The sequence below is a fragment of the Pseudomonas frederiksbergensis genome (assembly GCF_017114915.1).
Taxonomy (GTDB): domain Bacteria; phylum Pseudomonadota; class Gammaproteobacteria; order Pseudomonadales; family Pseudomonadaceae; genus Aquipseudomonas; species Aquipseudomonas frederiksbergensis_I.
This window is the reverse complement of sequence record NZ_JAAUOE010000022.1, coordinates 1-57671: the sequence shown is the minus strand read 5'-3', so window position 1 is coordinate 57671 and position 57671 is coordinate 1. Positions and strand designations below refer to the sequence as shown.

Genomic DNA, 57671 nt, shown 5'->3' with positions numbered 1-57671 from the left:
CAGTCGTCCGGCAACGTCATGGTGCTGACGGGTAATGAGGGCTTGCACCTCGCCACCGGCCACCTTGCGCAGGTAAGCGACCTGCCTGATGGCCAGACCACGTGAGTCGGTGGCGGCCAGGGAGGGTGTGCGCCAGTGCACACTGGTGTTCATGGCTTGGCCCTCTTTGCAGGCTTGACAGGTTTGGCCGATTTCACCGGTTGTGTTTCGTCGGTGTCATTGAAGTCGTAGCTGAGCTGGAACCAGGGATGCAGGATGTCGAATGCCAGATGGCCCAAGGCATTGATCGTCTTGATCGGCCGGCCGAGTGCGTCATAAAAAATCCGGTCGTGAAACCCGTGCTGGCGCATCGAGCTGTCGTTGATGCAGTGATAGGTATCGAGGAAGTAGGGGCGGTAGACGCGGATGGTCTCACCTTTATGGTTGTACTCGACGCGCCCGCTGACACGCCAGCGTTGATCGGCCGGCGCTTCGATCGGCTTGCCATTATCGTCGAGCGCGAGATCGCCCTCGGGCGTGGCCACATACGCCGGGCCCGGTTCGACCAATTGTTTGCTTTGCAGCTCGCGGCCGAAGCCGTCAATAAAGTTGATGATGATCTGGATCAACTGCAGCGGATCGCTGTGGTAACGGTCGGCTGTCAGGACGACGCTGTGCACCGGTTGGCGGGGGGCGGTGCGGATGAGATTGAGCAGGGTCTGCTCGCTGGCGGTGCGCTTTTTCAGCCGGGTCAACCAGTGCAGCGCCGAAGCGCGGATGCGACCGTCGGGCAGGATCAGACCCTTGGCGATCCATTCCTTTCTTTTGATGGGCAGCATATTGGGGGGCAGTTGGGGCATCCAGCTGAACCGGTCGGTACGCACCGCACTGGCGGCATTCGCCAGCGCCAACTCCGGGTTTTCGATGGCGTATTCGGGGCTCAGGTCGCTCTGCGCAGGGTAATTGGCAAGCTTGTCGAAACCGGCCGGCAGTCCTTCTTCGGTCCCATGAAAACTGCGCACCATCGGTTGACCGCCCGGTTCATAGAGCACTTCCTGAATATTGTCGTTGACATCCTCGATGCTCGATGGCTGGCGCGTGTGATAGTCGTAAGTCACTTTTGTCCTGCACCCGTCCGGCAAGGTGATGGCGGTGGTCAGCAGGTGGTAGTCGTCCCGGGTGATTTGAGTTACGCCATGGCTGGCGGTCTGCTGCACGGCGGTGACCTGGTAGAAGCCGCTGGCACCTGCGTAGGTGAAAAAGCCGCTCAGGGTTGACCACAGGTTTTCCAGCTTGTCTTCAACCGGATCATCAGGCAAAAACAGATTCATGGTCTGATAGCCGATCTTCTTCAATTCATCACGAATGACAAACGGCGGCGGAACGTCGTCGTAGGCTGCCAGGGCTTTTTTGTCGAACACGGCCTGTTCCGTTGGTCCTGCCAGCGGTGGATACAGCATCTTGTCGTCGTCGGTCAGGTAGTGTTGCTGCGACAGCGATGTCAGTTCGCGCAGGGCTGTCCATTCGGGGCTTGCCTGATGCTTGACGAAATTCTCGAAGCTGATCTGATCCTCGCTCAGGCCCTGAGGTAGTGTGCCCTTGGGCAGCATCAGCGCATTGCTGCGCTGGCGCGAGGGCAACCCCAGCTGCCAATTGGGCGCGTCGGTCAGGTGAATGAAATCAGCGCGCGCCTCTGCCAGGTAAAACACGTTCTGTTGGTCATCAAAACTGTCGGACCAGGCACGCCGCTGATCCTCTTCCTCGAACGGCGGTTCGTCGGCTTCAGTGCGGCGTCGTGCACTGTCAACGGTGAAACCGTGGACGAGCAGGCCGAACCGATCCCATTCCATATTGACCACATGCTGACAGCGCGGGTCGTCCATGAAACGTTCGTATTGATAACTATGCGTTTCCTGTTCAAGCCCCAGCAGGCTGGACGGTCTGCTGCTGGTTTGCCGGACCCGGTAGCGGTACTTGGTCAGGGAAAACAACCGCGCTGGCTCGGGATCGTCGGCCTGGGACACTTCGGTGCGCAGCAACCGACCACTGAGGACGTAGGCGATTTCACGCTCGTCGACGGGATGGGGTTTTCGGATCAGATCGGTGCCCTTGATTTCGTTGAACCGTGAAAACAGGGTTTTGCCCAGCGGCTGGTCTTCGTCGTCGAGCAGGCAGGTGTCTTTCAATTCGACATCGATGCTTCTACCCGTGTGAAACCAGTTTTTCACCCGCATCGGTGCCGTATGCCCGCTCTCGGCCTTGCCCGGTTCCAATTCACTGTCGGTCTGATAGACCCGCCCGAAGCCGCGGAACTCGCGCTCTTTGCCGTCGTAATAGCCCTCGAAGTATTCGAAAAACTGCATCAGGTCATTGCCGGTGATTTCATCGTCTTGGCGCAACCAGCTCAACACCTGTTGAGGGAACGGCAGATGGCAGACCGGACGCTGGCGTGCCATCAGCACCTTGCGTTTTTCATCCAGCCAGCACTGAGCGCTGCTGCGATAACCCAACGTGGCGCTGTAACCCATGTTGTTGTTGCAGCCGTTGAGCAGGTACGGCCGCTCGCTGACGAAGTGATATACCCAGTGCTGCGGTGTCATGTGTGGCACGGTCAATAGCAGGCTGGCGCAACCCAGGCCTAGCAGGTCGGCGAAGGTCACCTGGCAGAGGTTGTCGTAGCGCACGCCTTCGGGCCATGCAACCTTCACCGGCTCCTGCGCCAGGCCATTGCCACCGTAGTTGAAGTAGATCTCGAAGTGATCAGAGCGCAGTCTGATCAGGGCCGGCGCGCCGGAACCGTCCAGATCGGCGATCCGCACCTGATCGACATTGAAGTCCTTGTATTGGAAGGGCAGGGGGCTGATCTCAATGCCCTTGCCGAATTTGCCATGGCCCAGATTGGACCAGCATTCGACTTTGTCATGGCTGATCCGGCACAGCCCGATAAGGTCACTGGCGTGCGGATTGCCGAAAAACACCAGTTCGCTGCGGGCGTCGCTGAACAGCGGCAACCTGTCCGGGTCATGAGGTTCATCCTGGCCGGGAGCAAAACCCTTTTCCCGCACGTTGGCATACACCCGCACGCTTTTCGGGCCGATCAGGGCCACGGAGTCCAGACCATCGCCGCTCAAGTCACCCAATCGGGAAAATTGATGGAAGAACTCCACCGGAAACTGGTTGAACGGCTTGAACAGCGACCAGGTACCGTCCGGATCGAGGGTGTAATAACCGCTGCCGCCCGACTGCGCGACAATCCAGTCCAGACGCCCGTCGCCGGTGAGGTCGGTGAGGATCTGCACCACCGGTTTACTGCTGTCGGCATTCGGGATCAGGGGCAGCAAGGTCCAGGGGCCATAGACGATTTCGTCGGTGCCGGGCTCGCCGCGCAAGGGTTCCCGGTAGTACCAGGCGTTGTCGTACTGGCACAGGAATCCGGGCATCCCTTCACCGTAGAGGTCGACGCAGTGGTAGGGCTGACCGTCGTTGAGGCCGGGCATGTGATCGAGCGGCAAGAACGGTTGGGGTTGGGTATTGAGTACGAACTTCGCATAGAAATACTCAAGCGGCGGCGAGTGTTTGACGCGACCGCTGGCGTCGTAGCTCATGTAGTGCGCCGCTTTCATCTGGCTGTAGCGCAGTTCAGTGGTGTCGTATTCCAGCAACAGGCGATTGACCAACACCTTCTCGGTGCCAATGTTGTTGTACATCAGAAATTGCCGGCACAGACGCCGGGTGCCTACCTCGAAGCCGTAGCGATGACTGCGTGACGGGTCGGAACGAAGTGGCCAGGCATTTTCATTGGGCGCTTTAAACGGCGGTACCACGTCTGGGTCGGTGCTGCGTTCACCGTAGTCCACTACCATCCGTAACAACCAATCCAAATCCTGCGGTTGCGGATGGTCGAGACACAACAGTCCGGCACTGGCGGTTTTGTTGCAATAACAGATCTGGCGCAGGTAGCGCTGAGCCCGATAGTCAAAACGGTCGTCGAGGTCTTTGTTGTCGGCCTTGTATTCGAAAAAGATGTGTTCGCCCACGGCGTTCACGATTTCCACCAGCAACCACACGGCGATGTGGTCCGGGGCGTCCGGGTCGTGAATGCAGGAGTCCGTGCTGTTGCCGTAGCAATACTGCGTGCCATCGGCACCGTAGACCATCCAGAATGCTTTGCCGTCGGCGGGTGTCCAGAGCTCGTAACGGGTGAACGTACGTTCCAGACGCGGGATATAGCGCACCACGGAATACTTTTCGACACGCCGGTTGTTACGGCGTGTGCGTTTGGTCGCCTTGATCTTGCCCTGGGTGGTCAGTTCGGGTCGCAGCTCGGTGCCACCGGCCAACATCACATCAGCGGCCCTGTATTGCGGCGTCCCCTTGCTGGTCTTGCGGTTGATCGCGGGCACATCCAAATGCCAGCCGAGGCCAGATGGGCCGTTGCCCGAGTTGCTGTCATAGCGCAGGGTCAAATCAGGATTGAGCGTGCGCCCGACCTGGAAAGGCAGAGCAAGCGTGTAGGCCCTTTGCCCGGTCGCACCGATTTCCCCCCAACTGCGACCCTGGGTGGCAATCGACGCTGTCTTGGCGATCGACGGCGGGGTAACGAGCGCATCTGCATCATTGGCCATGGCAAGCGAACCTGTGAACCGGGGGCAGGGAAGCGTGGAATGCCGGTGAGATCCCACGCTAACAGAGCTCGTACGGGGCGTAACCTGTCAAATCTGATAGGTGCCTGGCGCGCGCCACCTTATGACAGGCGAAAAAAAGGCCGGACGATCATTGCTGATCGCCCGGCCTTTTTATCGAGGGGGAAAGCCTTTACTGCACTTCCACCGCCAGGCTTTCGCTGATCTTCTGCTGCCAGATCGCAGGCCCGGTGATGTGTACCGACTCACCTTTGCTGTCGACCGCAACGGTCACCGGCATGTCTTTGACGTCGAACTCGTAGATCGCTTCCATCCCCAGTTCGGCGAACGCCACCACGCGGGATTTCTTGATGGCTTGGGCCACCAGGTAAGCCGCGCCGCCGACCGCCATCAGGTACACGGCTTTGTGGTCCTTGATCGCTTCGATTGCGGTCGGGCCGCGCTCGGATTTGCCGATCATGCCCAGCAGGCCGGTTTGCTCGAGGATCTGACGGGTGAACTTGTCCATCCGCGTGGCGGTAGTCGGACCGGCCGGGCCAACCACTTCTTCGCGCACCGGATCAACCGGGCCGACGTAGTAGATGAAGCGACCCTTGAGGTCCACCGGCAGGGTTTCGCCCTTGTTCAGCATCTCGACCATGCGCTTGTGCGCGGCGTCGCGACCGGTGAGCATCTTGCCGTTGAGCAGGACGGTTTCGCCCGGCTTCCAGCTTTGCACTTCTTCCGGGGTCAGGGTGTCGAGGTTGACGCGACGGGCCGATGGGCCGGCTTCCCAGACGATTTCCGGGTAGGCGTCCAGCGGTGGCGCTTCCAGGGAGGCCGGGCCGGAGCCGTCGAGCACGAAGTGCGCGTGACGGGTGGCGGCGCAGTTGGGGATCATGCACACCGGCAGGGAAGCGGCGTGGGTCGGGTAATCCATGATCTTCACGTCGAGCACGGTGGTCAGGCCACCCAGGCCCTGGGCGCCGATGCCCAACTGGTTGACCTTCTCGAACAGCTCCAGGCGCATTTCTTCGATGCGGTTCTGCGGGCCGCGCGCTTTGAGCTCGTGAATGTCGATGGACTCCATCAACACTTCCTTGGCCATCACGGCAGCTTTCTCGGCGGTGCCGCCGATGCCAATGCCGAGCATGCCCGGTGGGCACCAGCCGGCGCCCATTTCCGGAACGGTCTTCAGTACCCAGTCGACGATCGAGTCGGACGGGTTGAGCATGGCCATTTTCGACTTGTTCTCGGAACCGCCGCCCTTGGCCGCCACGTCCACTTCCACGGTGTTACCCGGAACGATGGAGTAGTGGATAACGGCCGGGGTGTTGTCCTTGGTGTTCTTGCGAGCACCCGCCGGGTCGGCGAGGATCGAGGCACGCAGGACGTTTTCCGGCAGGTTGTAAGCCCGGCGCACGCCTTCGTTGATCATGTCGTCCAGGCCCATGGTGGCGCCATCCCAACGTACGTCCATGCCTACGCGCACGAACACGGTGACGATACCGGTGTCCTGGCAGATCGGGCGGTGGCCGGTGGCGCACATGCGCGAGTTGATCAGGATTTGCGCGATGGAATCGCGGGCTGCCGGCGATTCTTCACGCAGGTAGGCCTCGTGCATCGCCTGGATGAAATCCACGGGGTGGTAGTAAGAAATGAATTGCAGGGCGTCGGCAACGCTCTGAATCAGGTCGTCTTGCTTGATCACGGTCATCGAGTCGCGCTCCTCTAAAAGACGGGAACATTCAATAAGGTGCCTGCGGCTTGGGTGCATCGGTCGGTCGCAGACACCTTTCAAGGCACGCCGGGCATGCTGGCGCGACGCTAAAAAGGCGCGGCAGTATACCGCGCATCAAAGGCGGGTACATCCGTTGACAATCAAACGTTGGTCGCATAGGTCTGTAGGAGCCGGCTTGCCGGCGAAGGCGTGTTCATGGGCACGGTAAGGCTTGGGGCCGCCTTCGCTGGCGAGCCAGCTCCTACAGGGGGAATTCAGTCATGGGTTTGACGCCGGTTTTTTTACCCCAAAAATTGAATGGTCATTTATCAGACTCGCCACTAAAGTGGCATCCGGCCTGTAGAGTAGGACACTCCGACAGCCTTCTTACGCACGGTGAGTCAACGATTGACCCATAACGCCATCCAGCGGCTTTTGCTCAAACGCTTTGCCCTTGCGGCCGGCACCTATGCCCTGGCTTTGCTGCTGTTGTGGCTGGCGTTTTTCACCGGCCATTACGATGACTCCCTCGTCGGCATGGTGGTCGGCAGCGTGTTGGCGCTGCTCAGCCAGGCAGTATTGTTCGCGGTGTTTTACAGCGGCGCCAACTTGCGTTTTACCGACCCCAGCCTGACCGAAGTGCAAATACTGCTGGGGCTGGGTTGGCAGACCTGGCTGATCGCCCATCTGGATGAGGCACGCGGCGCGTTTCTGGTGTTTTACCTGCTGATCCTGTTGTTCGGGCTGTTTCATCTGTCGCGCACGGCGTTCCTGCGGTGTGCACTGTTTGTGTTTTTCAGTTTCAGCGCCATCACGTTGTGGGAGGGCTATCACTTTCAACTGCCCGACCCGACGCTGGCGCTGTTGCAGGTGTGCCTGCTGTTGGTGGTGCTCGGCTGGCTGGTGCTGTACGCCCGCTATGTCCAGCTGTCGCGCCAGCGTATGCGTCAGCGGCGGTTCGCCTTGCAGGCGCATCAGGACACGTTGCGCGGAATGATGCGCCAGCTCGAAGGCCTGGTAGCTACCGACGAACTCACCGGGCTGTTCAACCGCCGGCATTTCCTGCGCCTGGCCTCCCGCGAGTTGAACGCCATGGAAATCGGTGTGGTGCATGGGTTGGCGCTGATCGACCTCGACCACTTCAAACGCATCAACGATGTTCATGGTCACGCCGCTGGCGATCAGGTGCTGCAAGCGTTCGCCGGGGTGGCCACTGCCTGTCTGCGCGATGGCGATGTTTTGGCCCGCTACGGCGGCGAAGAGTTCGTGGTGTTGCTGCCCGATTGCGACGCCGAGCGCCTGACGGCGTGCTGCGAGCGGTTGCGCATTGCGTTCATGGATGTCGAATTGATCGGTCTGGATGTGTGCGACCTCAGCCTGTCGGCGGGCATGACCTTGCTGGAGCTTGGCGACGATCTGGATGATGCCTTGCACAGCGCCGATCAGGCGCTGTACCGCGCCAAGCGTGACGGCCGTAACCGTTGCGCGGCGGCCTGGGAGAATCTCGATGCCTGAGTTACGGGTCGGCGAACGCCAGTGGACGGTGGCGGCGGGCAGCAACCTGCTCGATGCCCTGAATCAAAACGGCGTGTCGGTGCCCTATAGCTGCCGGGCCGGCAGTTGCCATGCGTGCCTGGTCAAATGTGTCGAGGGCTTGCCCAGCGACAGCCGTCCCGATGCCTTGAGCCATGAGCAGCGCCGGCAAGGTTGGCGGTTGGCCTGTCAGTGCCAGGTGGTCGACGACCTGCAAGTCGAAACCTTTGACCCACTGCGTGACGGTCTTGCCGCGCAGGTGGCCGCCAGCGATTGGCTGAGCCCCAGCGTCCTGCGTTTGCGCCTCACGCCCGAGCGACCATTGCGCTATCAGGCGGGGCAGCATCTGGTGTTGTGGGCGGATCAAGTGGCGCGCCCCTATTCCCTGGCCAGCCTTCCGGAAGAAGACCGCTTTCTGGAGTTCCACCTCGATTGCCGCCAACCGGGGGCATTCAGTGAGGCGGCGCGTCAGTTGAAAATCGGCGATCCGATCCGTCTCGGCGAATTGCGTGGCGGGGCACTGCATTACGACCCGGACTGGAATACCCGACCGCTGTGGCTGCTGGCGGCCGGCACCGGGCTGGGGCCGTTGTTCGGCATCTTGCGCGAAGCCTTGCGTCAGCATCACCAGGGCGCCATCCGCGTCATTCACCTGGCCCATGATGCCGGTGAGCACTACCTGGCCAACCCCCTGCAAGCCATGGCCGAGGGGCGTGAAAACCTTAACGTCGAGCTGTGGACCGCGGCCGAGTTGCCCGCCGCTTTGGCGCAACTGCGCCTTGTTTCCCGGCAAACCCTGGCCTTAGTCTGCGGAGCACCCGACAGCGTCGACGCCTTTGCCCGGCGCCTGTACCTGGCCGGTTTGCCGCGCAATCAACTGCTGGCGGATGTCTTTGTACCCCATGGTTGAGCGCTGATCGTTTAACGACGCGAGACTCGCCATGCCCGATGCCATCCGATTCGAACGCGAACGCGGTTTGCTGACCCTGCGCCTCAACCGCCCCGAAAAGAAAAACGCCCTGACCCGCGCCATGTACAGCCAACTGGCGGAGGGCTTGCGGCTTGCCGACAGCGATCCGGAGATCAACGCCGTGCTGATCACCGGCAGCGCCGAGTGCTTCACGGCGGGCAACGACATCGCCGACTTCATTCAGCAACCGCCGAGCAACCTCGACAGCCCGGCGTTTCACTTCATGCTCAACTTGCTGGAGTGCCGCAAACCGGTGATCGCCGCCGTGGCTGGCGTGGCGGTGGGGATCGGCACGACGATGCTGCTGCATTGCGATCTGGTTTACGTCAGTGCGGACGCCCGGTTGCGCACGCCGTTCGTCAATCTGGGGTTATGCCCGGAGTTCGGTTCCAGCCTGATCCTGCCGCGATTGCTCGGGCAGGCCAAAGCGGCGGAGTTGTTGCTGCTGGGTGAGGGGTTCAGTGGCGAGCAAGCGGCGGCGTGGGGGATAGCGACCGAGGCTTTGGGCAGTGGCGAAGCAGCGTTGACCAAGGCGCGGGAGATGGCGTTGCGTTTTGACGAACTGCCGCCGGAAGCGGTGCGTATTAGCAAGCAATTGATGAAAGCGCCGGATCGCGAGCGGATCCGCAACGTGATCGAAGAAGAGGGCGCGTTGTTCACCCAGCGGTTGCGTTCGCCGGAGGCGATTGCGGTGTTGTCGGGGTTTATCAACAGGCATTAAATCTGCGGTGGCCGTGCGGGCCTCTTCGCGGGCAAGCCTCGCTCCTACGGATTTATGTCGTTCGCATGATACGGGGACACCGCTAAACCCGTAGGAGCGAGGCTTGCCCGCGAAGGCGTCAACCCAGGCAACACGCATCTCTGATCAGAAACCAAAAAGCCCCGCCATTCACATGGCGGGGCTTTCGTTTTTCAGCGAGCGGTCACTCAGACCATCGGGTCGCCAACGTGCAAAATCTTCATGCCGTTGGTGCCGCCGGTGGTGTGGTAGCTGTCGCCCTTGGTCAGGATGACCCAGTCGCCTTTCTGCACAACGCCGCGTTTGAGCAGCTCGTCAATCGCAGCCTGGCTGACTTGCTCGGCCGGCAAGGACGCCGGGTCGAACGGTACGGTGTAGACGCCACGGAACATGGCCGCGCGGGCCTGGGCTTCGCGGTGCGGCGTGAACGCGTAGATCGGCACCGAGGAACGGATGCGCGACATGATCAACGGCGTGTAGCCACTTTCGGTCAGGGCGATGATCGCCTTCACGCCCGGGAAGTGGTTGGCGGTGTACATCGTGGCCAGGGCGATGCTCTCGTCGCAACGTTCGAACGTCTTGCCGATGCGGTGGCTGGAGGTCTTGCTGGTCGGGTGCTTTTCAGCGCCGACGCAGATGCGCGCCATGGCTTGCACCGCTTCCAGCGGGTACAGGCCGGCAGCACTTTCGGCCGAGAGCATCACGGCATCGGTGTAGTCGAGCACGGCGTTGGCTACGTCGGACACTTCAGCGCGGGTCGGCATCGGGTTCTGGATCATCGACTCCATCATCTGGGTCGCGACGATCACCGCCTTGTTGTGGCGGCGTGCGTGCAGAATGATTTTCTTCTGAATGCCCACCAGCTCGGCGTCGCCGATTTCCACACCCAGGTCACCACGGGCCACCATCACCGCGTCGGAGGCGTTGATCAGGCCATCGAGGGTTTCGTCGTCGGCCACGGCTTCGGCGCGTTCGATCTTCGCCACCAGCCAGGCAGTGCCGCCGGCTTCGTCGCGCAGTTGACGGGCGTATTCCATGTCGGCGGCGTCACGGGGGAAGGACACCGCGAGGTAGTCGACCTGCATCTCGGCAGCGAGCTTGATGTCGGCCTTGTCTTTCTCGGTCAGGGCCGGTGCCGTCAGGCCGCCGCCGCGACGGTTGATGCCTTTGTGGTCCGACAGCGGGCCGCCGATGGTCACGGTGCAGTTCAGCTCGGTGGCGGTGGCGGTGTCGACGCGCATCACCACGCGGCCGTCGTCGAGCAGCAGCTCGTCGCCCACGCCGCAGTCCTTGACCAGATCCGGGTAGTCGATACCGACCACTTGCTGGTTACCTTCGGTCAACGGATGGCTGGTGGAGAAGGTGAATTGATCACCGATCTTCAGCTCGATCTTCTTGTTGGCGAATTTGGCGATACGGATTTTCGGGCCTTGCAGGTCACCCAGCAGGGCGACAAAGCGACCGTGCTTGGCCGCGAGGTCACGCACCAGCTTCGCGCGAGCCTTGTGCTCGTCGGGGGTGCCGTGGGAGAAGTTCAGACGGGCGACGTCCAGGCCAGCCAGAATCAACTGTTCAAGAACTTCCGGCGAGTTACTGGCCGGGCCAAGGGTAGCGACGATTTTGGTACGACGGACGGACATGCAAAGACTCCTGAGTTCAAGCGCTAGCAGAGGCTACTATGGTCTTTGGGTGTAGTCATTGTTCGTTTGCACTACTTATTGGTTTCTTTATTGAACGTGACAACTTTGCAGCACACCGTCCTGAAGATTTCCGACCGCGGGTCGATACAGAGCGCAAGACAGGAGATCCCCCATGCGATTCGTGCCCATTGCCGCCCTTGCCCTCAGTGTCCTCGCCGTCACGGGCTGCACCCGTTGGTCGATGAACCATCATTTGAATAATGCCTACAGCGCCTTTGATCGTGGCAACTGCGAGCAGGTGATGATGGAGTTGTCCAAAGTCGAACGCGACAGCCGCGCGCGGCCGTATGTGTGGCCGGAAGTGTCGATGATGCGCGGCCAGTGCCTGGAACGGCAGAAGCTGTTCATCGATGCGGCCCAGACCTACCAGTTCATCATCGCTTCGTACCCGCAAAGCGAATACGCCTACCGCGCACGTGCCCGCCTGGAAACCCTGCAGAGCCTGGGCCATTACCCGACCCGCAGCGCGGCAGCGGCGGTGCGCCCGACCCGGTTCTGACTGACGGGGCATTCAGTATCTGGCTGACCGGTCATGGTGAGCTATAGTCCAATGGATCGATTTAGAGCCTTGCTTCTAAATCGACGTAACACCTGTGATCGGTAGCAGTAAGCGACAGCGGACGGGATGGACTGTCGCACCAGGATCGGGGAGAGCGCGCCCATGCCTCTATCCATAGAAGCAGGCCCGTTCCGAAGCATTAGTGCGGCCCTGCGCAAGGGCCTTGCATGGCGAATAACGCATGTTCACTGACCGCCGGATCGAGCGGCATCAACTGCCGTATTTTCTCAAAGTGTTCAACAGCGTCACCGACAAGCCTATCGGCTTTCTGGGCAATCTGTCCGACGACGGGCTGATGCTGATCAGCCAATTGCCGATGATGGTGGGCGCCGATTTCGACCTGCGCCTGAAAATCCCCATGGACGGTCATTGTCAGCAAGTGATCGACCTCAACGCCTGCTGCCTGTGGTGCCACGAAGACGCAACCCCCCACCACTACGACGCCGGGTTCAGCCTGCAACGGGCACCGCCGGAGTATGAGCAATTGGTCGAGGCATTGAAGCAGTACTTCAGTTTTCAGCCGTTGGCTTCGGCCTGAGTGCGGCGGCGCCTTCACGATCGCCTTCGCGGGCAAGCCCGCTCCTACAGGATCTGCGGCGAACACAATCTTTGTGGACGACACGAAACTCCGTAGGAGCGGGCTTGCCCGCGAAGGCGTCCGAACAGACACCCGACATTTCAGTTACGCCGCAGCAATCGCCCGCTCGTTATCCAGCGCCTTCTCCGCCAGCAACAACCCCATCTCACTCATCTGATAAATCGCCATCGCCAGATGCCGCGGCTTGTCTTCCAGGCTTTCCGCCAGATCCAGCAACAGGATGCTGACCGAAGAAAACGTTTCGTAAGTCTGAATCGCCACTGCCTGGGGGTTCATGTCGGGGGCGACCACGAACATACGCATGCCGCGATCCGCGCATTTGCGTGATTGATCGACGTCCGGTTTGAGGTAGTGATCGAGGGCCTTTTCGGCGGCCTCGTGGAATTTTTTTGAATGGGTTGATGCGTAGGGGGAAACCGGATCGGTTTCTGGGGGATTGGGTGTTGCTTTGAACATAGTGATATTTCCCTTCATTGGAGCCTTACCACTTCGCGACTAAACGAAGGGGGGCGGCTGTACACAGGTTAGTCGACCGGGGGAAATGTCACCAAAAACCGGCGCGCCGAAGCGCCCTGTGCACAGCCACCATCAAGTGCAGGGATAGGGAATACCTGACTGATAGGAGCGCAATGCACCTTGATGACACACCCCGGGCGACTAAACCCGGCCGCTGATGGGCAGCGACGGGGATCAAGTTACGGGGCAACGCCAAGGCGCACAAGCCGGCGGATTCTGAGGGATGTGTAGGCAAGGGTGCAAGGCATCGTAGCCGCCGGCTGACGGCTGAAGGACCACGCCGGATGCTTGCGTGGGAAAAGTTACCGTTTGTCGGGACTATCAGATTTTACAGGTAGGCAAGCCTGTACAAACCATCTTAACTGAATCACATCAAGCCTAAGGCGCGTGCCAAACCTTCAACTTAAGAGCCTGACGCTTTTTTAAAGAACTGAGTCCAATTGTCGTAAGTTGTGGAAAATTGAACTTCGCAAAGAACTAATGGCTTCAATGGCCGGGGTCATTTCGGAACGAGACCGAGACACTGTCTGCTAACGCCGCAGATGGATTGTGGGAAAAGTTACAGCTCCTCGGGGCTATCAGATTTTACAGGTAGACAGTTTCGTGGCAACGGTCTCTAATCGTTTCAAATATCTGTTATCAATACAGCAGATAATGAACACGATTGCATAAGCTTTATTTGCAGTTTTTCGGTATTGCGTGGCATCGACTCATATAACAGGAGCTCTCATCATGAACGCCGCTAAAAATATCAATGAATTAACTTCGCAACAAATTGAAGCATTCGAACGTCTGGCCATTTTTGAGAACACAAGAAGCCTTCAAGTCCTTACCTTGGCGGAAGCATCACCATTTAATGAACTAAGAACCATTGGGGGTAATGAAGCGCTCAGTGATAGCGAATGGTTGGAGTGGCTGCGCTCATTACGGAGTGGGACGCATACATTGACTGCGAGCTACGGCTCATCAACCGGGAACCTTACTTTTCAATATTGGTGGGCGAGCGGTGGGGGTCTTTTTTACTGTTATACCCTTCAATATAAAATATGCGGTCCGGGTGGGAATAAAGCCAATGTCAATTGGAGTGCCAGGGCGAGGCAAAATTTCGTGGTCTATTCACCGGACGCCATGTGGCAGTCGTGTGAGTGGATCAGTTGGGCAAGGGGCGGATGGATTGCATCTAACCTTGACCTCAGCGCACTTGTAGCTGTGGATTTCATTTTTGACAGAAGTGGTGATGATCCCTCCGCCTCAGCTGGTGTTACTCTTCGGTACTCATAGTTGTATTGATTTGCCGTTTTTATGAGCGAGATGGTCGTGCTGTAATTCGTTATATCGAAGATGAGATCTGGCGTACTGAAAGTAATTCTCTTATGGGGGGAGTGCCATGACTACCAATCATGTAGCGCCAACAGGTAGTGCTGTTATAACGACACCCGTCGATAATGGTTTCGTCAGAAACGCTCAAATACCGGTGTCGGGAACAGTCCCCCTGAACACTTTGCCCGTCGTCGTGCGAATGTACTTCGGTGTAAACCCGACACCGGTAGCCCAGGAAACGGCGGCTTTTAATGGTACCAACTGGTCTGTCGACATAAGGGGGACTTTTGCTCCCGGTGCCTACCGCCTGGTTGCGACGCAGTCGGGAGACACCGCGATCAGTGTCACCCTGCGCGTCACTCCCGTCGCGATCACCTCTCCCTCGGGAGAGGTGCCATCCAAGCAGTTCACAGTCAGCGGAACCGGTGCTGAGCATGGGCTGGGTACGGTCACGGTGTATGACTCCAACAACCGGGTTTTGGGTCCTGGTACTACCACTGCAAATGGGGGTTGGACTGCGCCGGTTACCATGGAGGGTGAATCCTTGACGTTCTATGCGACACAGAAAATCGGGAGCTACACCTCGACGCGATCCGATCCAGTCACTGTTTCATTGAAAGCCAATGTCGTTATCACGGCTCCCCTCGATAATGCCGTAATCACCGAATTCACCCCAATAGTTTCCGGGGATGGCAAAACCGGCGCGAGCATCACCGTCCACCGGGCCGGTAATAGTGCCGATGTATATGGCACGGGATCCGTTCTAAGCGGCAAGTGGAGCATACGGCTGACCAAGGCTCTGCCGCGCGGTTCATTTACCTTGCAAGCGTCGCAGAACTACAACGGACCCATCACCCTGTCCAATCAGGTGCGCGTCACGGTAGAAGTCAAACCCAAAACACCCGTTATCGCCACTCCTGCTGAAAACTCAACCAACCCCCCCTCATTTCCAGTCACCGGAACGGAGGGGGAAGTTGGCGCCACGATGCGTATCTACCGGGATCTCACTGACACTGTGGTGGGGCAGGCCCCGGTTAACGGTAATTCGTGGAGTATCCCCGTCGCAGCCCCGCCAGGCTCGTTTCGCGTGACCGCGCAACAGGAGGTGAGCGGTCAGAAGTCCGAGCGCAGTCAGCCTCGCCAACTCAATATAAAACCTCCGCAACCCGACAAACTGACGGCCGTTGTTGACGCCAATGGTGCTGTCACGGTGGGGGGCAACGGGTATGTCACGGCAACGTTTTATATCCATACAGATAAAGCAGCAACGCCTGTGGATTCGTTCCCTGTGACAGTCACTCCCTGGTCCAAGAGGTTCGATGACTGGCAACCTGGGGATTACAGCCTTGATGGTCGGCAAAGCGTGCCTGGTCATCAGGGACAGGCGATTTATTCCGACTGGACGGCGCAAAGTAAGGCTTTTACGTTGCCCGTCCCACAGCCGACCTTGAGTGTTAGGGTCAGCCCGCAAGGCATACCGACCTTCGAGGGGCGGGGGAAATACTGGGCGGGCCATCCGCACTCCCGGGTAGAGGTCAGGCTGAACGGCGAGACAACGCCTGTCGAGCCCATCGTCGAAGTGGATGAGAATGGGCTGTGGTCCATCACAGCAAGAGCTGCGTGGGCTCCGGGCGACTATCAAGTGACAGCGATTCAACGGTTCAATGCATTGTCTTCCGCACCCGTCACACCGCCTGTTCCGGTGGTTATCCCGGCACAACGTCCCGATATCGACGACATCGTCGAAAACGGTCAGTCCCCGCAGATCAGCGGCAGGTGCTGGCGTGGGGCTGTGGTCACGCTGAAATTCGGCAACGATCCGACTCCCCATCCAGTGCCAGACACCGATAACAACGGTCAGTGGACTTTCCGGCGTGCGGCGCCCTTTCTCCCGGGTACCCACACCTTCACGGTGACCCAAACCTTCGGCGGTCAAACGTCCGATGAGGCATCCGGTACGTTCGAGATCGATGTGCCCCAACCGATGATCACCCCTCCGCCCGGTGGGCAAGTCGGGCATTTGCCGGGGCTGAACGGCACCCAGGGGATCGTCGGTTGCATCATCAAAGTGTTCGATAATGTGACGTTGGAGTTGTTGGGAGAGGTGACGGTAGCCAGTGCCAATTGGACGGTCAGTCTCAAGGAGCTCGAATACACTACCTACACGGTGTTCGCCGTACAAAGCCTGGGAGACAAGGCATCTGAACCCAGCCCCACTGTCACCTTCGAGGTGGTGCTGTTCGCACCGTCGATTACCCGTCCAACCCCCCCGCGCAATGAACCCCGCGCCTTGATGATCGAGGGCAAGGCCATAGGGAAAAGCGGGATTGATCTGGCCCAGGTCGAGGTCGAGGTGGACGGCGTCGCAAGGCCTCGAATCGTCGCGCACCCTGACACGGGGCTTTATCAGCTCAACCTCAATTTACCCGTGGGGCTACATCAGGTGAGGTGCCGGCAGTTCATGCGGGATGAGGCGTCGCCGTTCAGCGAACTCGTTCAGTTCACGGTTGTTCCCGGCGCACCGCTCATTGAAACCCCGGCGGTGAATGAGACCGTGGCGGGGACGACCGTGGTCGTCTGCGGGTTCGGGTACGGGGGCGATACGGTCGAGGTGGCGCTGGCCAGCGCGCCCGGTGCGCCGCTGGGAACGGCTGTCGTTCAGCCGGACGGCACCTGGTCTTGCACGATTGTCATTCCCGACACATCGGGTGCTCATTCAATCGTTGCGACCCAGCGGCTCGGCGAATATGTCTCGGACAAATCACCCGAACGATCGATTGTTTTGCCCGCCGAAGCGCCAACGTTTATCGCACCGTCAGAAGGAAGCTGGAATCAAAATCCACCTGCGTTCGGTGGGGGCGCCCGCGAGGGAGCGCAAGTTGAGGTCCGTGCCTGGTACAACGCTGAAGACAAGCTCGTCCAAGGTATACCTGTCAGCGGTGGAGCTTGGGCAGGCGAGTCAGGCAGGCCGCTTGCAGAAGGCGGCAATTGGGCACAGGCCGTGCAAACCGTTGCTGGAAAAACCTCGATGGCGGCTGACAGCCCGCGATTCGAGATTGCACGGCATGAAGATTCCACACCGCGCCATACCGACCCGTAATCACCTGACCAACGGTCACGTCTACTGTCATTTATGACAGTAGACGGCGGCAAACGCCTGCGGCCAAATGGAGGCAAGGCAACGTCAGATTCGCCGCGACTTCACTTGACGCGACATCGGACCCAGGAGCATCAGTATGACCGCCTCTCCCGCGCAAATCGCACAGCAAATGTTTGCTCAGGCCACCGGTAAATCGAAGCGCTCGACATCGGCGGCCCTGACGCGGTTTTTCAAGGCGGGGGGGTCGGTCACGTTGCTGGCGCAACGAGGTGTCGATAGATTGATGCGCGACTATAAACTCAATCGCCAGCAGGCCCGGCAGTTCCAGGAGCGTCTGAACGTCCTGTCGACGGCCGTGCTGCGACGATTCATCGAGCATCAGTTGAGTGGGGAGAGCGTCGGGCCTATAGAGGGCGGTCTCGATAACGGCCCCACCTATGTTCGGGTGTTCAAGACGAAGTTCGATACGTTGTGTCCGCCGAATGCGATCGAAGCGGTTCATTCGCCAGCAGCCTATCTGGTGGCTCTTCTGCATTGGGCCCTGAAACGGCTGGGGGAGACCGATGACAGTGCTTTCCCGCTGATCACCCGGCGCGCGGACCTGGAAAAATTAAGGATTGACTTCATGGCGGTCCACGGCTCGGTGTCGTCGGTGCAAGTCATCACCGGCATCATGGAAAAATTTATTGAAGCCACCCTCGGTGCGCTGCAAGACCTGGACGAGGAACTGAGCAAACAGGCGTTTCCGCACGAACTGCCCTTTCACTGGCCCTGGGTGACGATCGATCATGTGTTGAAGGGGCATGCCGAGTCAGTGGGCAGTGTGGTGCGCCAGTGTGATCGGCAATACCCGTACTTTCTGCGCTCGACGCCGTGGAGCGATAAGTCGGACGTGGCCCTGGTTCAGTCAGCGCGGCTAAGTCCATCGCTGCGAACACTCCTGACCGAAGCTGCACATTTCCCCGGTGGGGCCAGCAGCTTTTACCCACGATACTTTGGTCTCAAGGCTGTTGAAGGGCCCAATCTGGCCAACGTGTACTTGTTCAATGAACGAGCGAAACTGGTGACATCGAGTCTTGAGGCCTTGTTATCGATTGAGGGGGCATTGCCTGTATTGTCCGTCAATGCGCCAGGTCACGTTGTCGGTACGGGCCCGGACCCGGTGACCGGCAAGGACTTCGGATCGGTTTTCATCCATGAGGGCAAGATCCCGCCCATCACCATCCGTCACGCCGAGAATGATCTGCTCAATCGCTTTGAGGGCATGACCGAAGACCGGATTGACCGCATCCAGCGAATGCTGCGACTCAGTGATGCGCTCGAGTTGCAATTTCCCCAAACCGATCAACTCATGGTCGCCGCCAATCACGCTGAAACGCCGTTACCCACACCCCCGCCCTATTGGGTAACGCCAAACACCCTGCGAGCCCTCGGTCTGTTTCAGGAACTGCGCAATTTGTCGGTGTGCCCCCCGGAAGATTTTGCAGCCTTCATCTGGCGGATGTCCGTGTTTGGAACGGGGACGGAACCGTCTCACTTTGATCGTGTTTTCAACGGCGCTGTTCCCGTTTCCAAGCCTCTGATCCTCGATGGCCGGGCGTTCCCCATCATTCCGGTGACCGAGGCGGATGTACTCACGGTCAAGCAGTTGCGTCGCGGCCTGGGCATCGATCAGGAAACCTATTTTTACCTCGCCCATCTGATCGCTGCGGCCCACGGTCTCGATGATTTGACGTGCAGCTTGCCGATAGTTTCGAGTTTCTACCGGATGGCCCGCTTGCCCAGGATGTTGGGGATCAGCGCCATCGAGGCCATCCTGTTGCTGCAATTGATGGGCGGTGAGGCTTGGGTCAAGCAGCTGGCAGGTGTGCCGACGATCAACAGTGCACAGACCCCGGATGTGCCGGATGCACTCAGCGTGATTCATGCCTTGGCCGATTGCGTGCGCTGGTTGCAGGCCGCGCAGTTGCCCGCCCATTGGGTGCTGCAACAGGCCACGGCCTGGCCACGGTCGCAACCCGATGAGGTGCAGCGGACGTTGTTCGAATCGTGGCGCCGCCAGGTTCCGGCCGCCCTTATGACTGAAGACGCCCTGAAAATGGCCGGTGTTGCCCCGCTGTCCAACAGTCGACAATGGTTGCAGGCCTTGACAGCACTGGTAGACGAGCGAGGCCTGATCCGGCATTTCGCCGAATCGGCAGAACGTTCTTACGAAGCCTACGCCCGGGAAATGACGGAAATTGCCGTGGAAGCGGCGACCGGAGTCCTCGACAAAAATCTGGTCGAACTGATTGTCGCGGTCCTGATGCGTTGCCGTGGCGGTCAGGGCAGTGTGGTGGTGGAAGGGCTGGTGGCCTATAGCGGTCTGGCGGCCAATCTGGTTTTGCAGGTGCTTGGCTGGTCCGGCGGGACGGTGCACTACGTGCTGACTCAGGTGCTTGGAATGTCGCAGGGTGCTGTCGGCGATGTCTTTTCCGGTCCATTGGATGAGGAGCCGAACGACCCGGTTCTGGACTTGCTGGCCGAGTTCTCCCGTCGCAGTGCTGTGGTTGCCATGCTGGGCCTGAACAGCGAGTTCCTGACCTATTACATTGCAACCAACCCTGCCCAAGGCGTGCACCCGTCATCGACCGAGGCGTTCAACCTGCCTGCACTTTACGAGCTGACGGTTTACAAGCGAGCCCTCGCCATGATCAGTCAGCCTGAGGAAAGGCTGCTCGATTACCTGCGACGTATGCATGCACTGCCGGGTAATCTGAGCAACGATGGTCTTGAACTGGTGAACGCGCGTGCGGCGAAGTGGCTGGCGGAGCTGTTCAACTGCAGCGTGGCCGAGGTACTGGCTTGCGCCCGACAGGTCAACCCGGAGAAAGGCTTGATCGTGACCTTGGGTCACCTGGATGGACTGACGCGGATTCGCTTGCTGGCGGAAAAAACCGGGCAGACCGCCGAAACACTCATCAAAATCGGAACGCTGCCCCCGGACAGCCATTTTGCCGCTTACACACACGTTGCGGATCTCGTCAGAGCCAGTCTGTCCAACCCGCCGGATCCGACCTATGCCGACGACATCCGGGCGGTGGAGCAGCAGGATGTGCTCGTCAGCTGGACGACAAATCCGCATCCGGTCGAATTGATCGCCAAAAAACCGGACGAGTTCGCGACATTCACTGTTACGGTCACGAATTCCACCGGTGTAGCGCTATTGAATGTCAATGTTCATTGCGAGTCCGCACTGGGACGGTTCGAGCGGCCAATGATCACGACGGGAAGCGACGGCACCGCGACGGTCAAATTCTACCCGGATGGTCGGATGGGCACTGTGACCCCGGTTTACGCCCTTGATCTGCGCGACAAGGTGCCAGCGCCGAGGGTCGAGATCGTCCCGGACCGGACCACTCTGCATGTCAAAACCGAGGACCCTTTCCCGTTACCCGCCAGCAGTGTTCCAGTCGGAACGCTGGTGACCTTTCGCGCCATCGTTCAGGACAACTATGGCAACCTGATCGCCGACGAGCCGGTGTTCTGGACACTCTCCCCGTTGCCGCAGCCGGGCATCGAAACCCGCACCGACAGCCAGGGGGTCGCCGTCTTGACCTTCACTCAAGCCGAGGCGAGCACAGTCAACGTCAAGGCCAAGGCCAGCAACGGCACTGAAGTCGAGTTCCGTCAGGTGGAGTTTGTCGCGGTGCCAGCTGAGCCTTGACGCGCTGCATTGCCCCATGAATCCAAATCCATGCGATAGGAGACGGTGATGTTTGACAAACAACTCGGTGAACTGGCGGCCCTGCGGCGCAATGCGTTGATTGATTTCAGTCTGCACGCCAAGCACCAGAAGGCCGGTTTGCCTTTTCCGATGAAGACCCGGTCCGCGGATGACTTGTGGGAATGGTTGCGCTCGGATCCCCTGGACAGCGATGAAGTTCAAACCTCTAAGGTCGCGGAGGCTATCAGTTGCCTGCAGCAATATATTCATGCGGTGTTGCAGAAAATCGAGCCCGGTTACGACGGACGAGAGTTCGATCCTGACCTTCTGGGTGAGTGGGAGATCGCCAGCAGTTACGGCCCCTGGTCGGCCCTCATGCAGCTTCTGAGCACGCCCGAGGATTACATCACGCCTTACGTGCGCATTCGCAAGACCCGCTTGTTCAAGGCACTTGAAACCCATGTGAACCAGGCAGCGATCACTGAAGACCTGGTCCTTCAGGGCGTGCAACGCTACCTGCGCAGCTTTGAAGAAATCTGCAATTTGCAGGTCATGACCGGTTATATGGATGGTGCCAATCCACTGGATGCTCACTATTACCTGGTGGGCAGGCAACGCATTGCACCTTATTGCTGGTTCTGGCGCGAGGTGAACATCGTGCTGGAGGCCAGCTCGCCCTCGGTCAATCCCACGGCGTGGTTCGAGTGGGAGAAGGCTGAGATACCCACCGATGACAGCGTGCTGGACAGTCGTCTGGTGTATTGGGAAGGGCGGCCGTGCATGGTCTGGGCCCAGTGGCGCGAGGGTGCCCAGGATAACGAAGGACAGTTGCAAAGCCCTCACGAGCTGGAAATCCTGGTGGCGTTCATTGCCCTGGACAAGAGCTGGTCGCCCCCCATTCGCTTGCACCTGCTCAAGACGTACGTGGACGTTTCAGCGGGGTGCCGGCTGGTGGCGGTGATCTTGCGTGACACGATCGATACCCAATACCCCAAAGGCCGATTGGCCGTGCATGTGACCAATGCCAAACCGAGGGACAGCGCCCCTTCAGCGCGTTCGGTGGCGATCTATGAAACCCGTGACTCGCTGTTTCGCAAAGTGAAGGACGAAACGGCCCTCATGGATTATCTGGTCAATGAGTTGTTTCTCGATTCCCGTACGTTCCAGCGCAAGGTCGAGCCAAAGCTGTTCCCCGCCGTTGACAGTCAGGTCACAAAACCCGGTACGTTGGCCGATGCCCTTGGCATCAAGGCTTATATCGTTCGCAAGGATGCTTCCAACTACTCGCTCTGGTTCCAGGGGCACTGTGCTCAAGTGGCAGAAACCGACCCCAAGCCTGTCCAGTTCACGCTGGAGCTCGATGATCGGGATGTAAACGACCCGTTGCCGGACGTTGCCGACTACCCGAGCACTGGAGGATGGGCAACGAAATGGCTGGAAGTCACGCGACAGACCTTCAACGGTGACACGATCACCCTGAAACTATCGGGCACGGGGAGTGGCGCCACGTACGGTGAAAGAACCCTCGTGGTGACGGTGCCAAACCCGCTGACGGACCCAGGCCCCTTGCCGTTCATCGATGACAGCAATGCCCAGGGCGCGCAGTTCCTTGCCTTCAACCAACCGGCGGCCACCCTCAAGCTGAAATATGTTCGGCTCAACACGTTGATCGGCCACAACCTGGTGTTCGCCTCCAGCGTGTCGATCAGTGCATTGCTCGACTGGGCGACACAGTTTCCGAAAGAGCCTGCGTTACCTGATGGCACGACTGAGCCCAATGGTCCATTCGATGGAGCCAACGGATTGTTTTTCTGGGAGCTGTTCTTCCACTTGGCGCACTTCATTGCGATGCGCTTACGTGACGAAAGCCGCTTCGAAGAGGCCCTGAAATGGCTGGATTTTCTGTTCAATCCCAAGGCCCCTGCCAAACCTGTTGATGGCGAGATTCCGGGGAAACCGGCGTATTGGCGCTGCCGCCCCTTGAACATCGTGCATTCGCTTATCGACTATGAGGCCGCGGCTCGCAGGGATCCGGACGCCATTGCCTATTCGTCGCCCGTGCACTACCAGAAAGCGATTTTTCTCGACTACGTGAACATCCTCATCGCCTGGGGCGACTGGCTTTACCGGCAGATGACACGAGACAGTCTGACGGCCGCCAAACTGCAGTATGTGCGGGCCAAGTCGCTGATGGGGATCAGACCCGATACCCGCAGTACCAATGGCTGGGTGCCGAATACACTGGGTGAGTTGGTGAAAGAGGTGGATGCCCCCTTAGCACTGATCGAGTTCGAGAAGACGTTGCGCCTGCCGATTGACAAGCTACCAGTGAGGTCTTCGGGGTTTTTGCATGCGGGCGTGTATGGCACACGCTCGTTCAAAGTGCCACTCAGTCCACGCCTGCTGACGCTGTACGACTTGCCCGAGCAGCGGATCGACAACATCCGGCATGGCCGGACCATCGACGGAAAAACTGCGTCTGTGCCGCTGTTCTCGGCCATAGATCCCAATGCCTTGTTGAGTCACCTCGCGGCCGGTGCATCCGGCCCGGTACGTCCCATGGGCGGGCAACTGAGGGTGGCCGCGTTCCATTGGCAAGTGTTGTTCGACGCTGCGCTGGAAATGATCCAGCAATTGAAGGAACTGGGGAGCGAAGTGCAGCGCCTGCTTGAGCAGAAGGATCGTGTCGAGCAGGAGGAAATGCAGACGCGTCATCTGACCGAACTGGGCGACTTCGCCCGGCGCGCACAGGAGCAAGCCATTGCCCGGGAGGAAGAGACCCTGACCGCGCTGCAATTGAGCAGGGCGACGGTCGTGGAGCGCGAGCAGTACTACGGCGATTTATATGAAAAGAACATCTCGCCTGATGAGTTCAAAGTCATGGAGCATGTCGAAGATGCTGCGGGCATGGTGTCCTTGGCGACTGGGTTTCAGATGGGGGCGGCCGTTATCCATGCCTTCCCCAATATCTTTGGATTGGCAAATGGCGGGCATGAGCCGGGTCATCTGGTGAGTGCTGTCGGCTTCGGATTCCAGATATCAGCCGATGTTTCACGGGCCAAGGCTGACAAGACGGCGACCTCCGAAAGTTACCGCCGACGTCGAGACGATTGGCTGTTTCTGCGCAATCAGGCGACGGCGGAAAAAAATGCGATCGACGCCCAGATTGCCGCCCAGGCGCGGGCTGTCGAGGCGTCGAGGGTCAATCTGGAGCAGACCCTTGCGGTCAACGCCCAGGCGGTGCAACTCTTTGAATTTCTGCAAACCCGGGCGACCAATCGCGAGTTGTTCCAATGGCTGATTGGCCAGGTGCAAACCTTGCATTTCCAGGCCTATGACCAGGCGGTGGCGCTGTGCTTGAGCGCGCAGTCAGCCCTCAGGGCGCAAACCTGTGAGTTCCAGGCGTTCAATCTGGACACGAATGTGTGGCATGACAACCGCCGTGGCTTGACGGCGGGCATGGCCTTGCAGGCCGGGTTGTTGCGCATGCGTTCCGATTACTTGCAGCGCATCGAGCGGCGCCAGGAAATCCTCAAGACGATCTCACTCAGGCAATTGTTCGACGACCCTGCGACACGGCAAAAGGGTTTTGACAGTTGGACGCAGGCCTTCGGCCACTTGCTGGACACGGGAGCGCTGGAGTTCCAGATGATCCAGTTACTGTTCGATCGCGATTACCACGACCATTACTGCCGTCAGATCTTGCGCATTGAAATCACCCTGCCCATGCTGACCAACCCCTTCGAAAATGTCGTGGCGGCGCTGATCCAGATTGGCAGCTACATCGCCACACAACCGTCGAAAGCATCACTGGATTATCTGCACGGCCCCGGAGACGAGGTGGCACCGGCCGATGTGCTGATCAATCTGAGCGCTGGCCAACAAATCTCTCTCTCCACGGGGCTGGATGACGCCGGCCAGGTGTCGCTCAAACCGGATGAAGGCTTTATCGCGCCGTTTGAAAATACCGGCGCCGTGTCGCGCTGGAAGATTGTGTTTCCGTGGCCTGTGAAGCAAAACCCGAGGCTCATGTCGCTGACCGATATCGTGGTCAAGGTGTATTACACCGCCAAAGTCGGTGATCTGGCCTTCTCCAAAAAGGTTCAGGAGTGGGTGGAACGTACTGACGGCAAACCCGAGGAGCGTCAATCATGAGTGTGAGAGCCATCGATACGGATCACAGCTTCGTGAAAAACGGAGATCAGACAGAAGGTTTTGATCACTGGGATGATGTGAGTACTCAAGGGGAGCGCGGACTTCGGGGTGATTGGTGGGGCGACGTCTATGTCATGATCATGACACTCGCCGACCTGGCGGCGGTTCGTCAAACGATGAAGGTGCCGATTGCACAACAGGCTGATGCCCGTTATCGCGTGCGTGTTCTCTACGAAAACACCTATCCGTCATCTGCCGGTCAAGTGGTGGTCAACAAAAAGGGCAGCATCGATACGTTCGTGATCCCGTTGCCGGCGAAGTCGGGGGCGCAAGCTGCCGATCCTTTGGCGGTCGATCTGACCGAGGTGGAAGAGGAGTTGCCGGACAGGCTCGATCTGCAGGCAGGCGATGAGCTTGAGCTGAAGTTTTGCAGCCCGAAAAAAATACCCGGTGACGGTGGCTCTGCGGAAATCCGCCTGACCGGCATCTGGCTGAAACTGAGTTTGCCACCGTTGGAGTTGGTAGCGTTTTCCATTGATGGCCGGCACTTCACTCCCGCCGATGTTTTGCCTCTGTGCCTGGGAGCTACCGGTGATCAAAGTCACGGGATTTCTTTTGAGAAGAGTTCAGCAAGCGGTTGGGACGAGGGGAGCCTGTGGCTTTATGGCAATCCGCTGGGCGCCATCACCGGTGAGCCAGATTTGGGTAAGACCCAGCTGATCAATCTGCCATGGTGGCTCGATTGTCCGAATCTGGGGGGCGATGAGCCTAATGAACTCACCATGAAGATCCACAGCAAATACACTGCGCAGCCTTATCCGTTGCGGGTTTCGTTGGGGCATCATTTGCTGGAGCTGATCGCCCTAAAGCAGGCGGAGACTCATCCGGTCATCGAGTATGGCGAATCAGTGGAGCTGCAAGTTCAGGTCAGATCCGTCTACACCCAGGCACCGGTAGTCCGAGAGGTGATCTGGCGGATAGAGGGAGAGGGAAAGACGATCCTGCACCGGGCACCCACCGATGCTCAAGGTCGAGCCACTTATCCATACACGCCCACTGAGGCCGGCCTGAGCAGGATTACCGCCTCTGTTGTCAGTCCTTTATCCGAAAATGGCGAAGCGACGCACACATTCGACGTCCTGGCGTTTGCCACCGATCCACTGAAGACCTTGCAGGCCCGGTTCGACGACGGACCACCGGCCCTCTGGGGAGAGAAAACCCGCTACCCCGAACGCGGTGAGTCATTTCGCATCTATCTGGACATCCCGGCGGATCATCCTCTGCATGACGCTGAATTCTTCCTGTTCTGGGGGGAGGGAGATCTTCCCGCGGATCTGGGGGCAACAGCGCTCCCGGATTTTGGCCATCCTGCAGTGGTAGTCGGTGGTTCAGTCCTTTGGACGCTCAACTTCGGGGGCAGCCGCGATGGTTTCTTTGGCTTGGTCATTGGCTGTTCCAGGTTGCAGCGTCCATCGCGCAGCAATGCCATGTCGTTGGCCTACAACAGAGTCGAGATCGGCGAGACCTGGGGGCCGAACAAGTCGCCGGTGGTGGATGAAGGCGACGTCGTCACGTGCGCGGTACAAGTGCAAAGAAGCGACAGGCAACCAGTCAGCAATGTAGAAGTCCGGTTTGAAACGCCTGTCGGTTCGGTCAAATCTCTCACGGGAGTGGATGGCTGGGCGAGTGTAGACCATCAGCCAGACAATGCCGATGAGTCCGTGATTACTGCGCGTGTCCAGCGCCATGAAGATGCGCCAGTGCTTGAACATCCATTTTCAGTCAAGACCTTGCCTGTCAGCAGCTGGAAAGGGCAAGTCACCTTCACTCTGGACGGGAAGCCGATCGACCGGGTAGTGCAGGGCGTGATCTGCCGACGAGGCAGGACGCATAGACTGCGTATTGATCCCGTTGAGGGCAGCAGCTTTATAGGCAAGTCGATTGCGCTGGATTGGGGGGAGGTAGAGCCCTTGTCGGGCTTCGAAATGGATCCCCAACCCGGTATTCCCCGGACAATGGGCGTCGATGGCCTCGAATGGAAGATCACTTCGGGCATCGATATCAGTGGGTTTTCAACTCTGAGGTTCAGCAGTTCCCATTTGACGGAAACGCGCGAGTTTCCGTTGCGACTGCTGGCCAGTGATCTCGCCACAGAAGTCCGAGCCATGCTTGATCATGTTTCGGCTGAGTCGGGTAATGACACGCTATTTCCCTGCCTGTGGGCCAAACACCAGTTGGTACTCATGCCACACGGGATCAGTGCGTTGCATGGACTGCCGATGAAGTCGGACATCACACCGTTGCCGCCGGGGATGGTGGCCGTTCCCCCGCTTTCAACCGATGTCGTCATGACGGCGGGCGGTGCGCGCCGGGAGCTGGATTTTACCAATAGCTCCGACAACGCCGAGATGACGTTGACCAAAACGGTCGTGATCGGTGACGAACTGCTAACGGCGCAGACGCCATTGAATCTGGATCACAATAAAATCAGAGTGGTTGCTGCGCGCGGGCCGGCCATCGATCCGGTTCTGAGCAAGGATGAAAGTGTCCGATTGCAAGCCCGGTTTTATTCAGCATTTGCGGATCGGCCGGTCCCAAATGCGAGAGTCGGATGGCAGGTCGGGAGTGGCGCGCCAGTCGACTCCTTGACGGATGTGGATGGCTGGGCGATGTACGATGCCCGTTCAACACAAGCGGGCCTCAGCGAGGCAAGTGCGACTGCGAACAATCCTTTTGACCAGTCAAAGGCTGAACAGTGTTATCAACTGAACACCCTGGCGGGCGACCCATGGCCGAGTCTGCGTTTGGTGACCGATTCACTCGAGCAGCTCTGGGCGCAACGCGCACTTTTTCCGAGGCGCGGCGAGGCGTTCAACATGCGCCTTCAGGCCGATGTCGACAGTGCCCTGCTCGGGCAATCGGTGGCAGTGGGTCTGGTCAGCCCGGGTCAGAGCGAAGTCGGGCTTGTGTTTGCCGACCCGCTGGGCGAATTCCGCGAAGTGACGGAAAAAGGGCTGGATATCTCCTTCAATGCGGGTGATCTGAAGGACAGCGGTCTGGCTATTCAACTGGCTGCCAGTCGTTTGTTGGAGCGGTCGGCCCCTCAACCCATGTCATTGGGTTCCCAAGCCATTGCCGCCAACATCACGGCGAGTCCCGGTGTCCTTCAGGTTGTCGATTGGGGGAAGCAGGTTCTTTGCGAAGTCCGGTTGACGAGTGGGGTGACCGGCAGGCCGATGGCCAATGTGCGGATCAAGTGGACGCGGCTGGGGCAGGAGCCAACGTATACGACCACTGATTTTCATGGCAGGGCGCGGATAAGTTTCCTCCCGCCCTCATCCGGTCCGGGTATTGTCACGGCGTCCGTCGTGGGTGGGGCTGATTCGGCGTCGGTCAATATCCACTATTCAATGAACGAACCGCGTCGGATTGAAGCGCTGGTCGTTGATGCGATGAGCGGTTTTCCGGGGCAGAAAGTGTCAGCCTTCGCCTTGGTGGTATCGGCCATCACCGGCAAGGCGCTGCCGGATGCCGAGGTGCACTGGCGGCAGGGGAATCTGGCGCTGCCTTCTACGCTCACCGATGCTCAAGGCAAGGCAACGATTGAGTTTTGGCTCCTGCCAGGCCAGGTCCGATTGACCGCCTCGGTGCGAAGCGGTCTGGCTGGCACAGATGCGCAATCAGTCATCCTGTCGGCGCCGCAGGATAAACTGGTCGTTGCAGAACTGAACAGTGACAAAACGACGTTCTGGCTGGGTGAGACCATGACTGCTCAGGCCCGGGTGCTCTATGAACAACAGGGTGGTGTTGCGCCGGGTGTCCCTGTGGATTGGAAATTCCCGCCTTTGCAGTCGAGGATGTCCATGACCGATGACAAGGGGCTGGCAGAGGTGGAGGTGACGGCTCCGTATGTCGGTGTGTATCAGTTGGCTGCTTTCGTCCGAGAAACTGCCGCCGGATCGAAGACATTGAATTATGAGGTTCTTGATCCGCTTGATTCTCCTGAGCATGCGAATATCGAGTCCGTTACCGCAGCACCAAATCCGGTTTACAAGAACAATTGGGTCACGATGACCGCGCTGATCGTGGGAACGAAATCCCGGCTACCCATGCCCGGCAGGAAAATATTCATGTCCAGAAACGGGCAGCCATTTTTCGAGAGCACAACTGATAGCAATGGAAAAGTCGGGTTCGCGTGGAGACCGTTTGACTCATCGGAGCAGGTTTCACTTTCCGTCAAAGTCGAAAATCCAGGAGGGGGTTCGATCAGTGATGCCGTATATGTCACAGTTCTGGAAATCTGATTGACGCACTAAAACGCCCCGCTTTTTTTCCAGGACAGATACTGCGTCACCAGTCCGGCCCCAAGTTCCGAGGGGCGAGCGTCCAACATGGGTATTCCATGAGCACTCATCTGCTCGTGGAGTTCGGCCCGGTTGTTGAAGTATTCCACTGCTGCGCAATAGGCAGAGGCCTCTGGTAAGGTCTGTACCAGCGTGCGTCGCACATCATCGAGCGCTTCCTCGTGCAGGCTTGCTATCAGCACGCGGTGTTGCTGACTCAGGCGTTTTACCGCAGTCAGCAAGTCCTCACCGTCCTCATCCCGCACATTGCTCACCAGCACCACCAACGCCCGACGCTTTTGCCGGGCCAGCAACTGATTCACCGCTGCCGGGTAGTCGGCGGGACGTTGCGTGCTGTGAAGGTCGTATACGCTGTTAAGCAACACATTGAGCTGCCCAGTCCCTTTGACCGGCGCGAGATAGCGCGGCTGATCACCGGCAAACATACTCAACCCCACCGCATCCCCCTGCCGCAACGCCACGTAACTGAGCAGAAGACACGCATTCAATGCATGGTCGAAATGCGACAGCTCACCGTCCTGACTACGCATCCGCCGTCCGCAATCGAGCATGAAAATAATCTGCTGATCACGTTCGTCCTGATACTCCCGGGCAATCGGTGTGCGATGCCGGGCGGTGGCTTTCCAGTCGATCTGGCGCTGGCTGTCGCCCTCTCTGAATTCGCGCAGTTGATGAAATTCCAGACCTTGCCCGCGCCGTTGCCGCTGGCGCACGCCGAGTTGGCTGAGCCAGTTGTCAACCGCCAGCAGTTGGCCGCCGTAGAGGCGGGCGAAGTCGGGGTAGACGCGGGTGTGGTCGACCGCGTTGAGCAGGCGTTTGTCGGACCACAGGCCCATGGGGCTTGGCAGGTTGACTTCGCAGTGTTCGAAGGTGAAGTGACCGCGTTTGAGGGGGCGCAGGCGATAGCTGATCTGGCTGTGCTGGCCGGGTTGCAGTTCGACGGGTAATGGGAGGTGTTCGAAGTCCAGTCCGTGGGGTACGTGGTCGAAGATGTGTAGGGTCAGTGGTAGCGCGAAGTGATGTTCGACTTGTAGCCGCACTTCGCTCCAGCGACCGAGTGCCAGGCTGCCGGGCATTTGTCGTTGCACGTGGGGTGAGGGCAGGCGTTTGAGGCGGAGGGCGTCGAGTGTCGCCAGGGCCAGCAGTGCCAGCAGCAATCCCCAGTTGATGGATAACAGGCTTGATGGAACGGCGATGTCCAGAGCTCGCAGGGTGCCCAGCACGATGCTGATGGCCAGCAGGATCGTAAGCCAGATCAGCAGCAGGCGCGAGGGTTTCACAGGCGCGGCGCCGGCACTTGATCGAGCAGTTGCTTAAGCACCTGATCGACCTCCAGCCCTTCGATGTCCAGCTCCGGGGCGATACGCACGCGATGGCGCAGAACCGCCAGAGCACAACCCTTGATGTCGTCGGGAATTACGAACTCGCCGCCGCGCAACAAGGCCCGAGCGCGGGCGCAACGTACCAGGGCGATGGAGGCGCGGGGGCCGGCGCCGAGGGTCAGGCCCGGCCAGGTGCGGGTGCTGCGGGCCAGGCGCACGGCGTAGTCGAGGACCTGATCGTCCAGCGGCAGGTCGCTGGCGATGCGTTGCAAGGCCAGCACGTCCTTGGCTTGCAGCACGGTGCGCAGCGGTTGCACGTCGAGCATGTCGGCCCGGGTCGAGCGGCTGACCTGGCGGACCATGTCCACCTCCTGCTCGGTATCGGGATAGTCCATGCGCACCTTGAGCATGAAGCGGTCGAGCTCGGCTTCGGGCAGTGGATAAGTGCCTTCCTGTTCGATGGGGTTTTGTGTCGCGAGCACCATGAACGGTTGGACGATGGGCAAGGCGCGGCCTTCGAGGGTGACCTGGCGTTCCTGCATGGCTTCGAGCAACGCCGCCTGGGTTTTTGCCGGGGCGCGGTTGATCTCGTCGGCCAGTAAAAGATTGGTGAACAACGGGCCTTTGCGCAGCTTGAACTGTTCGGTTTGCAAGTCGTACACCGCGTGGCCGGTGACGTCGCTGGGCATCAGGTCCGGGGTGAACTGGATGCGGGCGTATTCGCCACCGAAGCAACGGGCGAGGGCGCGCACCAGCAAGGTTTTGCCCAACCCCGGCACGCCTTCGAGCAGCACATGGCCGCCGGCGATCAGGGCGGTGAGGACGTCGTCGATCACGCTGTTCTGGCCGATCACGGCTTTTTGCAGCTCCGTCCTTATCGCCTGGGCCAACTGGCTGGCGCGTTGACGCTGCTGGGCGGCGTGGGACTGGGTGCCGGGCTCGATCTCACTCATAAGGCATTCCTCAAGATTTGCAGGTGGGCGACCTGACGGCTGAATTCAGCGCTGGACAGGCGCTGCTTCGGTCGCGGGCTCATGGCCTGGCTGATGGCGCGCGTGGGTTGGCCGGTCAGGCGTGCGAGCACCAGCCATTGTTCGGCGACGCCGAGTTGTTCAAAACCGGGATGACGGTGACGGACCCGGCGCAGGATGTCGTGCTGCAAGGCTTGCAGCAGACTTTGCTGACCGCTGCGGCGCAGCATGAAATCGGCGCTGGCGCGCAGGTGTTCCTGCAGTTGGCGGCGGGCTCTTGGGGGCGGCTCCAGCATCGGGCCGCTGCGCACGCCGACATGCCAGCATCCCAAACCAATCAAGGCGAGCAGGGCGACCAAGGCTTGGGGGAAGTAGCGCCACAGCAAGGTCAGCAAGCTGTCGTGCTCGGTATTGAACAGCAGGGTCACGTCGGTGTCGGCGGTCAGGTACCACAGCAGCCAGGCGTTGTCGTACTGGTCGATGGCCGGGTTTTTCCACAGGTCGGCGTCGGTGACTACGGTGATCGAACCGAGCCCATGAGTCAGCTGCATCATGTGCGTGGCCTTGCCACTGTTGGCCCAAGCCTGGGCGAGGTTTTTCGGGTCGTCGAGGTGGAACGCGGTATCGAAGCCGACATAGGCCGGCGCCTCTTCGTTTTCCAGGTAGAGCTTGGTCAGTTTCGGGTAGGGGTCGTCCCTGAGATCGGGAGGCGAGTCCTTGAGGTCTTTGCTCAAGAACTGATGCACCTGCACCCGGTCGAGCAGCAGGTCATTGCTCTGACCGATCTTTTCATCCCACAGGGCTTCGGCGACGAATAGAAGTCGTCCGCCGGCCCGGGTCCAGTTCAGCACCTGATCGACCTGTCGCGGCGACATGTTCGACCGGTCGCCGAGCAACAACAAACTGTGCTGATGGGGCTCAAGGGTCGGCAGGATGTCGAGGCTGTTGGCGTGGCTGACGTTCAGGCCCTGTTTGCGCAGAAAGTGCTCGGCCGCCAGATAGGGATTGGCCTGGGCTTCGGGGGACGGGCCGTGATCGATTTCTGCCGGATAGGGCGTGGCCTTGAGATACAGGTAAACACTTAACGCGCCCAACAGCACGACGATGAATACGCCGACCGCCAGCCACAACCTGCGATTCAACGGACCACTCCCGGGCCGAATAACGCGCGCCAACCGTCACAGAGTTCCTGTTGCAAATGCGCCGGTGGCAGGCGATGCCCGTAGGCCATGTTTTGCCAGTGCGCGGTCAGTTTTTTGCTGAAGGCGAGTAACGCCGGTTGTTGCAGATGTTCAATGCGCTGAAGAACCTCGCCTTCGGTGTCGGCGGGTTTGAGCGCCATGTTGAAGTCGTGCAGCAAGTGGCTGAGCAGGGCGCGATAGAGCAACCCGAGGGCTTCACGGGGGTTGGTTTGCCAGAGGCTTTCGGCGCTGGCCGCGATGTCGGCGGGCAAGGTTTCTCGGTTGAGCTCCAGGCCGAATGCCTGCTGCGGTAACGGCCGCGTGATTTTGCGTTTTAACGCCGGTCGGCGGCTGACGAACGCCTGCAACCAGTCGCGGTAACGCCAGATCAACAGCCCGATGGCGCCGACCACCGTGCCCCACAGCAACACTTCGATCAGGCTGGCCAAGACGCCGAAGCGTTGGCTGTCCAGCAAGCTGAACAGCGCCTTCAGCCAGGCGGGCGTTTGACCATTGTCCGTAGCGGATTTGTCTTCGCCAAAACGATAACGCGTGACTGTTTCCTTGTTCTTGAACGGTGGCTGTTCGAGGATGGCCTTGATGCTGTCCCGGGACGCCTGGCTGGTCAGTGGTTGCTCCAGCAGACGCGGACTGTCCGGTGACATGGCCGGTTCGGCGGCCCAGGCGCTTTGCGTCGTGGGCACCAGCAGGATCGCGGCCAGCAGCAGAGTGACAACCGGGGTCAAGCGTTGGCGCAAGCGGCGGAACACCAGTTCGATGTCCCAGGCTTCCAGCCGCGTGCGCCGGTTCAAATACAGGCTGAAACCGCAGGCCACATAGACCGGTTCCCAGACCACCAGCACCAGGGCGTAGAAGGCATTGGTCAGGTGTTCCAGCCAGCGCCAGTCCTGCACGGCGGCGCTAATCAGGATCTGCCAGCTCCAGTCGAGCTCCACTTGTTGCGGCAAGAGCATATAGAACAGCCCCATCAAGCCGATCCACAGCGCGGTTTCCAGATGCACGCCGATGATCGTCAGCCACTGGGCGGCACCGGCATTGCGTTGCAACAGCACGCGTAAACGCTGTTGTCGTGCTTCGCCCCCCAGGCCTTCGAGTTGCACCACGGGCATCACAAAACTGCGGCTCAGGCTCAGGCGACGCCAGGTCAGGCTGGCCAGCAGTTGCGGCTTGAGCAGGCGCGGCCATTGGCGCAGGGCCTGTTTGAGCGTGGGCGTTTCGCCGAACATGGCTTTGGACAGGATGTACAGCGGCAACCGATCGAACGCTGGCTTGAGCCACCAGAACAGGAGCACGGCGAGGGAGGGCGAATCCCACAGCAGCAGGGTGAGCAGGGCGAAGACCGGCAAGGTCACGATGGCCCAACTGATCATCAACAGGCCTCGATGGCGCTGACTCAGCAGCACCCCCAGGTCCATGGCTTCCCAGGCCGTGCGCGGGCGGATCACCACGCTGGCGTCACTCAGGCGCATGGCGGGTCCGTCCGGCAAACAGCAGATAAGTCGCCACGAGTAACCAGAGCGCCGCGCCGACCAGGTATTTGATCAGCGGCGCAGTTGCGCTGCGCGCCGACCAGTAGGCTTCGATAAACGCCGCCAGCAGCAGAAACAGCATGACCCCGCAAATCAGCAGCACGCTTTTGTGCGCCGCCCGTTGCAGAGCCTCGCTCCGTGGCAAGCGTCCCGGCGCAATCAAGGCCCAGCCCAGTTGGAGGCCCGCGGCACCGGCCAGGGCAATGGCGCTCAGTTCGAAGGCGCCATGGCCGATCACGAACGACCAGAAGGTTTGCCCATAGCCGATGTGCGTCAGGTGCCCGGCCACCGCGCCGATGATCAAGCCGTTGTAGAACAGGAAAAACGCGCTGCCCAGGCCAAACAGCAAACCGCTGGCGAAGGTCTGAAACGCGATGCCGATGTTGTGCATGATGTAGTAACCGAACATCACCCAGTCTTCACTGGCGGCTCGTTCTGCCAAACGCCCCAGATGACCGGCGTCGGGGTCGTACATGTTTTGCATCTCGCTGACCTGCTCGGCCGGGATCAGGTTGTAGACCAGCTCCGGGAACAAATACACCAGCAAGGCAAAGCCGATCAGGCTGCCAAAAAATATGAGGCTGGCAGCGAGCACGAAACGCCACTGTTCGCGCACCAGTCGCGGGAAGTCGGCGAGGATGAAGCTCAGCACATTTGCACCCAGCCGACTGCGATGCCGGTAAAGCTGTTGATGCCCGCGCAACACCTGTTGCTGCAACGAGTCGATCAAAAAGCTGCTGTAACCACGCTCCTGAGCCAGGGCCAGGTGTTGGCATAGCCGTCGATAATCGCTGGGGAAACTGGCGATGTGTGAGGTTTGCTCGTCGCGCTCCAGCCGTTCGAGCATGAGTGCAAATTGCTCCCATTCGGCCTTGTGGCGACTTTCGAAAAGGCTTTGCTTCATGCCGGGCCCAACAGTGCGCGGGCGATGCCGTTGAGTTCGGCCACGGCCTGTGGCTTCGATACCTGCAACGGTTGCGCGAGTATCGAGGCAAGCTCCATGGCCCGATCCTCGGAGAGTTCACTCTGACGCTCGGCAAACCCGAGGATGGCGCGTTGTTCGGTCAGCGTCAGCGTGAAGGCGGCGCGCCGTGGCAGGACGTCGGGCAGCTGCGGGCGGGTGAGCGGTTGTTCGCGGTAGACCACCAGCGTACCGGCGGCCAGGTCACCGAGGCGTTTGAAGGTGGGATGTTGCAGGCAACTGATGGCTCCGAGGAAATAGCCGAACGGCAGCATGTCGACGAATCGCAGCAGGTTGCGCAGCAAGGACGCGGACCAGCCGATCGGCGTGCCATCGTCGTGCACCACTCGCAACCCCATCCATTGCTTGCCCGGTGAGCGCCCCTGATTGAGCACCTCGAACAGCACCATGTACCACCAGCTCACCACGAACAGCAAAATCGAGCCGAGCCCCGCGCCGAGTTTTCCGAGAAACGCCAATAGCATAAACAGCAGGCCCAGGATCAACCCGCGCAGGCCCAGGTCGATGGCAAACGCCAGCGCACGGACCATCAACCCGGCCGGGCGCAGTGGCAAGTCGATGCCTTCGGGCGTTTCGACGTGATACCGCGTGTCCAGTGGCGGGGCCAGCGTTGCTTTCCCTGGCAGTGCTGTGGTCTCGAGCATGGGCAACCTTGGTGTGGCCGGTTTGCGATTCGATGTCCGTCCGATGCTAGCAGTCTCTCGGGGGAAAACGACATAACTATGTATTGCACATCGTGTGGCGTCAGGTGGTTGAATGACAGATCGCTGGCCGCGATGGCGGTCAAGCGCCTAGACTTCGCCAGTCTTCAGCTCAGGAACAACCCGTGACCTCGATCTTCTGGTACGACTACGAAACCACTGGCATCAATCCACGTTGCGACCGTCCGTTGCAAGTGGCGGGGATTCGCACCGACTTCGATCTCAATGAAATAGACGAGCCGGTCAATCTGTACTGCCAGCCCAGTGACGACATCCTGCCGCATCCGGCGGCGTGCGCGATCACCGGTATTACGCCAGGCCGTCTGGCCGAACAGGGTTTGAGCGAAGCCGATTTCATGACACGGGTTCATGCCCAGCTGGCGGCCCCCGGCACCTGTGGGGCGGGCTATAACACCCTGCGCTTCGACGACGAGATGACCCGTTACAGCCTGTATCGAAACTTTTTCGACCCTTATGCACGGGAGTGGCAGGGCGGCAACAGCCGCTGGGATCTGATCGACGTGGTGCGCGCCGCCTATGCCTTGCGCCCCGACGGCCTCGTCTGGCCCAGGGATGACGAAGGGCGGGTGACGCTCAAGCTCGAACGCCTGACCGCTGCCAACGGCATCGATCACGGCCATGCCCACGAGGCGTTGTCGGATGTTCGCGCCACCATCGCTCTGGCGCGTCTTATCCGGGAAAAACAGCCGAAGTTGTATGACTGGCTGTTTCAGTTGCGCAGCAAACAAAAGGTGATGGACCAGATTCGCTTGTTGCAGCCGATGGTGCATATTTCCGGGCGTTTTTCGGCGGCCCGCCACTATGTCGGTGTAGTCCTGCCGTTGGCCTGGCATCCACGTAATCGCAACGCGCTGATTGCCTGTGATCTGCATCTGGACCCTCAGGGGCTGCTCGATCTGGATGCCGACACCTTGCGTCAGCGGCTTTATACCCGTCGGGACGAACTGGCCGAAGGCGAACTGCCGGTGCCGCTCAAGCTCATACACATCAACAAATGCCCGGTAGTGGCACCGTTGTCGGTACTACGTCCTGAAGATCAGCAACGTTTGGGGCTGGACATGGCGCTTTATCAGCAACGGGCGCTGCGGCTAACTGACGCACAACAAGTTTGGCGAGATAAGGTCTCGGACATTTATACCGGCGACGATTTCTCTCCAAGCCAGGACCCTGAGCAACAGTTATACGACGGTTTTATCGGCGATCGGGACCGGCGTCTATGCGAGCAAGTCAGATCCGCCGACCCTGCGCAACTAGCACAAGAGCAGTGGCCTTTCGATGATGAACGTTTACCTGAATTATTGTTTCGTTATCGCGCACGCAACTTTCCCGACACGTTGAGCTTCTCAGAGCAAGAACGCTGGCGAATTTTCTGTCAGCAACGTTTGTCCGCACCGGAGTGGGGGGCTCCCAATACGCTGGAAAGTTTTCTGGAGGTTGCCGCTCAATTGACGATTAGCGCTACACCGTTTCAGCGAGAGGTTCTGGATGAATGGAAAAATCATGTCCAGGCATTACGCAAACGTTTGAATCTTTGAAACCGAAAATGATCTGGGCTTGAATTCCGGGCATAAAAAAACGCCAGCATTTGCTGGCGTTTTTCAGGTCGCGGATCAGTCTGCGACTAGCCTGCGGCTTAGCCTAGCAGGGTAGCCCAGCTTTCAACCACGTCACCGCCCCACTTGGCTTTCCACTCTTTCAGAGTCTTGTGGTTGCCACCTTTGGTTTCGATGACTTCGCCGTTGTGCGGGTTTTTGTATTGTTTAACTTTGCGAGCACGCTTGGTGCCGGTAGTTTTTACTACGCCGCCACGTGGAGCCTTGGTTTTGGACTCTGGATCCAACAGCGCAATGATGTCGCGCAGGGATTTGGAGTATTCGCCCATCAGGGTGCGCAGTTTGCCTTCGAATTCCAGCTCGGTTTGCAATTTGTCGTCTTGGGACAGATTCTTCAAACGGGCTTGCAGCTCTTTGATAGCTTCTTCGGTGGCGCGATATTCGTTGATCAAGGACATGAGGACTACCTTATGTTGGGCGCTGGATGACAGGGAACAGTGCGACAATAATAGTCAGGGTGTTTCATCAAGTAAACATTTAACCGGTGTTTTATTTAAATTAGTTACGCATAGGGCACACATTGGAGTGGCAGTTAAATAACGTCACAAATACTCACAGTTGACCTCTTGAAGATGGCCCGCAAGAGCACCATCGCACGTGCAGCATAGTGCTTGCAGAACCGGTGCCTGGCCTGCGTGCAAAGCCACACGTCATCAATACTGCAGTTTTGCTGCGCAATCGCTAGAATGGCGGCCTTTGCGAAGTTCTGGAGTTCCCCTCATGCGCACTTTTCGGCTGGTGATTGCTTGCCCGGACCGCGTCGGCATCGTTGCTAAAGTCAGTAACTTTCTGGCGTCACATAACGGCTGGATCACCGAAGCGAGCCATCACTCGGACAATCTCAGTGGCTGGTTCTTCATGCGTCACGAAATTCGTGCCGATTCGCTGCCTTTCGGTATCGAAGCCTTTCGCGAAGCGTTTGCACCGATTGCCCAAGAGTTCTCGATGGACTGGCGCATCACCGACACCGAGCAGAAGAAACGCGTGGTGTTGATGGCCAGTCGTGAATCCCACTGCCTGGCTGACTTGTTGCACCGCTGGCACAGCGACGAACTGGACTGCGAAATCGCCTGCGTGATTTCCAACCATGACGATTTGCGCAGCATGGTCGAGTGGCACGGTATTCCTTACTACCATGTGCCGGTCAACCCGCAGAACAAGGAACCGGCCTTCGCCGAAGTCTCGCGTCTGGTCAAACAGCACGAGGCCGAAGTGGTGGTACTTGCCCGTTACATGCAGATTCTGCCGCCCGAGTTGTGCAGCGAATATGCCCACAAAGTCATCAACATTCACCACAGCTTCCTGCCGTCGTTCGTCGGCGCCAAGCCGTATCACCAGGCTTCGATGCGTGGCGTGAAGTTGATCGGCGCCACTTGCCACTACGTAACCGAAGAGCTGGATGCCGGTCCGATCATCGAGCAGGACGTGGTGCGCGTCAGCCACAGCGACAGCATCGAAGACATGGTGCGCTTCGGTCGTGACGTCGAGAAGATGGTGCTGGCCCGTGGTCTGCGTTATCACCTGGAAGACCGGGTGTTGGTGCACGGCAACAAAACGGTCGTGTTCTGATACCCGCTGTTGATCGTTCCCATGCCCCGCGTGGGAACGCATCCTGTGACGCTCTGCGTCACCTCCCGCAGCAGACGCGGAGCGTCTAGGGCTGCATTCCCACGCAGAGCGTGGGAACGATCAGAGGGACATGACCATGGCCGATCCATTGGACAAAGCCACTTCCAGGGCGCCCGCCACATTGGGTGAGGGCTGTTTGAGTCGCTATGACCCGGATGACCTGAGCCCCGAAGACGGCACGGAATTTCCCGGCGCCGCCGAGTTGTGGGAGCAGTTGCGGGACGATTCCGACGATACAGCCGGGGACGCCTGAAAAGATCTTTCAAGCTTGCTTGAATTTCATCAGCTTCCTCAGTAATGGCCGCCCGAGCATCAGTAAAAACACCGGGCCGCCGACCACCAGGTAGAAGTAATAAGTCACCGTCCGCCAGATCAGAATCGCCGCCGCCGCGGCGGATTTCCCCACCATGGGCGCCAGCAGCGCCGCCGACGTCAATTCCGCCGCCCCGGCACCGCCCGGCAGCAGGCTGAACTGCCCCGCACTCAGCGACAGCATCTGGATCAGAAAGCACCAGGCCCACTGCAAATCCACGTCCAACCCGCGCAACGCCAGATACAGCACGCTATAACGCAAGGCCCAATGCAGGCAGGTCAGTGCAAATACCGTGATCAACGTCTGAAAGGGCAGCTTCAACGTGTCAGTGAACGCCGCCAGGAATTGCAGGAGTTTTCGCGCCCAGCGAAGCCGAGTCGCCTCTTTGACATTGAGACGGGCGAGCAACCGACCGCTCAGACGAATCAGCGAACGGTGGAAGCGAGCCACCACCACGCAACTGAACAACCCGCCGAACATTGAGATGGCGCTGACGGTCAGCAGCCATTCCATGCGCTGACTGAGGTGCTGGAACAGGGCATAAATCAGAATCCCGCTCAGCGCGCAGAGAAAAAACAGCAGATCGCTCAATTGGTCCATGGCGAACACGGCGCTGCCCCTGGCCGGCCGCACGCCATGGCGCGCAAGCAGGGCCATGATGGTCAGCGGGCCGCCACTGCCGCCGGGAGTGGCGCAGTAGGCGAACTCGGCAGACATCACCACCCCGAGGCTTTTGAGGCGGCTCACCTTGCTCCGCTGATCGCCCAGCAACAGGCGCAAGCGCAGGGTGTTGAGCATCCAGCACAGCAGGATCATGCCGAACATGATCAGCAGCCATTCCAACGGAAAATTTTGCAGCCGCGACCATGTCTCGCCGCCGCCCAGCAACGACGGGATGAGCACTGCGGCGAGCAGGGCGACGAGCAGCAGAATCCCGCGGCTCATGCGGCGCGACCGACGGTGTCGTCTTGCAGTGCCAGCCAGTTGGCCTTGGTCATAGGCACACGGCCTTCGTCGAGCAAGCGCTTGAGGAGTTGCAGCCAATACTGACGCGAGAACTCATGGCGCATGTCCACGGGGTGCAGGCCGAGACGAATCACCGGCGCTTGCCGCCAGCGTTGTTCGCGTTGATCGCTGACCAGCTTCGACAAACCCCGACGCCAGGCACTGCGTGCGCTCCAGATCAGGCCTGGGGCATTGATCGCGGTGAAATCCGGCAAGCGATACAGATGCTGCGAGTCGCTGGTGTAGCGCAGCGGTAACTGGCGCAACGCCTGACGGGTGCCTTCGCTCATCAGCCAGGCTGGGGCGACGAAGCCTTCAAGCGGCCAGTTGTAGCGATGGAACATCTCAATTCCGGCGCGCAGGCGGGCGAGAGCGGCGTCCAGAGGCAGATCATAGAACTCGCCTTCATGGGTGTAGATTCGGCGCATGAACCAGTCTCGGGGAGTGACAGGGATCGGCCCTTCATCGCAATGATAGTAACCGTGCAGGGCCAGTTCATCGCCGCGCGCGACACGGCTGCTCAGCAAACGTCGAAATTGCGGATGCGCGTTCAGATCGTTGTGTTTGTGCAAATCCGGTACCACCAACCAGGTCATCGGCACTTCACCCAGTGCGTCGACGGCTTCGACGACGGCCTGGTAATCGGGCCAGGTTTGCGGCGCAACGTCGTGCAGCACCAGCAACAGGCTGGGCGCGTTCATGGGCTCAACCATTGGCGGTCAGCGGCCATTGCGTGCCGAGTACGGCGTGATAATGACCCAACAGGCTGTCGACCACGGTATCCCAGGCGTAATACCGCTCGACATGGCTGCGGGCCTGTTTGCCCAGCGCGGCGCTGCCTTGGCTGAACAGTTCGCGTACCGCGTTGGCCATTGCGGCTGGATTGTTCGGCGCGCAGAGCAGGCCGCATTGATCAGTGACGATTTCCTGAAACGCTCCGGCCGCCACGGCTACCACCGGAATGCCACTGGCCATGGCTTCGAGGACCACCAGACCAAAAGTTTCCTGATCGCCGGCATGCACCAGCGCATCGGCACTGGCCATCAGGCGCGCGATTTGCGCCGCCGGGCAGAATTCATCAAGGACCGTGACATTGCGCGGCACCAGAGTCGGCATCGACGACCCCACCAGCAGCAAGTGATAGCGACGCCCCAGGCGTTTCATGCACTTGAGCAGCACCGGCAGGTTTTTCTCCTTGGAGCCGCGGCCGGCGAAGATCAGCAGGTGGGTGTTTTCATCGATGCCCAATTCAGCCCGCAAACCTGGGTCCCGTGCATTGGGGTTGAACGTTTGCAGGTCAACGCCCAAGGGCTGTACGAAAACGTTCTTCACCCCCAGCCCGATCAGTTTGTCGGCCATGACCTGGCTTGGCGCCAGTACCCGGTCGAAGTTGCCGTAGAGCTTGCTGACATAAGCCTCGACATTGGGTGTAACCCAGTTGCCCATGCGATTGCTGACCAGCATCGGCAGGTCGGAGTGATAAAAGCCGATGACCGGCACATCGAGTTGGCGCTTGGCGTCCAAAGCAGCCCAGGCGGTCAGGTATGGATCGCCGACTTCAATCAGATCAGGTTGCAAGACCTGCAGAACATTGCGCCAGGGCGCGAGACGAAGGGGAAAACGATAACCCTTGCCGAAGGGCAGGGCCGGAGCCGGAACCGTGTAAACGCCATCCTGTTCACTAAAATGGGCCCCGGGGACCAGCAGGCTGTGACGAATGCCCGGTTTGTTGCCCAGGCGCCGGTGTTTGGCATCCAGATAAGTGCGCACGCCACCGCTGGCAGGGGCGTAAAACATGGTTATGTCAGCGATATGCACGATGAACATCCCTCCGGGACCGTGGTTCTCCCTTTGGTTGACCTATATGAAGGATAGATGTTCGGTTGGGGTTTTGTGGTGGGGGAGGGCTGCGGGCTTGCCCGCGAAGAGGCCAGAACAGACACTAAATACGGAAACTGCCTACAAAATGGGCATTGTTGAAAGTACGCTGATGTTTTCGTCTCTCCTTAGGGAATTACCGACGCTATTCTCAGTCTGGTTTCTCGCTTGTTATCGGCCATGAAGGATCAAAGATTAACCATGGGTGACCAAATGCCTGACTCATCGCAACTCGTTATCGGCGCCGACCTCGCGGGTCAGTCCATCGCCCAGGCCATGCGCCTGGCGAACCGTCACGGCCTGGTGGCGGGCGCTACCGGGACCGGTAAAACCGTCACATTGCAGCGCTTGGCCGAAGCCTTCAGCGACGCTGGCGTGGCGGTGTTCGCGGCGGACATCAAAGGCGACCTGTGCGGCCTGGGCGCTGCCGGCAACCCTCAAGGCAAGGTCGCGGAGCGGATCGCCGGCATGCCCTGGCTGAACCATAAACCTCAGGCGTATCCGGTGACCCTGTGGGACATTCAGGGGCAGTCCGGTCATCCATTGCGCACCACCTTGAGCGAAATGGGACCGTTGCTGCTCGGTAGCCTGCTCGAGCTGACCGACAGCCAGCAGTCGGCCCTGTATGCCGCGTTCAAAGTGGCCGACCGCGAAGGGTTGTTGCTGCTGGATTTGAAGGATTTGAAGGCGCTGCTCAATCACCTGCGTGATAACCCCCAATTGCTGGGCGATGACGCCGCGCTGATGACCACCGGTTCCAGTCAGGCCCTGCTGCGCCGTTTGGCGACGCTGGAGCAGCAGGGCGCCGAAGCGTTGTTCGGTGAACCGGCGCTGCAACTGGAAGACATGTTGCAACCGGCGATGGATGGTCGCGGGCGCATCCATTTGCTCGATGCCAGTCGTCTGGTGCATGAGGCGCCGAAAGTCTATGCGACGTTCCTGCTGTGGCTGCTGGCCGAACTGTTCGAACAGCTGCCGGAGCGCGGCGATGCCGAGAAACCGCTGCTGGCGCTGTTTTTCGACGAAGCGCATTTGTTGTTCGCCGGGACGCCCAAGGCGTTGCAGGAACGTCTGGAACAGGTTGTCCGTCTGATTCGTTCGAAAGGCGTGGGCGTGTACTTCGTCACCCAATCGCCGGGCGACTTGCCGGATGACGTGTTGGCTCAACTGGGCCTGCGTATCCAGCATGGCTTGCGTGCGTTCACCGCCAAAGAGCAGAAATCCTTGCGCGCGGTGGCTGAGGGCTTCCGGCCGAACCCGGCATTTGACGCCTTGTCGGTGTTGACTGAGTTGGGCATTGGTGAGGCGTTGGTCGGCACCTTGCAGGACAAGGGTACGCCGGGGATGGTCCAGCGTGTATTGGTCGCGCCACCGCAATCGCGGATCGGGCCGCTGACCGAGACTGAACGCACGGTGCTGATCGCCGGTTCGCCGTTCAAGGGGCGTTATGACAAACCGGTCGATCGCGAGTCGGCTTATGAAGTGCTGATGGGGCGCAAGGGGTTGGCGCCGGAGCCTGAAGCAGAGCCGGGTAAACCGGCGCCTGAAGAGCCGAGTCTTGCGGACAAGGCCGGGGAATTCCTCGGTACGGCGGCAGGGCAGGCGCTGAAATCGGCGATGCGACAGGCGGCAAACCAGTTAGGCCGACAATTGGTGCGCGGGTTGATGGGGTCATTGCTCGGCGGTAGCAAACGCCGCTGAATGAATTGGAATGCAATCACCTGTAGGAGCCAGGCTTGCCCGCGAAGCTTTTGGCGCCCTCGGGGGCCTCTTCGCGGGCAAGCCTCGCTCCTACAGGGGTTCAGGATTTAGGTTTTGCGTGCGCCGCAAGGCGCTCCAGCGCCGCCCTTAAATTCGGGTCGGTAATCCCGTCAGCCGTCGCCTGAATGGTCGCCGCGGCATCCGTCGACAAATCCATGGTATGCCCAGCCGCTCCTTGCTGAACGGTCGGTGGTTGCACCTTGAACAGAATCCGCGTCAGGCTGGCGAACTCGTCGAACAGCTGTAACTGGCGTTGCAGACGCTTTTGTTGGTAGCGCAGGCGGGTGGCCCAGTGACCGTCGGTGACGATCAGCAATAAACTGCCTTCGCGCCACGACGCCACATGGCAATGCTCCCGGGCAGCCGGCTGCAGCTGGCTTTCCACCAGCCGTTGCAAATGACCCAGGCGTTGAGCGTGGCCAAAAATGGCTTTCAGCGGTTTGGCTTCGCGAAGCAGAACGGCGGGTGCTCTGGCCGTGAGAGGGCGAAATGCCATGATCGAACACCTGAAGTAACAGAGCGGCCATGGTAACAGAAAGCACCGACTGGCCCCGACCCATTGCATTGCGAACGCTTTACCCATTAAATCAACGAGTAACTTGTGCCCTTGATGGGTTGAAGTTCAGCAAAAAGCCCTTATTTTAAGTGAGCCCCGTCACAGCGCAGTGCATGCATCGTGGAACAACGCCACTTTCCTCACCATCGTTTCCGGGTAGAATGCTCGTTCGCATGCGGCCATGAGGGCTGCACGGGCGACTCACGGGGCCGCCCTCCATCCCTTTAGTGTGGAAGATCCTGCCGATATGTTTGCGCCTTTGTTAAAGAAACTTTTTGGAAGCAAGAATGAGCGTGAAGTCAAACGCATGCTCAAGACGGTACAGATCGTCAATGCCTTCGAAGAGCAAATGGTGGCCCTTTCGGACGATCAGTTACGTGCCAAGACTGCCGAATTCAAGGCCCGCCTCGCCAAAGGGGAAACCCTGGACAAGCTGCTGCCAGAAGCCTTTGCGGTCGCCCGCGAAGCCGGCAAGCGCGTCATGGGGATGCGCCACTTCGATGTCCAACTGATCGGCGGCATGACCTTGCATGAAGGCATGATCGCGGAAATGCGTACCGGTGAAGGCAAGACCCTGGTGGCCACACTGGGCGTTTACCTCAACGCGCTGTCCGGCAAAGGCGTGCACGTTGTGACGGTGAACGACTACCTGGCCCGCCGTGACGCCAACTGGATGCGCCCGCTCTACGAATTCCTCGGCATGACGGTCGGTGTGGTCACCCCGTTCCAGCCGCCGGAAGAAAAGCGCGCCGCTTACGCCGCCGACATCACCTACGGCACCAACAACGAATTCGGTTTTGACTACCTGCGCGACAACATGGCGTTCAGCATGGAAGAAAAATTCCAGCGCGAACTCAATTTTGCCGTGATCGACGAAGTCGACTCCATCCTCATCGACGAAGCCCGTACCCCGCTGATCATCTCCGGTCAGGCCGAGGACAGCTCCAGGCTGTACATCGAGATCAACAAACTGATCCCGCAGCTGCAATTGCACGTCGAAGAAGTCGAAGGCGAAGTCACCAAGGCCGGCCACTACACCGTGGACGAAAAGACCCGTCAGGTCGAACTCAACGAAGCCGGTCACCAGTTCATCGAAGACATGCTGACCAGCGTCGGCCTGCTGGCTGAAGGCGAGAGCCTGTACTCGGCGCATAACCTCGGTTTGCTGACCCACGTTTATGCCGGCCTGCGAGCCCACAAACTGTTCAATCGCAACGTCGAATACATCGTGCAGGACGGTCAGGTCGTACTGGTCGACGAACACACCGGTCGCACCATGCCGGGTCGCCGTTTGTCCGAAGGCCTGCACCAGGCCATCGAAGCCAAGGAAAACCTGAACATCCAGGCCGAGAGCCAGACCCTGGCGTCGACCACGTTCCAGAACTACTTCCGTCTGTACAACAAGCTGTCCGGCATGACCGGCACCGCAGACACTGAAGCGTTCGAGTTCCATCAGATCTATGGCCTGCAGGTCATGGTCATCCCGCCGAACAAACCGTTGGCGCGTAAAGACTACAACGACCTGGTGTTCCTGACCGCCGAAGAGAAATACGCGGCGATCATCGCTGACATCAAGGAATGCATGGCCCAGGGCCGTCCGGTGCTGGTGGGTACCGCCACCATCGAAACCTCCGAGCACATGTCCGGCCTGCTCCAGAAGGAAGGCATCGAACACAAGGTTCTGAACGCCAAGTTCCACGAAAAAGAAGCCGAAATCATCGCTCAGGCCGGTCGCCCGGGCGCACTGACCATCGCCACCAACATGGCCGGTCGTGGTACCGACATCCTGTTGGGCGGCAACTGGGAAGTGGAAGTGGCCTCGCTGGAAGACCCGACCCCTGAGCAGATTGCCCAGATCAAGGCCGACTGGCAGAAACGTCACCAGCAAGTGCTGGAGTCGGGCGGCTTGCAGGTGATCGCGTCCGAGCGTCACGAATCGCGCCGTATCGACAACCAATTGCGTGGTCGTGCCGGTCGTCAGGGCGACGCCGGTTCCAGCCGTTTCTACCTGTCCCTGGAAGACAGCCTGATGCGCATCTTCGCCTCTGACCGGGTGAAGAACTTCATGAAGGCGCTGGGCATGCAGTCCGGTGAAGCGATCGAGCACCGCATGGTAACCAATGCCATCGAGAAGGCTCAGCGCAAGGTTGAAGGCCGCAACTTCGACATCCGTAAACAACTGCTCGAGTTCGACGACGTCAACAACGAACAACGTAAAGTGATCTATCACATGCGTAACAGTTTGTTGGCCGCCGACAACATCGGCGAAACCATCGCCGATTTCCGTCAGGACGTACTCAACGCGACTGTCAGCGCGCACATTCCACCGCAATCGTTGCCTGAGCAGTGGGACGTGGCCGGCCTGGAAGCGGCGTTGCAGAGCGACTTCGGTGTGGCGCTGCCGATCCAGCAATGGCTCGACGAAGACGACCACCTGTACGAGGAAACCCTGCGCGAGAAGCTGCTCAACGAACTGATCGCGGCCTACAACGAGAAAGAAGACCAGGCCGGTGCCGAAGCGCTGCGCTCCTTCGAGAAACAAATCGTGCTGCGCGTGCTCGACGACCTGTGGAAAGACCACCTGTCTACCATGGATCACCTGCGTCACGGCATCCACTTGCGTGGTTATGCGCAGAAGAACCCGAAGCAGGAATACAAGCGCGAGTCCTTTACCTTGTTCTCCGAGTTGCTGGATTCGATCAAGCGCGACTCGATCCGTGTGTTGTCACACGTTCAGGTTCGCCGCGAAGACCCGGCCGAAGAAGAAGCCCGTCTGCGTCAGGAAGCCGAAGCGCTGGCTGCACGCATGCAGTTCCAGCACGAAGAAGCCCCTGGCCTGGAGCAACCGGAAGTGTTGGGTGAAGAGGTCGATGTCGCCCTCGCCACCGCACCGGTACGCAACGAGCAGAAGCTGGGCCGTAACGAGCTGTGCTACTGCGGCTCGGGCAAGAAATACAAGCATTGCCACGGGCAGATCCAGTAACCCCCGTTTCAAACGCTGAAATACCCGCGCCGCGACCGGCTTATGCCGTCGCGGCGTTTTGCCATTTAAACCACCGTCCATCGCAATGACGGTGCAGACAACATTTTTTAAGGAGCGCATTCATGGCTGTTGGTCTTGGTCCTTTGCCAACGTTGCACCCGGTTGCCGGTTTTGAACTCGGTATCGCCTCGGCCGGTATCAAGCGCCCGGGGCGCAAGGATGTCGTGGTCATGCGCTGTGCCGAAGGTTCCACGGTGGCGGGCGTGTTCACCCTGAACGCCTTTTGCGCCGCGCCCGTGATCCTGGCCAAGCAACGCGTGCAAGGCCCGGTGCGTTACCTGCTGACCAACACCGGCAATGCCAATGCCGGCACCGGCGAACCGGGTCTGGCGGCTGCCGAGCGCACCTGCGCCAAACTGGCGGAGCTGACCGGCGTCGATGCCAGCCTGGTGCTGCCGTATTCCACCGGTGTGATCGGCGAGCCGTTGCCGGTCGAGAAAATCGAAGGTGCCTTGCAAGCGGCCCTCGATGACCTGTCGGAGAACAACTGGGAAGCGGCCGCCACCGGCATCATGACCACCGACACCCTGCCCAAGGGCGCCAGCCGCCAATTCCAGCATGACGGCGTGACCATCACCGTCACCGGCATCAGCAAAGGCGCGGGCATGATCCGCCCGAACATGGCGACCATGCTCGGCTACATCGCCACTGACGCCAAAGTCTCCCGCGATGTGCTGCAAAACCTGTTGCTGGACGGCGCCAACAAGTCGTTCAACCGCATCACCATCGACGGCGACACCTCGACCAACGACTGCTGCATGTTGATCGCCACCGGCAAAGCCGCACTGCCGGAAATCACCCGTGCCGAAGGCGAGTTGTTCGCCAAGTTGAAACAAGCCGTGTTCGAAGTGTGCATGGACGTGGCCCAAGCTATCGTGCGCGACGGCGAAGGCGCGACCAAGTTCGTTACCGTTGAAGTCAATGGCGGCGGCAATCACCAGGAATGCCTGGATGTCGGTTACACCGTGGCCCACTCGCCGCTGATCAAGACTGCGTTGTTCGCCTCCGACCCGAACTGGGGCCGCATTCTGGCTGCTGTGGGCCGTGCCGGCGTACCGAACCTGGACGTGAGCAAGATCGACGTGTTCCTGGGCGAGGTGTGCATCGCCAGCCGTGGCGCTCGCTCTGCCACCTACACCGAAGCTCAGGGCGCGGCGGTGATGCAGCAGGAAGAGATCACCATCCGCATCGAGCTGGGTCGCGGCGATTGCAGCGAAACCATCTGGACCACCGACCTGTCCCACGAGTACGTGAAGATCAACGCCGAGTACCGAACTTAAGACCGAGTCGGCCGCCATCGCGAGCCTGCTCGCGATGGCGGCCGACCGCAGACCAAAGATTCTGGTCCATACCCTATCAAAAGGTTCTGAGGGAAATAGAGCGGTGAAACGAGTACACGTAGCAGCTGCGGTTATCCGCGATAGCAGCGGCAAGATCCTCATCGCCCGGCGTGCCGATACTCAGCATCAGGGCGGCTTGTGGGAGTTTCCCGGTGGCAAGGTCGAGGATGACGAATCCGTCGAAACCGCCCTGGCCCGCGAGCTTCATGAAGAGTTGGGCATCGTGGTCACTGCCGCGCGACCGATGATCAAGGTTCGCCACGATTACCCGGACAAGCAGGTGTTGCTGGATGTCTGGGAAGTCTCGGCGTTCACCGGCCAGCCCCATGGCGCCGAAGGTCAGCCTTTGGCCTGGGTGACCGCCCGGGAACTGCCGGATTACGAGTTCCCGGCCGCCAACCAGCCGATCGTCGCCGCTGCACGCTTGCCCGGCGAGTACCTGATCACCCCCGACGGTCTGGAAACCCCGGCGTTGCTGCGGGGTATCCAGAAAGCCATCGCGGGCGGCATCAAGCTGATTCAGTTGCGCGCGCCCAACGGCTACGACCCGCAATACCGCGATCTGGCGGTGGATGCGGCGGGGCTGTGTGCCGGCAAGGCACAGTTGATGATCAAGGGGCCGTTTGAATGGCTGGGGGACTTTCCGTCCGCCGGTTGGCACATCACTGCCGCGCAGCTGCGCAAGTACGCGGCAGCCGGGCGCCCGTTACCGGCGTCCCGCTGGTTGGCGGCGTCCTGCCACAATGCTGAAGAATTGGCACTGGCCGAGCAGATGGGTGTGGATTTTGTCACCTTGTCGCCGGTACAGCCGACCCAGACGCACCCGGACGCTCAGCCGTTGGGCTGGGAATTGGCGTCGACCCTGATCGAGGGCTTCAGCAAACCGGTGTTCCTGCTGGGTGGTGTTGGCCCGGCAGAGCGGCAGCAAGCCTGGGAAGCAGGGGCGCAGGGTGTGGCAGGGATTCGGGCCTTTTGGCCTGAGGCCTGACACCTGATCGTTCCCACGCTCTGCGTGGGAATGTAGCAAGAGACGCTCCGCGTCCCAAGAGCGGACGCAGAGCGTCCGGGGAGGCATTCCCACGCGGAGCGTGGGAACGATCATTAAACCTCGGGCTTCGCCGCAGGCTGCCACAAAATCTCGGCAATCCCCTGTCGCTTGGCAATCAACCTGGCCGCCACAAACAACAAATCCGACAACCGATTGATGTACGCCAGGCCAACCCCGGCCAATGGCTCAATCGCATTCAACTGCTGACAGCGCCGTTCGGCACTGCGCGCCAGGCTGCGGCAGACGTGGGCCTGGGCAATCAGCGCCGAACCGCCCGGCAGAATGAAATTCTCCAGTGGCCCCAACTCTTCATTCCACACATCGATCGCCGCTTCCAGCCGTTCGATTTCTGCCGTATTCAAAGCCTGATACACCGGCATCGCCAGTTCGCCGCCGAGGTCGAACAACCGGTGCTGGCAGGGCGCCAACACCTCGATCACTTCGCCAAGCCCGGGAAACTCGCCACTCTGTGCCACCAACCCGGCCAACAGCACACCCACCTGGCTGTTCAGCGTATCGACTTCGCCAATGGCCTCGATTCGCGGATGGTCCTTGGGCACCCGGCGGCCATCGCCAAGCCCGGTTTCGCCCTTGTCGCCAGTGCGGGTGTAAATCTTCGACAAGCGAAAGCCCATGGTTACCTCGACAGCTGATTGAGTTCTTGAGAGGCCACCGCAGTGCCCGACAACGGCAGGCGCAAGGTGAAGCAAGTGCCTTGGCCCAACGTCGATTGCACTTCCATCTGGCCCTTGTGGTTGTTGGTGATGATGAAATACGAGACCGAGAGCCCAAGGCCGGTGCCCTGGCCGATTTCCTTGGTGGTGAAGAACGGCTCGAACGTGCGTTTGCGCACGCTCTCGCTCATGCCGATGCCGTTATCCTCGACCTGAATTTCCGCCCACGGCGGGTTCAGTTTTGTACGCAGAATGATCCGCCCCGGTTCGCGGTCGTCCGTACGCTGGTGAATGGCTTGTGCGGCGTTTTTGAGCAGGTTGAGCAGCACCTGTTCCAGTTCGTTGGCGGTGCCGGGCACCGGGCCCAGCGCTGGATCGAACTGGCGAATGATCGCCTGCCCCTTGAAGTCGAAACCGATGGCCAGGTCGAAGTCGTTGCTGGCGATTTCCACCGCTTGATCGATCAGCGCCGGCAGGTCGCACGGCGCCATTTGCCGGGTGCTGCGGCGGCTGAAACTGAGCATGTGCGTGACGATTTTCGCCGCCCGCGCCCCGGCCTGTTGAATGCCATCGAGCAACCGTGGTATTTCGCGCGCTTGCAGATACTTATTGACCGTTTCCAGTTCGATACCCATTTGCTCGGCCTGTTCGAGGTTCTTCGGCAGGTCGGGGGACAGGCGTCGACGTATGTTTTGCACGTTATGCAGGATTGCGCCAAGCGGGTTGTTGATCTCATGGGCCATGCCGGCGGCTAGGCCACCGACCGAGAGCATTTTTTCCGATTGCACCATCATTTCTTCCAGGGACAAGCGCTGGGTGATGTCGTCGATCCGGATCACCACGCCGCGCCCGGCACCACCCATCAACGGGTAGAACGTCAGGGCGTAATGCCTGGGTTCATCATCCTTGAGCCAGGTGACACGTTCGATCTTGGCCACCGTGTGCTGCTCGACGGTTTGCTTGAGCTGCGGCAGGAACGGCTTGAGCGGTTCGAAAGCGATGAAGATCGGTTGGTTCAAGGCTTCATCCAGGCGTGTGCCGGACAGGGCGCTGGCCTCCTGATTCCATTGGGTCACGTAGAGCTGTTCGTCGAGGGCGATCAGTGCCGACGGCATGGAGTCGATGATGCTGTTGAGGTAGTTCTGGAAACCGGTGAGTTTTTTCTCGATCTTGCTGCGCACCTGAACTTCCAGTTCCAGCTTGCGGTTGGTGTGACGGGTTTCTTCGGCCAACCCCTGGGCCTGGTCGTAAGCCGCCTGGGAATCGTCCCGAGCGCGCTTGAGCTGCTGCTCCCGGGCCTCGATGCGCGAGAGCATGGTATTGAACGCTTCGGCGAGGCTGCCGATTTCGTCGTGGTTGCCGCGAGAGGCGCGCAGGGCGTAGTTCTCTTCCCGGGTGACTTGCCGGGACAACTCTTCGAGCTGATGGATGGGGCGAGTGATCAGGCGTTTGATCTGTCGGGCGATGACCAGCCACAACAGTACGCTGAAAATCAGAATCCCCAAGCTGGCGGTCAGGGTCCCGGTGTAGAACGCCATTGGCAATTCGCTGCTGGCCACCAGCAGCAAATGCCCTGGAGCGGTGCCGGGGCGGGGCAGGGTGATCACTTGATTGCTGCGAAACTCCGTGGCTTGCCAGGCGTCGAGGTGCCGGAAGTGTTCCGGCAGGCTCAACGTGTCGCCCTGCTGCAGCTGCGCCAGACGCACCCCTTTGCCGTCATAGAGGGCTGCCGCGCGCAGCGGCGTATAGCTGTTGAGTTCATTGAGCAGGCGTTCGGCGGTTTGCGGCGACTTCAGGGCGTCGGACACCAGGCTCGGGTTGGACACCAGTCGGCCGATGGTCTGCAAAGCCTGGGGCGCCATGCTTTCCTGGGAGATGTAATAGGCGGCGCTGATAAACGTCAGGTTGGCGACCAGCAAAACGGTGGTCAACAGCACCAGCAGGGCGGCCAGCAGTTTCTGGCCGACTGGAAGGTTTTCAAGGCGCTGGCGCAATGGCATCAGGTTCATCGCTGAAAAGGAACAAGTGGCCAGCGTAGCCGCTGCTCAGTCGCTGGGCAATCCAAGGCTGTGCAGATGAGCGATCAAGCGCTGTTGCAATTGATTGAGGTGCGGCAGGTTCAACCGATGCCGCGACGCGACTTTGCAGGCATGGCCCAACAGGTAGCTGATTTCGGTGCGGCGCTGATTCGCGACGTCCTGGTACATCGAGGAGAAATTGGCCGCGGTGGCCTTGATCACCCGCTCGACTTCCTCCTGAAGGTTCTCGGCTGCTGCCGGCTGGCCACAGCGCTCCAGCAGCTCGGTGAGTTCGGCGCAGAGGGTGGCGACTTCGCAATGATGTTGCTGCAAACCGCCGTTGCGGCATGCGTGCAGCACGGTTAGCGGGTTGATCGCGCAATTGAGCGCCAGTTTTCGCCACAGCCTGGTGAGAATATCGGTGCTCCATTCATGGGGAATGCCAGCGTCGCTCAAGTCCTCCAGCCAGATCGGCGCCACCGGGTGGCCGGCATCCCCCAGCCAGGTGTAACCATGACCGGCGAACACCACACGCCAGTCGCCCTCGCGAAACGCGCCTTCGGTACTGGAGGCGAAGATGCAGCGGGCATGCGGGACTTGCGCGGCAACGGCGTCCTGACTGCCGAGGCCGTTCTGCAACAGGATCAGTTCAGCGTTGGGTGTCAGACGGTGGGCGAGCCGGGCCACGGCTGTTACGGCGTCGTAGGCTTTGCAGGCTACCAGCAGGCGGCTGATCGGCCCGTCGCTGTCGGCTGTTTCGCCGGGCACCGGGTAGAGCTGAGCTTCGCCGTGTTCGATCAGCGTCAGCCCGCCCGCCGCCTGATAGGCCTGCAAGCGCGCCGTGTCCCGCACGATCAGCCTGACCGGCACTGAGGCCCGTGCCAGACGGGTAGCCCACAATGTGCCGAGACTGCCGGCGCCCAAAACATGCCAAGGGGTGGACATCAGCTTTTTGCTCGGTTTGACGCTGGCATGTACGGCTCGCAGTATCGGTAGGAAAAGACCCGTTATAATGAGCCAGATTTTAACCGCAAGCCAAGCGCGCTCCATCGTTATCGAGCGCGCCTTTTTTATTGGAGAGATTACATGCCGTCGTTCGACGTGGTATCCGAACTGGACAAACACGAAGTCACCAACGCGGTCGAGAACGCCGTCAAGGAGCTCGATCGTCGCTATGACCTGAAAGGCAAGGGCAGCTTCGAGTTCAAGGAAAAAGACCTGACCGTCAACCTGACCGCGGAAGCCGATTTCCAGCTCGAAGCGATGATCGAGATCCTCAAGCTGGCCCTGGTCAAGCGCAAGATCGACGTGCAATGCCTTGAGGTCAAGGATGCCTTCGCGTCGGGCAAGCTGATGAAGCAGGAAGCGGTCCTCAAGGAAGGCATCGACAAAGAGCTGGCAAAGAAAATCGTCGCTCACGTCAAAGACGCCAAGCTCAAGGTCCAGGCCGCCATTCAGGGCGAGCAGGTGCGCATCACCGGCAAGAAGCGTGACGATCTGCAGGAAGCCATCGCCGTCCTGCGCGCCAAGGAATTCGGCATGCCGCTGCAGTTCAATAACTTCCGCGACTGACTTTTCAGGCGGGAACCTCTCGGTGTTTTCGACGTCCGAGGCCCAAGCAACGGCAGAAACGATTGAACCCCACGGGTTCGGTCTTTCTGCCGCTCATTTTTTCGCGTGCCGGGTAGCCGGAAATAAGGAGAAAGAAGATGGATTTGAATGCTGAAGTAGACAACCTGGTCAAGGTGTCTCAAGCCTGGATTCCAATGATCATGGAATACGGCAGCCGCGTACTACTGGCGGTGATCACCCTGGCCATCGGCTGGTGGCTGATCAACAAAGTCACGCAGAAGCTTGGCGGCCTGCTGGCATTGCGTAATGCCGACCTGGCGCTGCAAGGTTTCATCAGCAGCCTGGCGAACATCATCCTCAAGGTGCTGCTGATCGTTAGCGTAGCGTCGATGATCGGCGTGGAAACCACGTCCTTCGTAGCGGCTATCGGTGCAGCCGGCCTGGCCATCGGTCTGGCCCTGCAGGGTAGCCTGGCGAACTTCGCCGGCGGCGTGCTGATTCTGTTGTTCCGCCCGTTCCGCATCGGTGACTGGATCGAGGCCCAAGGTGTTGCCGGTACGGTTGACAGCATCCAGATCTTCCACACTGTACTGCGCACCGGCGATAACAAAACCATCATCGTGCCTAACGGTAATCTGTCGAACGGCATCATCACCAACACCAACCGTCAGCCGACCCGCAAGGTCGTGTTTGATGTGGGTGTGGCTTATGAAGCGGACTTGCAGAAGGCCCGTGAAGTATTGCTGGAGCTGGCCAAGGATCCGCGAGTACTGGCTGACCCGGCGCCGGAAGCGGTGATTTCCATGCTGGGTGACAGTTCGATCACCGTTTCCCTGCGTGTGTGGGTGAAGACGGCCGACTATTGGAATGTGATGTTCATGTTTAACGAACAATCGCGCGATCGCTTGAAGAATGCCGGCATCGATATTCCGTTTCCGCAGCGCGTTATTCGAATGGTGCAGGAATCGGCAGTGGTGTAATGATCGGTCTTTCGATTCATGTTTGACCTTTCGGTCAGACGTGTTATGCAAGAACCGGAACTGTTAAACCCAATGCTGTAGCCAATAAAAAAGGCCCATCCGGAGATGGGCCTTTTTTGATTACCGCGAACTGACTTTCGGCAATTACAGAACCGAAATCGGGTAGTCGACGATCACACGGAACTCTTTCACGTCGCCTTCACCTTCGTCGGCGTTAGCAAAGTGCCAAGCTTGACGGAAGCGGACGGACAGATCTTTTGCCGGGCCAGACTGAACAACGTACTTGGCTTCGAAGTTGGTTTCGTTGTGTTTGCCATCTTCACCGTACAGGCCGGCGTAAGCGCTGCCTGCTGGAGTTTTGGTACCGTCGATGTCCCAACCTTTCACGTAACGGGTCATGAAGCTCAGACCAGGAACGCCGTACTCAGCCATTTTCAGGTCGTAACGGACCTGGGCAGACTTCTCGCCAGGGGCGTTGAAGTCAGAGTACTGGATGGAGTTGGCGAGGAAGATCGAGTCGCCGCCGCGGTTGTTCTTGCCGATACCGATGTAGTCGAACGGGGTATCGCCATTAACCTTTTGGAAGGCCAGGGTGATGGTGTGTGCTTTCAGGAACGAGAGAGCAGTTGCCAGCGAGAATGCTGTGTTGCTGATGTCACCGGCCTTCGCGTCACCGGTGTCGGTGGTGCGATAGATGTTGAAGTCGGTGTTCAGCGACGTGTCACCACCAAACGGAGTGGTGAGGTTCACGTTGGCGTAGTACTGGTTCCAGATGTCTTCCAGCTTGGCGCCATACAGCGATGCGGAAAGGTTATCGGTAATGCCGTACTTGCCACCGAAATAGTCGATGCTGTTGGCTTTCACGCCGGCGTAGTTGGCAAACAGGTCGCCGTCACGGGCGTTTTTGTCCTGGCTGGAACCCGAGTAGAAGTGACCGGCTTCGAGGTCAAGGTCTTTGACTTCGCTGCTCTGCAGTTGGATACCGCTGGCAACTTGAGGAAGGATACGGGAACCGCCAACAGCAAACACTGGAGCAGTGCTTGGCGACATGTCGCCGACTTTCAGCTCGGTTTTGGAGACGCGGAATTTAATGGCCCCCCCGGCTTTACCCTGGCTGTCGTTGACGTCGCGGCCACCGTTGGCGTTGACGGTGTTGCTACGGCTCATGTTGCCCGAACCGGAAGTGCCATCGCCGCCATCCAGTTTAATGGCCAGGTAACCGAATGCATCAACGCCAACGCCAACAGTACCCTGGGTGTAACCGGAGTTGTAGGTGCCCCAAAGACCTTGAGTCCAGTCTTTGACGTCGCGGGCGCCGTCTTTGTTGTCACGGTTGAAGTAGTAGTTGCGAACCAGCAAGTTCAACGAGCTGTCTTCAACAAAACCTTTGGCTTCAGCCTGGTCACTTACGAACGGTGCGGCCGTAGCCATTTGAGTACTGGCTGCTGCTGCAACTGCCAGTGCGATCATGCTCCACTTCATCACGCGCATCGTGATTTGCTCCTTTGGTTTTTAGAAGAGTACTGCCGTCCCACCTGTTTTATTGTCTGGGCGGCTCTTTCTTTTTGTGTCGGCGCAAACTTATATCACGCCGACCCTGTTAGCGATACTTGCGCATCTAACCTTTCAGCTTCTTTACGACCCTGTCGCAAATGGCTGGGTAGATGTCGCAAATTCACAGTCCCGACGCAATCGGACTGACAACTTCAGCGCTGTTTTCCAGGGCTTGAGCATCGGTAAAAAAGAGTCCCTGGTCCTGCACTTGAATCTCCATCGGGCAACCCTGCCACTGTTTTTATTGGTCTTGAGGCTTCCACTTCCAGCGGAGCGCTTATAGACGATATGGGTGTGAATGCAACAAGCGTGCACAAACCGGAATTCTGTTGCTGTTTTTTCCCAAAGGCCTGCCTATTGCTGTAAAAACCTCATAAA

At 59.4% G+C, this 57671-nt stretch carries 39 protein-coding genes (1 of these 39 running past the window's edge); 19 read left to right on the top strand and 20 right to left on the bottom strand.

Annotation, left to right across the window (positions count from 1 at the left end):
• From HCU66_RS16680 to HCU66_RS16670, 3 genes are all read right to left on the bottom strand, one after another.
• Positions 1 to 153, bottom strand: the 5' end (the start) of a protein-coding gene (locus HCU66_RS16680; RefSeq protein WP_205889512.1) for an RHS repeat-associated core domain-containing protein. Its footprint begins 2634 nt before the window's first position; only the first 153 of its 2787 coding nucleotides appear in the window; it begins with the start codon at positions 151 to 153; its stop codon lies beyond the left edge, outside the window.
• On the bottom strand, positions 150 to 4604 hold the full coding sequence (locus tag HCU66_RS16675) for a SpvB/TcaC N-terminal domain-containing protein (RefSeq protein ID WP_205889511.1): 4455 nt from the start codon (positions 4602 to 4604) through the stop codon (positions 150 to 152). Before HCU66_RS16675 ends, HCU66_RS16680 begins: the two co-directional genes overlap by 4 nt.
• A 190-nt stretch (positions 4605 to 4794) precedes the next feature.
• Complete coding sequence (locus HCU66_RS16670) at positions 4795 to 6318, bottom strand: fumarate hydratase (RefSeq protein WP_205889510.1); 1524 nt, start codon at positions 6316 to 6318, stop codon at positions 4795 to 4797.
• Positions 6319 to 6729: 411 nt separating this feature from the next.
• Here HCU66_RS16670 and HCU66_RS16665 point away from each other — a divergent pair, with 411 nt between their 5' ends.
• From HCU66_RS16665 to HCU66_RS16655, 3 genes are read left to right on the top strand one after another with little or no spacing between them, the layout of a single operon-like run.
• Positions 6730 to 7836: a GGDEF domain-containing protein gene (locus tag HCU66_RS16665; protein WP_205889509.1), complete on the top strand. Its 1107-nt coding sequence runs from the start codon at positions 6730 to 6732 to the stop codon at positions 7834 to 7836.
• Complete coding sequence (locus HCU66_RS16660; protein WP_205889508.1) at positions 7829 to 8764, top strand: iron-sulfur-binding ferredoxin reductase; 936 nt, start codon at positions 7829 to 7831, stop codon at positions 8762 to 8764. The genes HCU66_RS16665 and HCU66_RS16660 overlap by 8 nt, the downstream gene beginning before the upstream one ends.
• A gap of 31 nt (positions 8765 to 8795) precedes the next feature.
• A complete protein-coding gene (locus HCU66_RS16655; protein ID WP_205889507.1) occupies positions 8796 to 9545 on the top strand; it encodes an enoyl-CoA hydratase-related protein in 750 nt (249 codons plus the stop codon).
• 206 nt (positions 9546 to 9751) lie between these two features.
• On the opposite strand, the gene pyk is transcribed toward HCU66_RS16655, so the two are convergent.
• A complete protein-coding gene (pyk, locus tag HCU66_RS16650) occupies positions 9752 to 11203 on the bottom strand; it encodes a pyruvate kinase (protein ID WP_205889506.1) in 1452 nt (483 codons plus the stop codon).
• 172 nt (positions 11204 to 11375) lie between these two features.
• Between pyk and HCU66_RS16645 the strand changes: the two genes are divergently transcribed.
• Both HCU66_RS16645 and HCU66_RS16640 read left to right on the top strand, forming a co-directional pair.
• The gene (locus HCU66_RS16645) at positions 11376 to 11762 is read left to right on the top strand and encodes a tetratricopeptide repeat protein (RefSeq protein WP_205889505.1); all 387 of its coding nucleotides are present in this window, start codon (positions 11376 to 11378) and stop codon (positions 11760 to 11762) included.
• A 241-nt stretch (positions 11763 to 12003) separates the two neighbouring features.
• Complete coding sequence (locus tag HCU66_RS16640; protein WP_205889504.1) at positions 12004 to 12360, top strand: PilZ domain-containing protein; 357 nt, start codon at positions 12004 to 12006, stop codon at positions 12358 to 12360.
• A 144-nt stretch (positions 12361 to 12504) separates the two neighbouring features.
• Here HCU66_RS16640 and HCU66_RS16635 read toward each other — a convergent pair whose 3' ends face one another.
• Positions 12505 to 12876, bottom strand: coding sequence for a DUF6124 family protein (locus tag HCU66_RS16635; RefSeq protein ID WP_205889503.1), 372 nt, complete (start codon positions 12874 to 12876; stop codon positions 12505 to 12507).
• Between the two features lie 792 nt (positions 12877 to 13668).
• Between HCU66_RS16635 and HCU66_RS16630 the strand changes: the two genes are divergently transcribed.
• From HCU66_RS16630 to HCU66_RS16610, 5 genes are all read left to right on the top strand, one after another.
• Positions 13669 to 14217, top strand: a complete 549-nt coding sequence (locus tag HCU66_RS16630; protein ID WP_205889502.1) for a hypothetical protein — start codon at positions 13669 to 13671, stop codon at positions 14215 to 14217.
• Between the two features lie 106 nt (positions 14218 to 14323).
• A complete protein-coding gene (locus tag HCU66_RS16625; RefSeq protein WP_205889501.1) occupies positions 14324 to 17356 on the top strand; it encodes an Ig-like domain-containing protein in 3033 nt (1010 codons plus the stop codon).
• Positions 17357 to 17492: 136 nt separating this feature from the next.
• On the top strand, positions 17493 to 21062 hold the full coding sequence (locus tag HCU66_RS16620; protein WP_205889500.1) for a Tc toxin subunit A: 3570 nt from the start codon (positions 17493 to 17495) through the stop codon (positions 21060 to 21062).
• Between the two features lie 48 nt (positions 21063 to 21110).
• Entirely contained in the window at positions 21111 to 25217 is a 4107-nt protein-coding gene (locus HCU66_RS16615; RefSeq protein ID WP_205889499.1) for a Tc toxin subunit A-related protein, read from the top strand.
• Positions 25214 to 29521 (top strand): hypothetical protein, encoded by a 4308-nt coding sequence (locus HCU66_RS16610; RefSeq protein WP_205889498.1) that lies wholly within the window; start codon positions 25214 to 25216, stop codon positions 29519 to 29521. Before HCU66_RS16615 ends, HCU66_RS16610 begins: the two co-directional genes overlap by 4 nt.
• An 8-nt stretch (positions 29522 to 29529) precedes the next feature.
• On the opposite strand, the gene HCU66_RS16605 is transcribed toward HCU66_RS16610, so the two are convergent.
• Genes HCU66_RS16605 through HCU66_RS16580 form a run of 6 tightly spaced genes read right to left on the bottom strand, consistent with a single transcriptional unit; the run spans position 29530 to position 36231 of the window.
• Positions 29530 to 30861 (bottom strand): DUF58 domain-containing protein, encoded by a 1332-nt coding sequence (locus HCU66_RS16605; protein ID WP_205889497.1) that lies wholly within the window; start codon positions 30859 to 30861, stop codon positions 29530 to 29532.
• Positions 30858 to 31856, bottom strand: a complete 999-nt coding sequence (locus HCU66_RS16600) for an AAA family ATPase (protein ID WP_205889496.1) — start codon at positions 31854 to 31856, stop codon at positions 30858 to 30860. Before HCU66_RS16600 ends, HCU66_RS16605 begins: the two co-directional genes overlap by 4 nt.
• Positions 31853 to 33016: a DUF4350 domain-containing protein gene (locus HCU66_RS16595; RefSeq protein ID WP_205889495.1), complete on the bottom strand. Its 1164-nt coding sequence runs from the start codon at positions 33014 to 33016 to the stop codon at positions 31853 to 31855. Before HCU66_RS16595 ends, HCU66_RS16600 begins: the two co-directional genes overlap by 4 nt.
• Positions 33013 to 34545 carry a DUF4129 domain-containing protein gene (locus HCU66_RS16590; protein ID WP_205889494.1) on the bottom strand — a complete coding sequence of 511 codons (1533 nt, stop codon included), beginning with the start codon at positions 34543 to 34545 and terminating at the stop codon, positions 33013 to 33015. The genes HCU66_RS16595 and HCU66_RS16590 overlap by 4 nt, the downstream gene beginning before the upstream one ends.
• Positions 34532 to 35509 carry a stage II sporulation protein M gene (locus tag HCU66_RS16585; RefSeq protein WP_205889493.1) on the bottom strand — a complete coding sequence of 326 codons (978 nt, stop codon included), beginning with the start codon at positions 35507 to 35509 and terminating at the stop codon, positions 34532 to 34534. Before HCU66_RS16585 ends, HCU66_RS16590 begins: the two co-directional genes overlap by 14 nt.
• On the bottom strand, positions 35506 to 36231 hold the full coding sequence (locus tag HCU66_RS16580) for an RDD family protein (RefSeq protein WP_205889492.1): 726 nt from the start codon (positions 36229 to 36231) through the stop codon (positions 35506 to 35508). The genes HCU66_RS16585 and HCU66_RS16580 overlap by 4 nt, the downstream gene beginning before the upstream one ends.
• 182 nt (positions 36232 to 36413) lie before the next feature.
• On the opposite strand from HCU66_RS16580, the gene sbcB reads away from it, so the two are divergent.
• A complete protein-coding gene (gene sbcB, locus HCU66_RS16575) occupies positions 36414 to 37844 on the top strand; it encodes an exodeoxyribonuclease I (protein WP_205889491.1) in 1431 nt (476 codons plus the stop codon).
• Between the two features lie 98 nt (positions 37845 to 37942).
• Here sbcB and mvaT read toward each other — a convergent pair whose 3' ends face one another.
• On the bottom strand, positions 37943 to 38320 hold the full coding sequence (gene mvaT / locus HCU66_RS16570) for a histone-like nucleoid-structuring protein MvaT (protein ID WP_205889490.1): 378 nt from the start codon (positions 38318 to 38320) through the stop codon (positions 37943 to 37945).
• 322 nt (positions 38321 to 38642) lie between these two features.
• Between mvaT and purU the strand changes: the two genes are divergently transcribed.
• Positions 38643 to 39491, top strand: a complete 849-nt coding sequence (gene purU / locus HCU66_RS16565; RefSeq protein ID WP_205889489.1) for a formyltetrahydrofolate deformylase — start codon at positions 38643 to 38645, stop codon at positions 39489 to 39491.
• A gap of 136 nt (positions 39492 to 39627) precedes the next feature.
• Positions 39628 to 39804, top strand: a complete 177-nt coding sequence (locus HCU66_RS16560) for a hypothetical protein (RefSeq protein WP_205889488.1) — start codon at positions 39628 to 39630, stop codon at positions 39802 to 39804.
• 9 nt (positions 39805 to 39813) lie between these two features.
• Here the strand turns inward: HCU66_RS16560 and HCU66_RS16555 are convergent, their stop codons facing one another.
• Genes HCU66_RS16555 through HCU66_RS16545 form a run of 3 tightly spaced genes read right to left on the bottom strand, consistent with a single transcriptional unit; the run spans position 39814 to position 42696 of the window.
• Positions 39814 to 40809 carry a glucosaminyl phosphatidylglycerol flippase gene (locus HCU66_RS16555; RefSeq protein ID WP_205889487.1) on the bottom strand — a complete coding sequence of 332 codons (996 nt, stop codon included), beginning with the start codon at positions 40807 to 40809 and terminating at the stop codon, positions 39814 to 39816.
• Positions 40806 to 41582 carry an N-acetylglucosaminyl phosphatidylglycerol deacetylase gene (locus tag HCU66_RS16550; RefSeq protein WP_205889486.1) on the bottom strand — a complete coding sequence of 259 codons (777 nt, stop codon included), beginning with the start codon at positions 41580 to 41582 and terminating at the stop codon, positions 40806 to 40808. The genes HCU66_RS16555 and HCU66_RS16550 overlap by 4 nt, the downstream gene beginning before the upstream one ends.
• The gene (locus HCU66_RS16545) at positions 41575 to 42696 is read right to left on the bottom strand and encodes an N-acetylglucosaminyl phosphatidylglycerol synthase (protein ID WP_205889485.1); all 1122 of its coding nucleotides are present in this window, start codon (positions 42694 to 42696) and stop codon (positions 41575 to 41577) included. The genes HCU66_RS16550 and HCU66_RS16545 overlap by 8 nt, the downstream gene beginning before the upstream one ends.
• 264 nt (positions 42697 to 42960) lie before the next feature.
• Between HCU66_RS16545 and HCU66_RS16540 the strand changes: the two genes are divergently transcribed.
• Complete coding sequence (locus tag HCU66_RS16540; protein WP_205889484.1) at positions 42961 to 44448, top strand: helicase HerA-like domain-containing protein; 1488 nt, start codon at positions 42961 to 42963, stop codon at positions 44446 to 44448.
• Between the two features lie 100 nt (positions 44449 to 44548).
• Here the strand turns inward: HCU66_RS16540 and HCU66_RS16535 are convergent, their stop codons facing one another.
• Positions 44549 to 45004 (bottom strand): DUF721 domain-containing protein, encoded by a 456-nt coding sequence (locus HCU66_RS16535; protein ID WP_018926518.1) that lies wholly within the window; start codon positions 45002 to 45004, stop codon positions 44549 to 44551.
• A gap of 307 nt (positions 45005 to 45311) precedes the next feature.
• Between HCU66_RS16535 and secA the strand changes: the two genes are divergently transcribed.
• The 3 genes from secA (at position 45312) to HCU66_RS16520 (ending at position 50435) form a co-directional block, all read left to right on the top strand.
• Positions 45312 to 48047 carry a preprotein translocase subunit SecA gene (secA, locus tag HCU66_RS16530; protein ID WP_205889483.1) on the top strand — a complete coding sequence of 912 codons (2736 nt, stop codon included), beginning with the start codon at positions 45312 to 45314 and terminating at the stop codon, positions 48045 to 48047.
• A gap of 122 nt (positions 48048 to 48169) precedes the next feature.
• A complete protein-coding gene (gene argJ / locus HCU66_RS16525) occupies positions 48170 to 49387 on the top strand; it encodes a bifunctional glutamate N-acetyltransferase/amino-acid acetyltransferase ArgJ (protein ID WP_205889482.1) in 1218 nt (405 codons plus the stop codon).
• Positions 49388 to 49490: 103 nt separating this feature from the next.
• Positions 49491 to 50435, top strand: a complete 945-nt coding sequence (locus HCU66_RS16520) for a Nudix family hydrolase (protein ID WP_205889481.1) — start codon at positions 49491 to 49493, stop codon at positions 50433 to 50435.
• A 113-nt stretch (positions 50436 to 50548) separates the two neighbouring features.
• Here HCU66_RS16520 and HCU66_RS16515 read toward each other — a convergent pair whose 3' ends face one another.
• From HCU66_RS16515 to HCU66_RS16505, 3 genes are read right to left on the bottom strand one after another with little or no spacing between them, the layout of a single operon-like run.
• Positions 50549 to 51130, bottom strand: coding sequence for a cob(I)yrinic acid a,c-diamide adenosyltransferase (locus tag HCU66_RS16515; protein ID WP_205889480.1), 582 nt, complete (start codon positions 51128 to 51130; stop codon positions 50549 to 50551).
• Positions 51131 to 51132: 2 nt separating this feature from the next.
• The gene (locus tag HCU66_RS16510) at positions 51133 to 53169 is read right to left on the bottom strand and encodes a sensor histidine kinase (protein ID WP_205889479.1); all 2037 of its coding nucleotides are present in this window, start codon (positions 53167 to 53169) and stop codon (positions 51133 to 51135) included.
• A gap of 45 nt (positions 53170 to 53214) precedes the next feature.
• Complete coding sequence (locus HCU66_RS16505; RefSeq protein ID WP_205889478.1) at positions 53215 to 54132, bottom strand: putative 2-dehydropantoate 2-reductase; 918 nt, start codon at positions 54130 to 54132, stop codon at positions 53215 to 53217.
• Positions 54133 to 54273: 141 nt separating this feature from the next.
• Between HCU66_RS16505 and HCU66_RS16500 the strand changes: the two genes are divergently transcribed.
• Both HCU66_RS16500 and HCU66_RS16495 read left to right on the top strand, forming a co-directional pair.
• Positions 54274 to 54759, top strand: a complete 486-nt coding sequence (locus HCU66_RS16500) for a YajQ family cyclic di-GMP-binding protein (RefSeq protein WP_007977344.1) — start codon at positions 54274 to 54276, stop codon at positions 54757 to 54759.
• Between the two features lie 137 nt (positions 54760 to 54896).
• On the top strand, positions 54897 to 55739 hold the full coding sequence (locus HCU66_RS16495) for a mechanosensitive ion channel family protein (RefSeq protein WP_205889477.1): 843 nt from the start codon (positions 54897 to 54899) through the stop codon (positions 55737 to 55739).
• A 144-nt stretch (positions 55740 to 55883) separates the two neighbouring features.
• Here the strand turns inward: HCU66_RS16495 and HCU66_RS16490 are convergent, their stop codons facing one another.
• Positions 55884 to 57230, bottom strand: a complete 1347-nt coding sequence (locus HCU66_RS16490; protein ID WP_205889476.1) for an OprD family porin — start codon at positions 57228 to 57230, stop codon at positions 55884 to 55886.
• Positions 57231 to 57671 lie beyond the last annotated feature (441 nt).

What these genes read in the sequence shown, in the direction of transcription:
- HCU66_RS16505 (WP_205889478.1), bottom strand. Translation starts at nt 54,132, where the DNA reads ATGTCCACCCCTTGGCATGTTTTGGGCGCCGGCAGTCTCGGCACATTG.
- HCU66_RS16545 (WP_205889485.1), bottom strand. Translation starts at nt 42,696, where the DNA reads ATGTTCATCGTGCATATCGCTGACATAACCATGTTTTACGCCCCTGCC.
- HCU66_RS16615 (WP_205889499.1), top strand. Translation starts at nt 21,111, where the DNA reads ATGTTTGACAAACAACTCGGTGAACTGGCGGCCCTGCGGCGCAATGCG.
- HCU66_RS16580 (WP_205889492.1), bottom strand. Translation starts at nt 36,231, where the DNA reads ATGCTCGAGACCACAGCACTGCCAGGGAAAGCAACGCTGGCCCCGCCA.
- HCU66_RS16510 (WP_205889479.1), bottom strand. Translation starts at nt 53,169, where the DNA reads ATGCCATTGCGCCAGCGCCTTGAAAACCTTCCAGTCGGCCAGAAACTG.
- HCU66_RS16600 (WP_205889496.1), bottom strand. Translation starts at nt 31,856, where the DNA reads ATGAGTGAGATCGAGCCCGGCACCCAGTCCCACGCCGCCCAGCAGCGT.
- HCU66_RS16610 (WP_205889498.1), top strand. Translation starts at nt 25,214, where the DNA reads ATGAGTGTGAGAGCCATCGATACGGATCACAGCTTCGTGAAAAACGGA.
- HCU66_RS16630 (WP_205889502.1), top strand. Translation starts at nt 13,669, where the DNA reads ATGAACGCCGCTAAAAATATCAATGAATTAACTTCGCAACAAATTGAA.
- HCU66_RS16550 (WP_205889486.1), bottom strand. Translation starts at nt 41,582, where the DNA reads ATGGTTGAGCCCATGAACGCGCCCAGCCTGTTGCTGGTGCTGCACGAC.
- HCU66_RS16660 (WP_205889508.1), top strand. Translation starts at nt 7,829, where the DNA reads ATGCCTGAGTTACGGGTCGGCGAACGCCAGTGGACGGTGGCGGCGGGC.
- HCU66_RS16635 (WP_205889503.1), bottom strand. Translation starts at nt 12,876, where the DNA reads ATGTTCAAAGCAACACCCAATCCCCCAGAAACCGATCCGGTTTCCCCC.
- HCU66_RS16535 (WP_018926518.1), bottom strand. Translation starts at nt 45,004, where the DNA reads ATGGCATTTCGCCCTCTCACGGCCAGAGCACCCGCCGTTCTGCTTCGC.
- HCU66_RS16645 (WP_205889505.1), top strand. Translation starts at nt 11,376, where the DNA reads ATGCGATTCGTGCCCATTGCCGCCCTTGCCCTCAGTGTCCTCGCCGTC.
- HCU66_RS16560 (WP_205889488.1), top strand. Translation starts at nt 39,628, where the DNA reads ATGGCCGATCCATTGGACAAAGCCACTTCCAGGGCGCCCGCCACATTG.
- HCU66_RS16490 (WP_205889476.1), bottom strand. Translation starts at nt 57,230, where the DNA reads ATGCGCGTGATGAAGTGGAGCATGATCGCACTGGCAGTTGCAGCAGCA.
- HCU66_RS16640 (WP_205889504.1), top strand. Translation starts at nt 12,004, where the DNA reads ATGTTCACTGACCGCCGGATCGAGCGGCATCAACTGCCGTATTTTCTC.
- HCU66_RS16555 (WP_205889487.1), bottom strand. Translation starts at nt 40,809, where the DNA reads ATGAGCCGCGGGATTCTGCTGCTCGTCGCCCTGCTCGCCGCAGTGCTC.
- mvaT (WP_205889490.1), bottom strand. Translation starts at nt 38,320, where the DNA reads ATGTCCTTGATCAACGAATATCGCGCCACCGAAGAAGCTATCAAAGAG.
- secA (WP_205889483.1), top strand. Translation starts at nt 45,312, where the DNA reads ATGTTTGCGCCTTTGTTAAAGAAACTTTTTGGAAGCAAGAATGAGCGT.
- HCU66_RS16495 (WP_205889477.1), top strand. Translation starts at nt 54,897, where the DNA reads ATGGATTTGAATGCTGAAGTAGACAACCTGGTCAAGGTGTCTCAAGCC.
- HCU66_RS16500 (WP_007977344.1), top strand. Translation starts at nt 54,274, where the DNA reads ATGCCGTCGTTCGACGTGGTATCCGAACTGGACAAACACGAAGTCACC.
- argJ (WP_205889482.1), top strand. Translation starts at nt 48,170, where the DNA reads ATGGCTGTTGGTCTTGGTCCTTTGCCAACGTTGCACCCGGTTGCCGGT.
- HCU66_RS16590 (WP_205889494.1), bottom strand. Translation starts at nt 34,545, where the DNA reads ATGCGCCTGAGTGACGCCAGCGTGGTGATCCGCCCGCGCACGGCCTGG.
- HCU66_RS16655 (WP_205889507.1), top strand. Translation starts at nt 8,796, where the DNA reads ATGCCCGATGCCATCCGATTCGAACGCGAACGCGGTTTGCTGACCCTG.
- pyk (WP_205889506.1), bottom strand. Translation starts at nt 11,203, where the DNA reads ATGTCCGTCCGTCGTACCAAAATCGTCGCTACCCTTGGCCCGGCCAGT.
- HCU66_RS16620 (WP_205889500.1), top strand. Translation starts at nt 17,493, where the DNA reads ATGACCGCCTCTCCCGCGCAAATCGCACAGCAAATGTTTGCTCAGGCC.
- purU (WP_205889489.1), top strand. Translation starts at nt 38,643, where the DNA reads ATGCGCACTTTTCGGCTGGTGATTGCTTGCCCGGACCGCGTCGGCATC.
- HCU66_RS16585 (WP_205889493.1), bottom strand. Translation starts at nt 35,509, where the DNA reads ATGAAGCAAAGCCTTTTCGAAAGTCGCCACAAGGCCGAATGGGAGCAA.
- HCU66_RS16625 (WP_205889501.1), top strand. Translation starts at nt 14,324, where the DNA reads ATGACTACCAATCATGTAGCGCCAACAGGTAGTGCTGTTATAACGACA.
- HCU66_RS16670 (WP_205889510.1), bottom strand. Translation starts at nt 6,318, where the DNA reads ATGACCGTGATCAAGCAAGACGACCTGATTCAGAGCGTTGCCGACGCC.
- HCU66_RS16540 (WP_205889484.1), top strand. Translation starts at nt 42,961, where the DNA reads ATGCCTGACTCATCGCAACTCGTTATCGGCGCCGACCTCGCGGGTCAG.
- HCU66_RS16515 (WP_205889480.1), bottom strand. Translation starts at nt 51,130, where the DNA reads ATGGGCTTTCGCTTGTCGAAGATTTACACCCGCACTGGCGACAAGGGC.
- HCU66_RS16675 (WP_205889511.1), bottom strand. Translation starts at nt 4,604, where the DNA reads ATGGCCAATGATGCAGATGCGCTCGTTACCCCGCCGTCGATCGCCAAG.